Below are 55,708 nucleotides of genomic sequence, written 5' to 3'. Positions count from 1 at the left end.
GCCTGTGCGGGCTGCCCATCGTCGACCCTGACCCTGAAAATGGGGATCGAGAACCTGCTGCGACACTACATCCCCGAAGTGACCGAGGTCCGCCCGGTTGCCGTCTGATCCGATCATACTGGCATTCGACACATCGGCCGCGCATTGCGCGGCCGCTTTGTTGCGGGACGGCGAAATCGTGACCTCCTGCGCTGAACCCATGACGCGCGGCCAGGCGGAACGCCTGATGCCGCTGCTGCACGAGGTTCTGGCCCTGGGCGGGTGTACTTGGGCGGATTTGGATGCGATCGGCGTTGGCATAGGTCCGGGCAATTTCACCGGAATCCGAATCTCGGTTTCTGCCGCGCGCGGTTTGGCGCTGGGCCTGGGAATTCCGGCTGTCGGCGTGACGGGATTCGATGCTCTGGCCGAATTTGCGCCTCAGGGCAGCATCTCTGCGATTCGCGCGCCGCGAGAGCAGGTTTATGTTTCCTTGCATGATTCTGGCCCGGAACTGATCGGCCAAGAGACGGCAGAAACGTTTGGAGCCCTGGTTCTGAACGACAACGCGGATTTGCAAGCCCGCGCGATTGCCCGGATTACGTCGCGTCGCTGGCAGTCTGTATCAGGGGCACCAGCGCCGCTCTATATCCGTGCGGCCGATGCGGCCCCGTCGAAAGATCTGCCTCCGGTGTTGCTGGACGAATGAAACCGCAGGATCTTGCAAGGACGCATGCCGCGGCTTTTACCCGAGCCCGCCCGTGGAGCGCCCAGGAGTTTTGTGATCTTCTGGAAAACAGATTCACGCATGTTGTTGGAAATGAAAGATCATTTGCCGTCATTCAGGTTATTGCCGATCAGGCGGAGCTTTTGACGATTGCAACTCACCCGGCCTATCAAAGGCAGGGGCTTGCAAGGCAATGCATGAAAGACTGGCACAACAAGGCAAAAAAACTGGGTGCCACTCATACTTTTCTAGACGTAGCGGCCGACAATTTGCCGGCAATTTCCCTTTATCAGAGCTGTGGTTACAAGGTCTGCGGCCTGCGTAAGGGGTATTACCTTCATGAAAACAATCAGAAGCTCGATGCAATCCAAATGGAATGCCGCCTGATCTGAAGGCAGGCAAGTTTTTTACCGATTGGTCAAATTAGTGGTTGACCATGGCTGTTGCAAACGGCCTTAATTCCCGCCATCACAACAGTTATGCTCGCTCTGAGTGGGTAAAGGGGGCTATCTTGGCTCCAGCCGACAAAAAAACAAAACGGGAGTAACCAATGACCCTGATGAAATCCTTGATGGGTGCCGCAGCCGCAGTCGCGATGACAGCGGGTGCCGCAATTGCAGAACCGGCCCTGATCTTTGACCTGGGTGGTAAGTTCGACAAATCGTTCAACGAAGCGGCCCATAACGGCGCGTCACGTTGGGCCAATCAGACCGGCGGTACCTACCGCGAGATCGAGCTTCAGTCCGAAGCCCAGCGCGAGCAGGCCCTGCGCCGCTTTGCCGAAGCCGGTGCCAACCCGATCATCACCATGGGTTTTGCAATGGCCGATCCGCTGTCTGCTGTTGCAGGCGACTATCCGGACACCAAGTTCGTCGCGGTTGACGTAACCTGGCTGGACGCGCCGAACATCCGTCAGATCGGCTTTGCCGAGCATGAAGGCTCGTATTTGGTCGGCATGATGGCCGCGATGGCGTCCAAGTCCGGCACCGTCGGCTTTATTGGCGGCATGGACATTCCGCTGATCCGCCACTTCGGTTGCGGCTATGCACAGGGCGCCAAGGCCGTGAACCCGGACATCAACGTGGTAGCCAACATGACCGGCACCACCCCGGCCGCATGGAACGACCCTGTAAAGGGTTCGGAACTGACCAAAGCCCAGATCAGCCAGGGCGCTGATGTAATCTATGCGGCTGCCGGCGGCACCGGTGTTGGCGTTCTGCAAACTGCGGCGGACGAAGGCATCCTGTCGATCGGCGTGGACAGCAATCAGAACCACCTGCACCCGGGCAAGGTTCTGACTTCGATGCTGAAACGTGTGGACGTTGCTGTTTATGAAGCGATGAAAGCGGGTGAAGACCTTGAAACCGGCGTATTCGCCATGGGTCTGGCCGAAGACGGAGTTGGCGTCGCAATCGACGATAACAACCGCGAGCTGGTACACCCCCAGATGGCTGATGCCGTAGAAGCTGCACGTCGTGGCATCATCGACGGGGACATCTCTGTTGTCAGCTACTACGAGAACGACAGCTGCCCGGCACTGCAGTTCTGATATCGCATGGGACGGGGGATTTTATCTCCCGTCCCAACTCACTCTGCCGCTGTTTGACTACGCGGCCCTTCGGCAATTGAGGGCAAGACATGACCGTCCCCGCCATTGAGCTCAAAGGGATTTCCAAAGCCTTTGGGCCGGTTCAGGCCAACAAAGACATTTCCATCAGCGTCGCCCCCGGCACGATCCACGGGATCATCGGTGAAAACGGTGCGGGCAAATCCACGCTGATGAGCATCCTCTACGGGTTTTACAAAGCCGACAAAGGCGAGATCTGGATCAACGGGACAAAGACCGAAATCCCTGACAGCCAGGCCGCGATTGCCTCGGGGATCGGGATGGTGTTCCAGCACTTCAAACTGGTCGAGAATTTCACCGTTCTGGAGAACATTGTTCTGGGCGCTGAAGACGGCGGGCTGCTGGCCCCGTCTTTGTCCAAGGCGCGCAAGGAACTGAAAGCGCTGGAAGAAGAGTACGAACTGTTCGTGGATCCGGACAAACGCATCGACGAGATCGGCGTGGGCATGCAACAGCGTGTCGAAATCCTGAAAGCCCTGTATCGCAAGGCCGAGATTTTGATTCTGGACGAGCCGACCGGCGTTCTGACCCCGGCTGAGGCCGATCAGCTGTTCCGCATCCTTGACCGTCTGCGGGCCGAGGGGAAGACCATCATCGTGATCACGCACAAGCTGCGTGAGATCATGGAGAACACCGATACGGTCTCGGTCATGCGCCGCGGGCAGATGACTGCGACGGTCAAGACTGCCGACACCAGCCCCGAGGAACTGGCCGAGCTGATGGTTGGCCGGAAGGTCCTGCTGCAAGTCGATAAAGTGCCCGCCCAGCCCGGCAAACCGGTGCTGGAGATCGAGAATCTGCGGGTGAGCGATCAGGCGGGTGTCGAGCGCGTAAAAGGTATCGACCTGACGATCCGTGCCGGTGAGATCGTCGGCATCGCCGGTGTTGCTGGCAATGGTCAGTCCGAATTGCTGGAAGTTCTGGGCGGAATGCGACCGGGGCAGGGGTCCATCAAGCTGAACGGCACCCCACTGGCGCTGAGCGGGCCGGGTTCGGACGGGCGCGCGCGCCGCGATCAGCACATCGCGCATGTCCCCGAAGACCGGCAGCGCGAAGGTCTGATCATGAATTTCCACGCTTGGGAAAACGTCGCCTTCGGCTATCACCGTGACCCTGCCTACAAGCGCGGCATTTTCATGGACAACGCTGCCCTTCGGGCCGATACCGAGGCCAAGATCGAGAAATTCGACGTCCGCCCGCCCAACCCGTGGCTGACAGCCAAAAGCTTCTCGGGCGGAAACCAGCAGAAAATCGTCGTTGCCCGCGAGATCGAGCGCAACCCCGACCTGCTGCTGGTCGGCCAGCCCACACGCGGTGTGGACATTGGTGCGATCGAATTCATTCACAAACAGATCGTCGCACTGCGTGATCAGGGCAAGGCAATCCTGCTGGTCTCGGTCGAGTTGGAAGAGATCTTCTCGTTGTCCGACCGGATTGCGGTGATGTTTGACGGACATATCATGGGCGAACGTCTGCCCCATGAGACAGATGAAAAAGAACTGGGCCTGTTGATGGCCGGTGTGGCGGGAGAGGCGGCGTAATATGGAAAAAATGCCCAAATGGGCCGATGTCGTCCTGATCCCGCTGATCAGTCTGATATTGGCCGCAATCCTCTCGGCACTGGTCATCCTGGCCATCGGTGAAAACCCAGTCGAGGCCGTGAAGCTCATGGTTTCCGGCGCGCTTGGGTCGACCTATGGCTGGGGGTACACCCTGTATTACGCGACGAACTTCATGTTCACGGGGCTGGCGGTGGCCGTCGCCTTTCATGCGCGCATGTTCAACATCGGCGGCGAAGGACAGGCCATGCTGGGCGGCCTTGGGGTTGCCATCGTCTGCCTCTACGTCCCCTGGCCACACTGGAGCATTGCCCTTCTGGCCGCCTGCGCCGCGTCAATGGTTTTCGGTGCGGCATGGGCTGCGATCCCGGCCTATCTGCAGGCCAAGCGCGGCAGCCATATCGTGATCACCACGATCATGTTCAATTTTATCGCAGCGGCGGTTCTGAACTATGTTCTGGTCAATGTGATGCGCCCCCCGGGGGCGCAGGATCCTGCGACCGCCCGGTTCCCCGAAGCCGTTCATCTGCCTACGTTCCAGTCCATGTTCTCGACGGCCGAAAACGTTCTGTTCAAAGGTGCCCCGGCCAATATCACCTTCTTTGTCGCCGTTCTGGCCTGTTTCGTGGTTTGGGCGCTGATCTGGCGCACCCGACTTGGCTATGAAATCCGGGCCTATGGTCATTCGGAAACCGGGGCCGTCTACGCAGGCATCTCACCCGTGCGCATTACCATCATCGCCATGCTGATCTCGGGCGCGCTGGCTGGCCTTATGGCCATCAACAACGTCATGGGCGAGGCAGAGCGGCTGGTTCTGAACTCGACCGAGGGTGCGGGTTTCATCGGTATCGCGGTGGCTCTGATGGGACGCTCTCATCCATTCGGGGTGTTTCTGGCGGCGATTCTTTTTGGCTTCCTGTATCAGGGCGGGGCCGAGTTGGCGTTCTGGACCAGTATTCCGCGCGAGCTGATCGTGGTGATTCAGGCGCTGGTGATCCTGTTCACCGGCGCGCTGGACAACATGGTTCGTATGCCGCTTGAAAAATTGTTCCTGGGTATGCGGAAAGGAGCTGAGTGATGGAAACATTCCTGATCATCATCCAGGTCCTGGACTCAACCATCCGCCTTGCAACCCCGCTGCTGCTGGCCTGTCTGGCCGGGCTCTATTCCGAACGGGCGGGCGTCTTCGACATCGGACTAGAAGGCAAGATGCTGATGGCGGCTTTCTTTTCCGCCGCCGTGGCAGCAGTGACCGGGTCGGTCTGGCTGGGCTTGTTGGCAGGTGTTGCCGCATCTTTGGTTTTGTCCGCCCTGCACGGCGTTGCGTCGATCACATTCCGGGGCAATCAGTTGATCTCGGGCGTGGCGATCAATTTTCTGGCGGCGGGGATGACCGTTCTTGTGGCGCAAAGCTGGTTCCAGCAGGGGGGTCGAACACCTTCACTGATCGGCGGCGGACGGTTTGGACCGATCGAATTTCCCTTTGCGGAAGCATTAAGCGGTGTTCCGTTCATTGGCCCGATTTATTCCGAGTTGCTGTCTGGCCATTCGATTCTCGTCTACGTCGCCTTTCTGATGGTGCCTGCCACTTGGTGGATCCTGTTCCGCACCCGGTTTGGCTTGCGACTGCGCGCCGTGGGTGAAAACCCTGCCGCGGTGGATACGGCCGGTGTTTCCGTTGTGGGGCTTCGCTATGCCGCTGTTGCCATCTGCGGCCTGCTTTGCGGGATCGCCGGTGCCTATCTGGCCACCGCGCTTCAGGCGGGGTTCGTCAAGGACATGACGGCCGGGCGTGGCTTTATCGCGCTGGCGGCCCTGATCTTTGCGAAATGGAGACCCTGGCACGCGATGGGGGCCTGCCTTCTGTTCGGTCTGCTTCAGGCCATCGCCCTGCGATTCCAGAACATCGATCTGGGTGGGGTTGTCATACCGGTGCAAGTCATGGACGCGTTGCCCTATATCCTGACCGTGGTGATCCTTGCCGGGTTCGTGGGCAAGGCCGTGCCGCCACGCGCCGGGGGCGAACCTTATGTAAAGGAACGCTGATAGGTCCAGTTCGGACTAGTATCTCAGTCCTGTTCGCTGCAGAGCGGCATGCAGAGTTGATTTTGCATGTCGCACCCGCTCTAAAGGGGTATGCAAACGCCCCCTTTCATAACCCGTTCTGCAGACAGGCTTTTTTCGCTTTCCGATTCCTCGGACTCTGGCTCCGGGATTGTTGTGCGGGTCGGTCTGTCTTTGCCGCTGGTGGGTCATAAACAGAGATTGTTCGCCCAGAACACTGCCAAGACCGTGCCGGTGCGTCGCACTTGCGGCCAGACCCATTGCAATAAGACGGGCTTTGTCACATTACACGAACACACCCAGCCCGTTTAGAGAACATCATGCAGATTTACCTTCCAATCGCCGAAGTATCCGTGAACGCCTTTCTGCTGTTGGGTTTGGGCGGAATGGTGGGCATTCTTTCCGGCATGTTCGGAGTTGGCGGCGGGTTCCTTATGACCCCGCTGCTGTTCTTCATCGGCATCCCTCCCGCTGTGGCGGTTGCGACCGAGGCCAACCAGATCGTGGCGTCGTCGTTCTCTGGCGTGTTGGCGCATTTCCGGCGAAGGACCGTGGACTTTCGAATGGGCACCGTGTTGCTGACCGGAGGTCTGATCGGCGCGGCGCTGGGTGTTGTGGTGTTCAACTACCTCAAAAGCTTGGGTCAGGTCGATCTGCTGGTGACACTGTGTTACGTCGTGTTTCTGGGTGTCGTCGGTAGCCTGATGTTCATCGAAAGCCTCAACGCGCTGCGCAAGTCGAAGAAGGCCGGAGGTTCGCCTCCCAAGCGACGTCAGCGCGGCTGGGTTCACGCCATGCCGCTCAAGATGCGCTTTCGGACTTCGGGCCTGTATATTTCGGTCATTCCGCCGGCGCTGGTCGGTCTGTGCGTCGGCGTGCTGTCCGCCATCATGGGCGTGGGCGGCGGGTTCATCATGGTGCCTGCGATGATCTACCTGCTGGGTATGCCGACCAAGGTCGTTGTGGGAACATCGCTGTTTCAGATCATTTTCGTGACGGCGTTTACAACAATGCTACATGCCACCACGAACTACACCGTTGATGTGGTCCTGGCGGTGCTTCTTCTGGTTGGTGGAGTTATCGGGGCGCAGATCGGCACGGTCATCGGATCGCGCATGCCGGCCGAGCAGTTGCGTGTTCTGCTGGCGGCCCTGGTGCTTGCCGTATGCGGAAAACTTGCGCTGGACCTGTTGCTTCAACCCTCCGAGTTGTACTCGTTGGGCGATGCGGGAGGGCACTGATCATGATGCGTTATCTGATCGCCGTTCTGTGCCTTATCTGCCTGCCCGCGCATGCAGAGGATGAGCAGGTCGTTCTTGGCCTCAGCCAGGACCGGGTTGCTATCACAGCAAACTTTGACGGTTCCGAAATTCTGATTTTCGGGGCGGTCAAGCGCGAAGCGCCGATTCCGCCGGGCCCGCCGCTGGAAGTGATTGTTGCGGTTGCAGGGCCATCCAGCCCTGTAACGGTGCGAAGAAAAGAAAAGCGGCTGGGTATCTGGGTGAACACCGACAGCGTGTTGGTCGATCTGGCACCCAGCTTTTATGCCGTTGCAACCAGTGCACCGCTGAATTCCATCCTGTCGGACGTAGAAGACCTGCGCCACCGGGTTTCGATCGAGCGTGCCATCCGGTCGGTGGGTGCCGCGATGCATATTCGCGGCGCGCAGGACTTTGCGGATGCGGTTGTTCGAATTCGCGAGCATGAGGGACTTTACTCGATCCGAGAAAACACCGTGGCTGTGGATGAGCAGACCTTGTTCAGAACCTCGATCGACATGCCTGCCGACTTGACCGAGGGCGACTATGTCGCGCGCATTCTGCTGACACGCGGCGGAGAGGTTGTTTCCCAATTCGAGACGGTGATCGACGTGCGCAAGGTTGGACTTGAACGGTTTCTGTTCAACATGTCCCGCCAACAGCCGGTCTGGTACGGATTGATGTCACTTGTCATCGCGATCTCGGCCGGATGGGGCGCCTCGACCGCGTTCAGATTGCTGCGCGAGAAGTAAACCTTTAGCCCCGGCCGATGTAAGGCATCGTGGTGGCCATCACGGTCATGAACTGAACATTGGCCTCGGGCGGCAGCGAAGCCATATGCAACACAGAACGTGCCGCATCCTCGACAGACATAGTCGGGTCCGGGGTCGTGCCTTCTGCCATCGCCGCGTCGACCAGGCCCTGCACTATTTGCGTGCGCGCGTTGCCGATGTCGATCTGGCCGCAGGCAATTCCAAAGCTCCGCCCGTCCAATGACAGGCTGCGGGTCAATCCGGTGATCGCGTGCTTCGTCGCCGAGTAGTGGACCGAGTTGGGGCGCGGGACATGGGCCGCTATCGAGCCGTTGTTGATGATACGCCCGCCTTGCGGCGACTGATGGCGCATGATGCCAAAGGCCGCCCGGGCACATAGGAACATCCCGTTGAGGTTCACGTTGACCGAGTTGTACCAGTCGTCCAGCGCGATCTCGTCAATGGTTCCGCCAGGCGCGAAGATGCCCGCGTTGTTGAACAGCACGTCCAGACGGCCAGCCTGTTTGGTGAAAGCATCGAAGGCGTCGGCGACTGCGTCCGCGCACGTTACATCGGCAATCAAGGGGACAGCGTTTTCGTGAGCCTCTGACATTGCCGTCAGAACATCGGCACTGCGCGCCAGAAGGCCGACGCGCCAGCCTTCCTTCAGAAACAACTCGGCGGTTGCCCGGCCGATACCGGAACTTGCGCCGGTTACGATGATGGTCTTCATGTGTCTTCAGCCTCCAGAACCAGAGATGCCACGGGGGCTGTGCGCAGGTCATCAACGCGCAGTGGATGAGTTGGCTTGGACAGGCGGTTGCGCACGACCCAGATCAGCCTTTCCTGCGCGCGGGTTATGGCCACATAAGCCAGACGTTTCCACAGGGGTTGTCCCGCCTCGGTACGGCCCATTCTGGCGGCAGCGTAGATATCGGGCGCAAAAACCTGCACCGTGTCCCATTGCGATCCCTGCGCCTTGTGAATTGTCACCGCAGCACCATGCAGGAAGGTCGCCCCCATACGGGCGGCATAGGGGATAAACGGCTCTTCCTCGTCCGGTTTTTCGATCTTGACGATCGAGGCGGCGCTGACCCGCGGGTCTTCAGCCCCCATCACATGCAGACGCGAAAAACCTGGTTTGCGCCCGGGACCCAGATAGATGACCTGTGCGCCCTTGATCAGGCCGCGCGCTTCCAAATCCAGCCGCTTCTTGCGGTGTTTCAGCGGCAGTTCCAGACCGTCGCAGATCAGGGGTTCACCCTCCAGCAACTCGGTGTCGGGGGCGCCGTGAACATGCCGGAAGGCGTTGATCAGGCGGATGCGCGTGGCGTTGCGCCAGACCAGAACCGGGCTGCGCGCCATCAGGTCAACCTCGACCCGCTGCCCCCAGACGACGCGGTCATCCTGCCGGGCGGTCTGCTCGACCAGCCTTTCGAAATCCTCGAACCCCATCGCCGGGTCCGCCAAGGCATGGGCAAGATCCAGAATCGGGTTATCCGCATCTTGCCGGTGCACCCGGTGCAGTGTCAGCTTCCGAGGCTCGGGCAGAGCTTCGAATACCATACTGCCGGACTGGTTCACAGGCGCAAGCTGGGCCGGATCTCCGAACAGCAGCAAGGTTGGAAAAATCTCTTTCAGGTCCTCAAACTGCCGGTCATCCAGCATCGAGGCTTCGTCCACAAACCCGATATCGAGCGGTTCGTCCCGGCGTTTCCACCCGGTAATGAAATCCGAACCCCGGAGCCCGGCAGCGGCTAGCGCCCCGGGGATAGATTTGTTGTTGGCATAGAATGCCGCTGCCCGGTCGAGCGCCTCATTCGTCAGCCCCTCGATTTCAGGGCGTTCGTCATTGCCTGCCAGCCATTCGGCAATACGTTCATATTCCGGGTCGTATACAGGCGTGTAAAGGATGCGGTGGATGGTTGTTGCGGGAACCCCGCGCAGGCGCAGAACGCTGGCCGCCTTGTTGGTCGGGGCCAGAATTGCAAGGCTGCGCTTGTCCTTTGACTTACGGCTTTCAAAGTCGCCAGACACGATCTGAACACCGGTTTCGGCCAGCGCCTTGAACAATTCAGCCAACAGCAGTGTTTTACCTGACCCGGCCTTGCCGATCACGGCCATCGTTTCTGTCTTTCCACCTCCGGGCGGCCTGAGCAGCGCGTCATCGTCAAGGTCAACGCCCGCCGATTTCAGCATGTCGGAAATGCTGTCATAGGCGGCGGCCTGATCATCGGAAAAGGTGACAAGAGGCAAGGACATGGCGCGACCCTACAGGGCCGCGTCAGTCACCACCAGACGCGGAGTCCGCTTTTCACGAATTCAGGCCGAAAGCGCGAACCGATGTTGCGCACTGCCCCCGAACGCTGCACGAAACCACAGCCGGGACAGGTCTCGGGAAACCCCCGCCCGTTCAGCCACCCGGTTGCAGTCCTCGGCTGAATAGGGCCACAGCCCGACCGAGATCTGATCCCGGCCCTTGCCCTGCGACCCCAGCACCACCGGCGATGACCCTATCAGACGGTAGATCCGGATCATCCTTGCGTCGAAGACACCGGCAATATGGGTCAGGCCAAATCCTTCCATCACTTCGCCACCGCTCAGCATTATGGCACCTGCCGTGTGCGCGCTGGCACTGCGCGACAGGCAGAACCGCGTAACCTACCAGATCAGCGGGCTGCGGATGGGACTGCCGCCCGTCAGATGACCAAAGACATCGTTTACCATGACCGGGCCGGTTGTCGGCAGTATTCGCATCGAACCGCCATGGCTGCCATCGGGTTCTTCCCAGATGACATAAAGCGGGTTCAGATCGTCATACCGATCCCGTTCTTCGCCGTTTTCGTCGACATCAACATCCCATTCCAGCCGGGTCTTGAACTGATCGGCACGGTCCAGAAACATCCCCTTGGCCAGTTCTGGAAATTTATGCAGCTCGTCAGCGTATACATAGCGCAACATGACTTGTTCCCCTCGTCGTCCTGTGCAGGAACGAATGGGGTACAAACCCGTGGTTAATTTCCCGTTTGGTGACCGCGCGTTGCTTAAGTGGCTGTTAGGACTCGCCGTTATTGTTTTCCCGGCTATGCGCCTCGCGATCTTCTCGGATTCGGGCCAGTGCTTTCCGCAGCAAGGGAACGCGATTGGGGCGAAAACTTTCTTCCGTGATCTTCATGTCTTGCATCCGGTCCAAGCGGAAAAACCGGAAATCCCGGCGCAGGTGGCACCAGCTCAGCAGAATGCTGGCCCGATCCATATAGACGATGCTCAGCGGATTGACGCGCCGCGTGGTGGCATCGCCTTTTGCATCGGTATAGGCGAACTCGACCGTGCGTTCATCCCACGTGGCCTGCCGCAGATCAGGGACATGAATCGTGGGCGTGGCCGGGCGGTCAAAACGTGTTGCCGTCAGCACCGCGTGGCTTAGCCTGTGGGACTGGCGCTGTGGCAGGCGGCCCTGCAATTTGCGCAGCGCCGCGCTGGCCGCGTCGGACAGGGCAGGGTCCCCGATCTGCTGCACTTCGCGCAGGCCAAGAACAAGGGCTTCAAGTTCATCATCGGTAAAACCGAGCGGGGGCAGGGTCGCGTCTTCGATCAGGGTGAACCCAAAACCGGCCTCTCCGTCGATGACTGCGCCAAGGCCGCGCAATGTGTCTATGTCGCGGTGAACCGTGCGGGCCGAGACACCAAGATCCTGCGCCAGTTGTGAGGACGTTCTGGGAGACGGGCCCGAGCGCAGGGCCTGCATCAGTTGGAACAGTCGGGTGGTTCGGGTCATGATGCAACTTAGCCTAAACCTGATGTCAGTTTCTGTCATCAGTCGGAGTTATGCATCGACCATCCCACTTAGGAGCGATTTTGATGCTGACCCTTCTGACCTTCCCATCCGCCTTTGGCCAATACAGCGCCAGCCCCTTTTGCGTGAAAACGGCTCTCATGCTGCAGCACTCCGGCCAGTCGTGGCAGCGGTCGGATCTGCTAGATCCCCGAAAGATGCCGCACCACAAGCTTCCGGTGTTGCGCACACCCGACCGACTGGTGCCGGACAGTGACCTAATCCGGGACTGGCTGGAGGCGCAGGGCGCCGAATTCGATCGGGGCCTGAGCGACATTCAAAAGGCGCAATCGCGTGCTTTGGTGCGAATGGCTGAAGAGCACTTGTATTTTCAGATCGTTCTGGATCGCTGGGGCAATGACGAGGTCTGGCCGATCCTGCGTAACACGTTCTTTACCTCTGTACCGGCTTTGATCCGCAAGCCGGTTTCCAATGCCATCCGAAAATCCGTTCTGAAAGGATTGCAGGCGCAGGGGGTTGGCCGATTTTCGGTTGCTGAACGGATGGAACGGATCGAGCGGGATCTGGAATCCATCGCCGCATTTCTTTGGCAATCTCCGTTCCTGCTGGCGGAACACCCGACATCGGCGGATATGAGTGTTGGTCCAATTCTCGCGGCGATGCGGGCGACACCGTCGGACACTCCGCTGACACGGCGGATCAAACAGGATAAACTGCTGAACAGCTATATTGACCGCATGGAACAGGCGATCCCATTGGTATGAGACCTTTTGAGAACCCGGCAGTGGCACAGGCTTTCGAGGAACTGCCCCAGGGCACTCGAAAGGGTGCCCTGATCCTGCGAGAGCTGGTCTTTGAGACCGCAAGCGATCTGGAAGCCGCGCAGCCGTTGGCTGAGGCGTTGCGCTGGGGCCAGCCTGCCTACCTGGCGCCCAAGGGATCAACGGTCCGGCTTGGTAGCCACAAGTCCGCCAGCTTCGCCCTGTTCGTGCATTGCCAGAGCCGGTTGATGGGCGATTTCACCTCGGCCTTTCCCGGTGAAGACCGGATCGATGGCAATCGGGCCGTGTTGTTCGATGACATTGACCAGATCGACGAAACCCGTCACGGTTGGCTGATCGCGCGGGCGCTGACTTATCACCTCTGACGGCGTTTGCGTTCGACCTTGCGCTTGATCTTGTCCTTCTTGCGCTTGGTACTGACCGCCTTGCGCCGGGTTGCCCGCTTTGCCGGCCCCCGTCCGCGCGGCAAGGCCTGATCGTCAATCGACAACAACTCCAGCTCCAGCCCGCCGGTCACAGGCGTAGCTTCAGTCAGACGAACAGTGACACGCTGACCTATGGCGATGATCAGGCCGGTGTCCGACCCCATCAGGGTTCCGGCCTCGCGGTCGAAATGGAAGAACTCCCGACCCAGTGAGCGCACCGGCACCAGCCCGTCCGCGCCGGTTTCATCCATCTTCACGAAGGCGCCGAACCGGGCGATGCCGCTAATGCGACCGGTGAACTCATTGCCCACCCGCTCGCTGAGATAGGCGGCAAGATAGCGGTCGGTTGTGTCCCGTTCCGCCATCATCGAACGACGTTCGGTGTCCGAGATGTGGGTCGCGGTCTCTTCCAGGCGATCGATGTCATCCTCGGTCAACCCATCCTTGCCCCAGCCATGGGCCGAGATCAGCCCGCGATGCACGATCAGGTCGGAATAGCGACGGATGGGCGAAGTGAAATGCGCATAGTTCCGCAACGCCAAACCGAAGTGGCCGAAATTCTCGGGGTTGTAATACGCCTGCGCCATCGACCTGAGGGTGGTGAGGTTGATCAGCTCCGCATCCTCGGTTCCGGCAGCGGCGTTTAGCAGCGCGTTCAGGTGGCGTGTCTGCAACACTTGTCCCTTGGCCAGGTTGAGGCCTGCGGCCTGAGCCGTTTCGCGCAGGCTTTCCAGCTTTTCGGGCGCGGGTTCTTCATGCACCCGGAACAATAGCGGCTGGCGCTTGGCGATCAACGTCTCAGCTGCCGCGACATTGGCGAGGATCATGAACTCTTCGATCAGTTTGTGTGCGTCCAGACGTTCGCGGAAGGCAACGCTCACCACCTCTCCGCTGTCGCTGAGGACGATCTTGCGTTCGGGCAGGTCAAGTTCCAGTGGTTGCCGTACCGAGCGCGCCTTTTTCAGCGCGGTATACGCAGCATAGAGCGGTTTCAGAACCGGTTCCAACAGGGGTCCGGTACGGTCATTGGGATTACCGTCAATAGCCTCCTGCACTTCGGTGTAATTCAGCGAAGCAGCAGAGCGCATCAGGGCCCGAACGAAGCGGTGGCCGATCTTGTTGCCATCCGCGTCGATCTGCATTCGAACGGCGATACAGGCGCGCGGGACGCCTTCGTGCAGCGAACACAGATCACCCGACAAACGATCCGGCAGCATCGGCACCACACGGTCGGGGAAGTAACTGGAATTGCCGCGTTTGCGTGCCTCGCGATCCAATGCCGTACCTGGCTGCACATAAGCTGCCACGTCTGCAATCGCGACCCAGATGACATGGCCGCCAGGGTTCTTGGGATCGTCGTCGGCATGCGCATAGCAGGCGTCGTCATGGTCCCGTGCGTCCGACGGGTCGATGGTCAGCAACGGCATGTCCCGCAGGTCTTCGCGCCCTTTCAGGCCAACGGGTTTGGCCTTGTCAGCCTCGTCAATCACCTTGTCCGGAAAATCGTCCGGGATGCCGTGCTGATGGATGGCGATCAGCGACACGGCCTTGGGCGCAGACGGATCACCCAGCCGTTCCACGATCCGCGCACGGGGCAGGCCCATGCGGTTTTTTGGCCCGGCCTGCTCGGCCTCGACCAGTTCGCCGTCTTTGGCGCCCAGCACCGCTCCATCCTGAACCAGCCATTCGGTCTGGCCGGTCTTGTCGATGGGAACGATCCGCCCGCCCTCGGCCCCTTTGCGGAAGATGCCGACGATTTTGCGCGGGTTGGTTCCGATACGGCGGATCAGCCGCGCCTCGTAATTGTGGTCTTCCTCATGCACCACCGTCAGGCGGGCCAGGATGCGGTCCCCTTCGCCCAGCGCCGGATCGCTGGCGCGGGCAATGATCAGGACAATAGGTTCAACGCCTTCGCCATGCCATTCCAGCGGACGGGCAAACAGATCGCCATCAGCGTTCGGCGCCTTCACCTGCAACACACTGACGGGAGGCAGACGGTCGGGGTCGCGATAGCTGCGCTTTCGCTTTTCCAGATGCCCTTCGGCCTCTAGCTCCTTGAGGATACGCTTGAGGTCAATTCGGTCCGCGCCCTTGATGCCAAAGGCCTTGGCGATATCGCGTTTCGAGGTCAAGGTGGGGTTCGCCGAGATCCAGTCCAGGACCTCCTGCTTGGTGGGGATGCGAGTCATGAATTCGGCCTAGCACGGGGATGCGACCGCGTCATGACCAAAAAAGCAGTCGTGTGGATCAGGTTTGCAGATCTGCGACGGTATCCACGTCGTTCAGATAATCCAGCAGCGCGAAGCTGCGATCGGGGATCGAGGCGAGTGTGTCCGCCAGCGCGTGTTCCGTCGACCAGCGCACGTTATTAAACAATCCGGATGGCAGCGCCGCTACGCCTTGCGCACCAACCAGCCAGTACCCGCCATCTGTCGCAGGCCCGAATACCATTTGCGTCGCCCCCAGGGCGCGAAAGGCACTTGCGATGTGGTTGCGGGTAATGCCCGGTATGTCGGCACCGATCAGGCAGACGGGCCCGTCCGGAGCGCTGCGTAACATTCGGGCCATGCGGACACCCAGATCGCCTTGCCCTTGCGCGACACGCGGCAAATCGGCGGGCCAGATTCGGCTGGCCAGACCCTCCCGATCGGGTGAAACCGCCAGCATGATCTGCCACCGAGGATCGCGTAGCCGCCGGATCAGAGCCCTTGCCTGATGCCGAAACCACCACGCTGCACCAACCATGCCGATATCCCGACCCAGTCGCGTCTTGACCCGACCCGGGCGTGGTTCCTTGATCATGATAATCAAAGTGCGTTGCATGGATCAGGCGAAGTAATCCCCGAGAATGCGCGTATAAATCGCCTTGAGCTGTTCGATTTGCGCGACTTCGACGCATTCGTCGACCTGATGCATGGTGCGCCCAACAAGCCCGAATTCGACCACCGGGCAATGGTTCTTGACGAAGCGCGCATCCGATGTACCGCCGGTTGTGGACAGCTCGGGAATGATTCCGGTTTCGGCTTCGATCGCGCCCGAAACCAGATCCGACAGGGGGCCCGGCGGCGTCAGAAAGCTTTCGCCGGAGATTTTGATGCGGGTATCGATTGTGACGCCAAACTCTTCGGCAACCCGGTCCGCTTCGGCGTGCAGCCAGTCGCTCAGGCTTTGCCCGGAATGAAGGTCATTGAAGCGGATGTTCACTGCCCCGCCGCATTGCGCAGGGATCACGTTCGTGGCCGGATTTCCGGTATCGATTGTGACGACCGCAAGGGTCGACGCATCGAAATGGTCCGAGCCCTGATCCAGCTGGTGGCTGGCCAGCCGGTCCATCAGCCGAGCGATGGCGGGCACCGGGTTCTTCGCTCGATGAGGATAGGCCGAATGGCCTTGTACCCCACTGACAGTGAACCATGCGGTCATCGAGCCGCGCCGCCCAATCTTGATCATATCACCCATGCGGTTCGGGCAGGTGGGTTCGCCAACCAGACAGACCGACATACGTTCGTCCGCAGCGTCCATGTAATCCAGCAATGCGGTTGTGCCGTCCAGCGCATCGGCTTCCTCATCCCCGGTGATGGTCAGGATGATGGCTCCGTCCGGCGGAGTGTCCCGTACAAAATCAATGGCTGCGGCTGCAAACGCAGCGACGCCCGACTTCATGTCCGTGGCGCCCCGGCCATACATGATCCCGTCGCGTATTTCGGCCCCAAAGGGCGGCATGGTCCATGCTGCCTCATCACCTACAGGAACGACGTCGGTATGCCCGTTGAAGCCGAAGCTGCGCGCATGGCCCTTGCTGCCCCAGCGCGCAAACAGATTGCTGATCCCGCCGCGATCCGCCCGGGTGCATTCAAAGCCCGCGTCCGACAGGACTTTCTGCAACAGAACCAGCGCGCCGCCTTCCTCGGGTGTGACCGATGGGCAACGGATCAGGTCTGCCGTCAATTGTACCGGGTCTGTCATCGCGGGCCTCTTGTCTGTATTGCTGGGCAGGTTCGTGCACAGATTCAACGAATTGGCCCGATTGCCAACCCCAGGGCGCAAATTTTCCACCTGTTTTGCCCACGCATGTCTGGTTGAGACGTCCGGAAAACATGGCGCTTTACCCCGCGATCACCTTGCCGCCCGGTCCAAAACTAAGCTAGAGGGCCGCGAAACAGGTATCTTGTCGATGAAACGCCTATTCTTCGCAGTGGTCTGCCTGACTTTCGCCGTTCTTGCACAGCAAAGCCAGGCGCAATCGCTTACGGTCTCGACCGTAACCCGCCCCCCGTTTTCCTATGTCGAGGACGGGGACCAGAGCGGTTTTTCCATGGACTTGCTGGAAGCCCTGTCCAGCGCGCTGGGTTGGGAGTATTCGGTCAACCGGTTGGATGCCTTTGGGGACATGCTGAATTCGGTGCAGGACGGGACAGCCGATCTTGCGATCGCCAATATCTCGATCACCGCGTCACGCGAAACGAGTATGGATTTCAGCCAGCCGATTTTCGAATCCGGTTTGCAGATCATGGTTCCGTCCGAAGCAATGCGCCGGCCATCCCTGCTGCAGGCGCTGTTGTCGCGCGAACTGTTCATAGCGATCGGGCTGGCTTTTGCGATCCTGCTGGGCGGCGGTATGCTGATGTGGAGTTTCGAACGACGTGCGCAACCCTATTTTGACCGCAAGCTGAACGAGGCATGGTTCCCGTCTTTCTGGTGGGCATTGAACCTGGTGGTCAATGGCGGCTTCGAAGAACGCATGCCCCGCACGCCTTTTGGCCGTTTGCTGGGGGTCATTCTGGTTGTTTCTTCGCTGTTCATCGTGTCCGTTTTCACGGCCCGGATTACTTCGGTCATGACCGTGGATGCGATTACCGGCAGCGTAAACTCGGTCAACGACCTCTATGGCAAGCAGGTGGGCACGATCTCGGGCTCGACCGCCGCCAACTTTCTGAACCGTCGCGAAATTGAGTTTACCGGCTATCCCGGACTGGAAGAGATGCTGACATCCTTCGAGAAAGAGGAACTGGACGCGGTCGTCTTCGATGCACCGATCCTGTCCTATTACGCTGCGCATGAAGGCCGGAAAATCGCCTCGGTGACAGGCGGAATTTTCCTGCGCGAAACCTATGGGATCGCCTTTCCGACCGGCTCGCCTTTGGTCGAAGAAGTCAACCAGGCGCTGCTGTCCCTGCGTGAAGACGGCACGTATTCCGAAATCTACCGCAAATGGTTCGGGGCGCGGAACTAGGACTGTTCCGGATCCCCGAAAAACGGCGTCATCTGCGCGACGATGACCGCGTTTTCATCCAGCGCCCGTTGCATCAGAGTACGTTCGTCAGAATCGATGTCATGGCCCTGCGCCTCACGCTCGGCCAGTGTGCCATAGCCGGTAACATCCAGCGGAGCAGTATCGGCCTGTTTCAGAATCGCCACGGTTTCCCGTACCGCTTCCGCCTCGTCCACGCCGCTGGCAAAACACATCAGTGCGGCACCGGTCGCGCCCTCGGGCAGACCGTCACCTTCTTTCCGTCCGATCTGAACCAGCAGCGTATAGACCTGCTGGCGAGAGGGTTTCTTTTGCTTGTCCATATCCGGGCCTTAGCGCCGCACCCGGACATGGTCAAGTTCACGGTTGCCCGGATCAGCCAGCAACGACGTTCTGTTTCTGCACGCCCAGACCTTCGATGCCCAGTTCGATTTTGTCACCGGGCTTCAGATAGGTCTGCGGTGTCTGACCCATCCCGACACCCGGCGGTGTTCCGGTGGCGATCACATCGCCCGGCTGCAGGGACATGAACTGGGAAAGGTACGAAACTACCGTCGCAACGGCGAAATGCATCGTCCGGGTCGATCCGTCCTGATAACGATGCCTGTTCACCTCAAGAAACATTGCCATGTTTTGCGGGTCCGAAACCTCGTCCCGCGTCACCAGCCACGGGCCAATCGGACCAAACGTATCCGCCGACTTGCCCTTGACCCACTGGCCCGAGCGATGCAGTTGGAAATCGCGTTCAGACAGGTCGTTGATCACGCAATAGCCCGCCACGTGGTCTAACGCTTCGGCTTCTGACACGTATTTTGCGGCTTTGCCGATAACCACGCCCAGTTCGACCTCCCAATCGGTTTTGACCGATCCGCGCGGGATTTCCACGGTGTCATTCGGCCCCATGATGGCCGAGGTTGCCTTGAAAAAGACGACTGGCTCCTGCGGCAGTTCCATACCGCTTTCGTCAGCATGGTCGGCATAGTTCAGGCCAATGCAGATAAACTTTCCGACCTGCCCGACACAGGCACCGATCCGGGTATTCGCATCGGCTTGCGGCAATTGAGCGGGGTCCAGAGCGCGGAGTTTTTGCAGGCTCTCATCGCCCAGCGTTTCGCCGGCAATGTCATCCACGACCCCCGACAGGTCCCGAATTACTCCGGTATCATCCAGAAGGCCCGGTTTTTCCTGACCGACAGGCCCAAAGCGCAGAAGTTTCATCCTGTTTCCCTCATTCTTCAGATCGTCCAGCCGCCATCGATGGCAAAGGGCTGTCCGGTGGTGTATTTGCTGGCGTCGCTGGCCAGGTGGAGTGCGAGTTCCGCGATCTCTTCGGCGGTTCCGATGCGCCCCATGGGCTGGCGCGCGATGAAATCCGTCATCGCCTGCTGATAGTCGCCGGTTTCACGCAGGCGGTCATGCAGAGAGGGGCTGTCCACAGTCCCCGGACAGATCGCGTTGCAGCGAACCCCTTGTGTGACGAAATCCGCCGCGACTGATTTGGTGAGGCCAATGACTGCCGCCTTCGAGGCGCAATAGGCAAAGCGGTTCGGCACGCCCTTGATCGACGAGGCAACCGACGACATGTTGATGATCGAGCCGCCGCCGTTATCCAACATGTTCGGCAGGATCAGCCGGGTCAGCCGATACATGGCCTTGACGTTCAGGTCGAAACTGAAATCCCAGTCGCGTTCCTCACATTCCAGAATGGACCCGTTTGCAACATAGCCCGCGCAATTGAACAGCACGTCCAGTGCCGGCAAGTCCGCGACAGCGGCCTGCACAGCACTGGCATCCGTCACATCCAGTTGCAGCGTCGTTACCCCCGCTGTTCCATCAAGCGAGGCCAACGCATCAGAGTTGATGTCGCATGCAATGACCTGCGCCCCTTCGGCGGCAAAAAGTTCGACTGACGCTCGGCCGATGCCTTGGCCTGCCGCCGTGACCAGAGCGGTTTTCCCGGCCAGTCGCGCTGGTGTTCCTTCGTTCGGCATACCGGACCTCATCCCTGTTCCGGCAGCAATTCGGCCGGGATATTCTGATAGCAAACGGGCCGCAGGAAGCGCCGGATCGAAAGCGTTCCCACAGAAGTTGCACCAAAGTTGGTCGAGGCCGGGTAGGGCCCCCCGTGCACCATCGCGTCGCAAACTTCGACCCCGGTGGGGAACCCGTTGGCCAGAATGCGCCCGGCTTTTCGCTCCAGCAGTGGCAGCAGCGAACCGGCATCCGGCGCGTCGCCCGCATCCATGTGAACGGTGCAGGTCAACTGGCCTTCGATCGTACGGGCGATATCGCGCATTTCGGCGAATTCCTGAACGCGCACGATGATGCCGAGCGGGCCAAACACCTCTTCCTGCAATCGATGGTCCCATTGCCAGTCTTTGCCGGAAACACTGAACAGCCAGGGTCTGGCCGAGCGTGTCTCACAGTTTTCGCCCAGAATCCGGGTAACACCGTTGCAGGCCGCCACGCGATCTGACCCTTGCCGGTATGCGTTCGCGATCCCGTCGGTCAGCATGGTTTGGGCAGCAACCTCCTTCAGCGCATCTGCGGCGGCGGCTTCCAGTGCGTCCGCATCCGGGCCATCGATCACCACGGCGATGCCGGGATTTGTGCAGAACTGACCCGCACCCATGGCGAGCGAACCGGCCCAGCCCACACCGATCTCCGCGGCGCGGGCAGCCGCCGCCTGAGGCAGGATAAACATCGGGTTGACCGACCCGAGTTCACCGAAGAACGGAATAGGCTCGTCCCGTTGCGCACACAGATCGAACAGCGCCCGCCCCCCGGCCAGGCTGCCGGTGAAGCCAACTGCGCGGATCAATGGGTGCTGAACCAGCCGTTCGCCGACTTCACGTGCGTCACCCTGAACCAGCGAGAAGACACCCGGGTGGACCCCGCAAGCCTTGATGGCGGCGTCGATGGCCTGTGCGACGATCTCACCAGTGCCCGGATGTGCCGGGTGCCCCTTGACGACAACCGGGCATCCGGCGGCCAGCGCCGCGGCGCTGTCACCGCCCGCAACCGAAAACGCCAGCGGAAAATTGGAGGCCCCGAATACGGCAACCGGACCCAGAGGGCGCTGTATCATCCGCAGGTCCGGGCGCGGCAGGGGCGCGCGGTCGGGCATAGCAGGGTCATGGCGCATGTCCAGATAATCACCCTGAAGGATATAATCTGCGAACAGGCGCAACTGTCCCACTGTCCGCCCGCGCTCTCCTTGCAGGCGGGCTGCGGGCAGGCCGGTTTCCTGGCTGCCAATTTCGGTGATTGCATCCCCCCGGGCATCGATTTCCTCGGCGACCCGGCGTAACAGCTCTGCCCGTTCGGCGCGCGAGGACCAGCCGTAGGTTGCAAACGCCTCTTCGGCGGCGTCGACGGCGGCGTCGACGTGAGATGCCGTTCCCGCCGCAAAGTCATGGGCGGGGCCTTCTGCAGGCTGCGAAGCAAAGACAGTGTCCGCGCCAATCCATTCGCCAGCGATCAGGTGTTTTCCGGTGAGCATATTGTGGTTCTTTCTTACAGCAGGCCGCGCCGGGCCAGGTTTCGCATCAGATGGGACGCCCCGAAACGCCATTCGGGGCACTCAGTCGCCAGACGCACCGTGTTGGTCAGTGTGCCCAGCTTTTCACTGGCGATGGTTACAACGTCTCCCAGCTTGTGTGTAAACCCTCCTCCGGGTGTTTCCCGATCCTGCGTCGGGGCGAACAGGGTCCCGAGGAACAGCATCAGGCCGTCCGGATACTGGTGATGCCGCCCAATCGTCTGGCAAACAAGATCTGCAGGATCGCGGCTGATCTGGGACATGGAGGAGCTTCCGTTCAGGTTGAAACCGTCCGGACCGTTTACAGTCAGTGTCAGTTCGGCCTGTCGCACATCGTCCAGCGAATAATGGTCATCGAACAGCCGGATCACCGGACCGATCGCGCAGGACGCATTGTTGTCCTTGGCCTTGCTCAGCAACAAGGCCGAGCGCCCCTCGACGTCGCGCAGATTGACGTCATTGCCCAATGTCGCCCCCGTGATCACGCCTTGCGAATTCACGGCAAGCACGATTTCGGGTTCCGGGTTGTTCCATTCCGAAACCGGGTGCAGACCAATCTCGGCCCCGTACCCGACCGACGACAGGACCTGTGCCTTGGAAAAGACCTCGGCGTCGGGTCCGATGCCAACTTCCAGATACTGGCTCCACAAACCTTCTTCGATCAGGGCTTGTTTTGCCTTTGCAGCTGCGTTCGATCCGGGGACGATATCGCCTAGTTTCTTGCCGATGCGGACACCGATCCGGTTGCGAATGCTGTCGGCACGGGCCGGGTCGCCACCGGCCTTTTCTTCGATCACGCGTTCGACCATGGAACCGGCAAAGGTGACGCCGCAGGCTTTGACTGCCTGCAGGTCACAAGGGGCAAGCCAGGCAAAGGCATCGCGGGCCGGGTCCAACACCTCACCGTCGGCAGTGCGGACATATTCCGCCGCATCTTCGCGTTCGAGGACATCCCGGACCGTGGGCGCGGTTCTTGATGTGATGTCCATCAGGCTTTCGCCGCGCAAGGTGACAACGCACGGTCCAATGCCGGCCCGTTCGACACGACCCAGCCACACTCCGTCGCGGTCAAATTCAGACAGGTTCATTTCAATCCCTCAGGCTGTAGGCGCGCAGCGCATTGCCGCCCAGAATTGCCGAACGTTCTTCAGGGGTCAGACCCGAAAGCAGTATGTCGGTAACCTCGACCCAACGTTCATAGCTGCTGGCAAGAGTGCAAACCGGCCAGTCGCTGCCCCAGATCAGGCGTTCGGGTCCGAACACGTTCAGCAGATGATCCACGACAGGGCGCAGGTCGCCGATGTCCCAGCCGGGCTGCGCTTCGGTCACAAGTCCGGACAGCTTGCAAAACGCATGGCTGTTGCTGGCGACTGCGGCAATGTCATCGGCCCAGTCAGATAGCCGACCGTCCCGGATCGCCGGTTTTGATGCGTGATCCACGATAACCCGCATCTGCGGGTATCTGGCCAGCAAACTGTGCAACGGCCCAAGATGCTTGGGCAAGGTCAGCGCATCAAAGGCCAGTTCGTGAGCGATGAGCGCCGCAAAGGCCGGGTGCAGAGACTCCCGCAGCATCCATTCAGGATCCTCGATATCCTGAATCATCGGGCGCAATCCGACGAGGAGTGGGTTTTGTGCCAGCGCCTTAATCTGTTGTGGGGCATCGGATGCTTCGAAATCAACCCAGCCCACGACGCCTTTGACAAAGGAAGTTTTGTCCGCCAACGACAACATGAACTCTGTTTCGGCAACGGTCGGGGCAGCCTGAACCAGAACAGTGCCATCGATTCCGGCACGTTCAATCAGGGGCAGCAGATCGGTGGGCAGAAAATCCCCGTAGATCGGCCCGATCTCGGCTGTCAGCCAGCCGTAATCACCCCGATCCAGAGACCAGAAATGCTGATGAGCATCAATTCTCATCCAATCACGCCTTTTTTCAGGATGATATTGCCGTAAAGCCTGCGCTCGCCGGTCTGGACGATGACGAAAGCTTGGGATGCGCGTTCATAGAATGCAAAGCGCTCAAGGCTTTGTATTTCGACGGGGTTGTCGGCTGTCTGGTGAATGATGGATTGAAAGTCGGCCACCGCCTCGGGGACCGCCTCGGGGTTTCCCACCACCTGCATGGTCAGGGCGGGGTCGGGAACAAAATTGTCCAGCGGCATGACCGAGAGAACGGCCCGAAGTATATCACCGGCCGAGGATCCATCCGCCCTCAGGCATTCGGGGCCTACGCTGGAGCCGGGAAAATTGGCGTCAGCGATAACGATGTCATCCCCGTGACCCATGGATCGCAAGGCATGTAGTAGGTCAGGGGAAAGCAGTGGATCGATGTTACGTAGCATGGGCCGTCTCCGATGGCAGGGGGGCATCCGCGCGGATCAGGCCTTCGGATTTCAGGTCCGACCACAGCGAAGCGGGAATATTGCGCTCCAGCAAGGCGACATTCGCATTCACCTCGGCCGCACTGACCGCCCCGGGTACAACAGTTTTGACACATGGATGCCCAAGAACGAACTGCAGGGCGGCCGCAATCAGCGGAGTGCCGTGAGCGTCACACACGGCCTCGATTTTGCGCACTTTGTCCATGATGCCCGGTGGCGCATCCACGTAATTGTACTTTGCTCCGGGAACCGCGCCGGTCGCCAGAATGCCCGAGTTGTAGGGGCCGCCCAGAATGATGCCGACATCACGCTTTTCGCAGAGCGGCAGAAAGCTTTCCAACGCCTCCTGTTCCAGCAGCGTGTATCGCCCAGCCAGAAGGAAGCCGTCGAAATCCCCCAGACCCAGCAATTTCTCGCACACCTTCCATTCATTGACCCCGGCGCCGATCGCGGCGATTTCGCCCGCCTCCCGCAATTCAGCCAGTGCGCGGTAGCCGCCGCCGTCAAAAAGCTCTCGGACCTTCGCGTCGGATGCTTCCTGACTGCCCTGGCTGAAAACGCAAACATCATGCACCAGAAGAATGTCGGCATTGGCGACACCGATCCGTTCGCGGCTGGCTTCGTAGGATCGCATGACACCGTCATAGGTGTAGTCGAATACGATGCGTTTCCGGGGAACATCCACGAAAGCTTCGGGTGTGACCTCGTGCGGTTCGCAGTCCACAAGAAGGCGCCCGATCTTTGTGGAAAGCTGAATGTTGTCACGTCCAAAGACCGGGATGGCCTCTCCGAAGCGCTGTTCAGACCGGCCCAGCCCGTATTGCGGGGCGGTGTCAAAGAAGCGGATCCCGGCATCGAAAGCCGCATGCAACGCGGCCTGTGCGTCGGCATCGGACACCTTGCGATAGAGGTTTCCCAATGGTGCGCCCCCGAAACCCATGCGGGTCAAAGGAACAGGGCGTGACGTTCGGTTGTTGAGGAGTTCGGTCTGAGAAACGGTCATCCTGCGTCTCGTTCTGTGTAGGAGCTGATGTTGAACAGGTGCGGCTTTTCGCGTTCCAGAACCTCGATGCGCGGCATCAACTGTCCCAGGTGATGGCGCATCGCCTCCTGTGCGGCATGTTCGTTGCGGTCCTGGATCGCGTCGAATATCGCGCGGTGTTCTTGCAGCGTTTCCGCAACGCGGCCCGGGGTAGGCAACAGCAGCATGCGTGCACGGCTGACCTGCAGTGAAACCGTTTGCGCCACATCCGGCAGCCGGACAAAGCCGGTAAAGGCCATCAGCAGGGCGTGAAATTCCTCGTCGGCCTGATAGAACCCGGGGATGTCCTCATCCTCGATCAGCAGTTCCTGCAGCCGCATGTTGCGACTCAGGCGCTTGCGCTGGTCTTCGGTAAAATCGCGGGCGACCTTGGCGACGGTAGCCAGTTCAAGGGCTTCGCGCAGAAAGACGCCCTCGCGGATTTCCGACATTGAGAAATAGGATACCCGCGTTCCCGATTGCGGAACCACATCCACCAGCCCGTCGGCTGCCAGCCGGGCAATTGCATCGGCCACGGGCGCACGAGAGACACCAAGCCGTTCACAGATCGGCGCTTTCTTCAGATTTGCGCCCGGCAGGAAATCCAGGGACAGGATGGCCTGCTTGATCGCAAGATAAACACGGTGCGCCAGCGAGCCTTCTGTCACGGCAATTTCAGGCAGCAAGGTTGCGTCGATGTCTTGAGGTCGGTTCATGATTTTCGATCTAGCATACTAACATGTTAGTTGACAAGCGGGAGTTCGCTCATTAGCAATTTGTGCAGGCAAGTGGGAAAACAATGCAAGCACAGCAGAAAAACAAGGGCCTTCAGGGCAAGGCGCAGGACACCGTCAGGCTGAACCCGGATGACAATGTGGTCATTGCGCTGCGGGATCTTTCGGCTGGCGACTGCCCGACAGGAGTGCCTGCGCCTTTGCCGGGTTCGATCGGGCGTGGCCACAAGATTGCCGTGGTGCATATCCCCGAAGGGACGAATGTGATCCGGTATGGCCAGATCATCGGGCAGGCCAAGTCAGATATTGCGCCGGGCGCGCATGTCCATGTCCACAACCTTGGGATGGGAGAGCATCAGCAGGACTATGCGCATGCGTCTGCCTGCGTGCCATTGCCCAAAATTCAGCACACCCGGCCCTTTAAGGGGTTTCACCGGGCGGACGGCAAAGTGGGCACGCGGAATTACATCGGCATTCTGACCACCGTGAACTGTTCCGGCTCGGTCGCGCGTTTCATTTCCGAGGCGGCCGAGAAATCGGGCCTTCTGGATGCTTACCCCAACGTCGACGGCATTGTGCCGATTGTTCATGGCACCGGTTGCGGAATGTCCGGCAAGAACGAAGGCTATGCCGCCCTGTTCCGCACATTGGCAGGCTATGCGCAGCACCCGAATTTTGGTGGCATTCTTCTGATCGGTTTGGGTTGCGAAGTCATGCAGGTGTCCGATCTGGTCGGGGGGCGTCCGATCCGTCCCGATGGCGCACTGCGCTACATGACGATCCAGAACGAGGGCGGCACGCGCCGAACCATCGAGCGGGGGCTGGAAGAGCTGCGCGGAATTGCCGAACTGGCCAATCAGGCCACCCGGCAACCCGCGCCCGTCAGTGCAATCACCGTTGGAATGCAATGCGGCGGTTCAGACGGGTATTCCGGCATCACGGCAAACCCGGCGCTTGGCTATGCCTCGGACCTGCTGGTTCGGCACGGTGGCACGACCATTCTGTCGGAGACGTCCGAAATCTACGGTGCGGAACATCTTTTGACCCGTCGTGCCGAAACTGTCGAAGTTGGAGAAAAGCTGATCGCCCGCATCCGCTGGTGGGAGGACTACACCGAACGAAACGGCGGCGAGATGGACAACAACCCCAGCCCCGGCAACAAGCGCGGCGGGCTGACGACGATTCTGGAAAAATCGCTGGGTGCGGTCGCCAAGGGCGGTACGGCGCCTCTGCGCGATGTGTACGAGTTTGGCCAGATCGTCGACAAACACGGGTTTGTTTTCATGGACAGTCCGGGGTTTGATCCCTGCTCGGTCACGGGTCAGGTGGCGTCAGGGTCGAACCTGATTGTGTTCACCACCGGGCGCGGCTCGGTTTCCGGCTATCAGCCGACACCCTGCATCAAGCTGGCCACCAATTCCGAAATGTATGCCCGCATGTCCGACGACATGGACCTGAACTGCGGCGACATCGTCACCGAGGGCGTCAGCATCGAAGCCAAGGGTGAGGAACTGTTCGAGATTCTGATCCGCGTCGCATCGGGCGAAAAGACGAAAAGCGAGCAGCTCGGATTCGGAGGGGTCGAGTTTGTTCCGTGGCAGATCGGAGCGGTGATGTGAACCGGATGCGACACGAGGGTTGAGGGATAAATGGGAGGAGAAATGACGAAACTGGTCGAAATGACGGGGATTGAAAAGCACTTCCCCGGTGTGCACGCGCTGAAATCCGTGCAGTTCGATCTGGTGCCCGGTGAGGTTCACGCGCTGATGGGCGAGAACGGCGCCGGGAAAAGTACGCTGATGAAAATCCTTTCAGGCATTTATCAGCGCGATGGTGGGTCGTTGTCGGTCGAAGGCCGGGTGGTCAGCCCGCAATCCCCGCGTCAGGCGCAGGATCTGGGGATCGGCATTATTCATCAGGAGTTGAGCCTGATGAACGATCTGACCGTGGCGCAGAACATCTTTATTGGCCGCGAGCCGCGCAAAAGCTTTGGTCGACTGGACGATGCGGCGCTGAACGCACAGACAGCCGACATCTTTGCGTCGATGAACCTGGGGCTCGAACCAAGGGCGCTGGTCGGCGGCCTGACCATTGCCAAGCAACAGATGGTCGAGATTGCCAAGGCTCTGTCCTACCGATCGAAAGTGCTGATCATGGATGAACCAACGGCGGCGCTGAACGATGCCGAGATTGCCGAACTCTTTGTAATCATCCGCCGCCTCAAGGCCGAAGGCGTGGGCATCGTCTATATCAGCCACAAAATGGACGAACTGAAACAGATCGCCGACAGGGTAACGGTGATGCGTGACGGCGAATATGTCGGTACGGTCGGTGCCGCCGAAACCCCGATCAGCCAGATCATCGCGATGATGGTGGGCCGCGAGGTCAAGGAAGAACCGCTGGAAGTACCCGATCTGGCCGGGGCCGAAGTTTCGCTTGAGATCAGTAACCTGTCACGGGGCGCTGAAATTCAGGATGTCAGCTTCTCGGTCCAGAAGGGTGAGATTCTGGGATTTGCGGGTCTGATGGGGGCGGGCCGGACCGAGGTGGCGCGGGCCATATTTGGAGCGGACCCGAAAGATAGCGGTGAAATCCGGGTGCACGGACAATCCGTCTCGATCAGATCCCCCAAGGATGCGGTGCGGGCCGGGATTGGATACCTTTCCGAGGATCGCAAGCACTTCGGCCTCGCCACCGGCATGAACGTACGGGACAATATTGCGCTGGCTTCGATGGATCTTTTCACCGGTATAGGCGGCGTTCTGAACGACAGTGAAATCGGCGCCGCCGCCAAAAGCTACATCAATCAACTGGGCATCCGGACGCCATCCGATGTGCAGGAAGTGCGGCTGTTGTCAGGGGGCAACCAGCAAAAGGTTGTCATTGCCAAATGGTTGCTGCGGGATTGCGACATTCTGATCTTTGACGAGCCGACTCGCGGCATCGATGTCGGCGCAAAATCGGAAATCTACAAGCTGCTGGAAGAGCTGGCAGAACAAGGCAAAACCATCATCGTGATCTCATCCGAACTGCCCGAGATCATGCGGCTGAGCCATCGCATCGCCGTGATGTGCGAGGGCCGGCTGACCGGCATCCTGCCCGGCGGAAAAGACACCACTCAGGAAGACATCATGCATCTGGCCACCCAACGCAAGGCGGCGATGCAGGTTACAGGGACAGTGCAATGACCACAGCAACGGATCTCGACAAGAAAAAGCCACTTGGGGGCCTGTCGGAAAGCGGCGCGTACCAGAAGCTGCTGGCCTTCGCCAGCCTGATCGCCCTGCTGATCGGCTTCTCGATCGCATCGCCCAACTTCATGCAGACCTCGAACATGATTGCCATTCTGCAGGCAACGTCGGTCAACGGAGTGTTGGCGGTGGCAGCGACATTGGTGATCATTACCGGCGGTATTGACCTGTCGGTGGGTACGCTGATGACGTTTTGCGCGGTCATCGCCGGCGTGGTTCTGACCTATCTGGGCATGCCTTTGCTGCTGGGTGTGGCTGCGGCCATCGCGGCCGGTGCGTTTTGCGGGCTGTGCTCGGGCACATTCGTGGCGAAGATGAAAATCCCACCCTTCATCGCCACGCTGGGCATGATGCTGATCCTGAAGGGTCTGTCACTGGTGATTTCCAGCACGCGGCCGATCTATTTCAATGACACACCTGGTTTCGACCAGATCTCGCGCGGGTCGCTGATCGGTGAGGTCATTCCGGCGCTGCCGATCCCCAATGGCGTTCTGATCCTGTTTCTCGTGGCCATCGCCGCCTCGTACATCTTGGGGCGCACCGTTCTGGGCCGTTATACTTTTGCGCTGGGCTCGAACGAAGAGGCGGTGCGCCTGTCCGGTGTGAACACCGACATGTGGAAGATGCGCATCTATGCGCTGGCCGGTGCGATCTGCGGCATTGCGGGAATCCTGATCGCCTCGCGGCTGAATTCGGCACAACCGGCATTGGGCCTTGGGTACGAGCTGGAGGCGATTGCAGCCGTGGTGATCGGCGGCACGTCCCTGTCCGGCGGGCGCGGCACCATCCTGGGCACACTGATCGGCGCGCTGATCATGGCGGTTCTGACCAATGGTCTGCGGGTGCTGTCGGTTGCGCAGGAATGGCAGACCGTCGTGACCGGAGCAATCATCATCCTTGCCGTCTATGCCGACATGGCACGGCGCAAGAAAACCGGCTGATCATTTCAGAAAACGAAAAAAACGACCAACTGGAGGAGAAAATCATGTTTACACGTCGTTTCATTCTGGGGGCGCTCAGTGCTGCCAGCCTTTCCGTTCCGGCCTCGATGGCCGTGGCCGAGGAGGTCTATATCCCGCTGGTGTCCAAAGGGTTCCAGCACCAGTTCTGGCAGGCCGTGAAGGCCGGTGCCGAGCAAGCGGCGAACGAATACAATGTCACCATCACGTTCGAAGGGCCTGACAACGAAACCATGGTGGATCGCCAGATCGATATGCTGGCCGCTGCGCTGGCCAACAACCCCAAGGCCATCGGCTTTGCCGCGCTAGACAGCCAAGCAGCGATCCCGCTGCTGAAACAAGCCAATGACAAGGGCATTCCGATCATCGCGTTCGACAGCGGGGTGGACAGTGACATTCCGGTGTCCACCGCGACCACAGACAATCTGGCTGCTGCGGGTCTGGCTGCTGACAAGATGGCTGAAATGCTGGGCGGCAAAGGCAAGGTTGCCGTCGTGGCCCATGACCAAACAAGCCGCACAGGCATCGACCGTCGCGATGGGTTCGTCAATCGCATCGCCGAGAAGTATCCCGATATCGAGGTCGTAACCGTTCAGTACGGACAGGGCGACCATCTGAAATCCACCGAGGTGACAAAGGCGATCCTGACAGCCAATCCAGATCTGAACGGCATTTTCGGAACCAACGAAGGATCGGCGATTGGCGTTGTGAACGGTGTGCAGGAACTGGGCACCGAAGGTCTGGTCATTATTGGCTATGACAGCGGCAAGGCCCAGAAAGACGCAATCAAGAGCGGCCTGATGGCAGGGGCCATTACCCAGAACCCCGTCGGTATCGGATACGAAACGGTAAAGGCGGCGGTGGCCGCATCAAAGGGTGAAAGTGTACCAGCCCTGATTGATACCGGGTTCTACTACTATGACGCATCCAATATGGAAGATCCGGCAATCGCCGCCGTATTGTACGACTAAGTCTAAACGCCCCAAAAAAAGCCCGCCGTTCGGTGGGCTTTTTACTTCGATGGCAACACACCGAATAGACACCAAGGCTCAGAAGGATCTGCGCATCGAGTGATCCCAGCGCGGTGCGTTTCAATATTGAGCTTGATGTGGATTGTTTCGGCTACGTGCTATCGGGGTCGGCAACCTCAGACCCAAAAGTTGATCGACGAATATTGCAACAAAACGAAACCGGACGTGGATGCGATTGATCGATTGCCCGAGAGGCCTGTCGTGCCGCCGGGCGGATACCGTCGCAAAACTGCATGGTCTCAGTCCAGAAACATATAGTCCAACTGCATGACCGACTGCGCCTTTTCCGGAGAAATCCTCAGAAACGCGGCGATCGCCGCTTCGTTTTCTTCGCGTTCGGCGGATTCGCGAAGGCGAAAATGGCCCTCAAGCCCTGCACCGCGGATCAGTTCGGATTCGTAAGCCAATGAGTTTCTGAGCGCGGGCAACAGGTGGGCGACCCGCTGTGTCGGCGTGTTTTCCCCGGCCAATCCGACACGGCGGGCGTGGCCGATCAGGTACTCATCCGAGTAATCGCATTCGATCTCCAGAACATGCGTCCGGGCCTGATCCGCACAAAAATCTTGAATGATCTCAAGGTTTGCCGGGTCCACGCACAGGACCAACCTGTCAGTTTCAAAGCATTCGAAAAGCATGCGCACAACGGCGCGCCTATGACGTCCCCGTTTGACCAGGGTGGTTTCAATACCTCCCAGGTCCGGCAACGGCGAATCCTGTTCGTTGAACAGGTATTCAACGCAGGGAATGTCTGTTTCCGACATGATCTGATCGACCAGCCGCTTGGCGACGTGCCACTTCTTGCAGGCGATCAGGTAGATTTCGCGTCCGGGATCCAGCGTGTTTCCAGCTTCCCAAAAACGCGGGGCATAACGCCTGCCAACCCGCCCGCGCCCGGCCAGAAAGTCATAGAGGCTGCGTCCTTCATTCGAAATTTGGAAGTCAATGCCGTCGCTGGCGTAGAGTTTGCCCAGTCTTTCCTTGAGCTCAAGCGCTTCGGGGCTGATCTTGCGAGCGAACAGATAATCCTGACCAAGCAGCATGTCATAATGGTCGTTATAGAACGTCACCGGCATGCCGTAATCCGAGAACATCAGAAAAGTCAGCGTCCGGTTCTCGATTTCCTGTCTTGGGATCAGATGGCGGACAAGCGTTTGAAAAAAGGTCTCGTCGGGAATCCAGGTTGTCGCGAAGAACCGGACGACATCTCGTCTCTGGCGCAGGAAATCCAGGATCTTTTCCACGGTCTGGCGTCGCAGACACCACCATTGGCTACCGATCATGACCTGCAGGTCTTGCGGTATTTCACGGGTCAGGCCCATACGTTTTTGTATTTCGTATGACGCATAGAACCGCCCGCTTTGCGTACGTTCATTGAAATAGTGTCGATAGATCAGCCGGTCCTCCTTCATGCCGGTCTTGATCCAGTTGCTTTCGAAGAAGTCGTGGCTTTCGATGAAATCGAAATCGTTGCGGTCCAGGAAATCGTGAACGTATTCGGCTGTCTTGATCGCCATGCAGTCGCCTGACAGCATGTAGAAATGCGTTGCGCGCGGAAAACTTTCGACCGCTGCCGAAAGCGCGTGGAGCGTTGCCTGAACCAGCGACCAGGCACCCCAGCCGCATTTGATCCGTTTGACCGCGAATGCGACGTTCGGGTTGTCCTTCAGGGCCGTTTGTATTCTGGCGTAATCTTCAGCCTTTGCACGCGCATCGAAATGGATCGCCATGCAGTCACCGGCCGCAGTCAGTTGCCGGGCCTGCGCGATGATCGCGTCGGGGTCTTTGTGGCACAGCAAAATATAGGCAATCTTTGCCATCTGAGTTACGCGATTTCCGTTTCTGCCTGTTCGCAACCGTGATACTGAGGATGAGCGATTGAATAAACAGAATTTTTTTGCTTCTTTGGGGTCCAAAGCCGACGCGTCAATCTGAGACCCGATCGGATAAGGAGGCACAGCAGATGGGTTTTCCCGGCACCTGGATGACCGAAAGTGAAAGCATGGTTTACCGTGTTGTGCCCAAATGTGCCTGCTCGACCATCGGGCAGATCATGTATTATTCCGATCATGGCAGGTTCTTTGATGGCGACATACATGATGCCAAAGATGGCATGCATAAATGGGCTTTTGGCCCGAGTCAGGACCCGATTTCAACCAATGTCCGCTCGCACGCATCTTATTCCTTTACCTGCGTGCGCAACCCGTACACCCGCGTTCTGAGCTCGTTTTTCGACAAGATCTGCGGCATTCAGCGCAATGGGAAACGGTATCGCGGCAACCTTGTGCCGACGCTGGTTTACAATTACGGCATCGAGGTTGGCGGCGACGACGGCAAGGGCGAGTTCGACCAGATCGCCAGCTTTCGCCGGTTCCTGCTTTTTGCGCGTGATACAATTCGCTGGCGGCGCCCGATGGATCCGGACATTCACTGGTCGGCGATGTCCGGGCATGTCTCGACCTTCATCGTGAATGGCGGGCGGTATGACCGGATTTTCTGGACCGAACGTTTCAACGACGGGATGCAGGATGTTCTGGATCACATCCAGACCCCTCACACCATAGCATTGTCGGATATTCCGCGGTTCAACGAATCCGAAGGACACGGGCCCAAGCGCGCGCATCCGGTCGAGGCCTATTTCGACGACCTGTCGATGCATCTGGTCTATGAGATCTACAAGCAGGATTTCGATCTGTTTAAATACGATTTCGAAAACCCGGCAAACAAGATGCCGATCGGCGAAATCGATCTGGACGAGGTACACGCCAAACTTGGCGATTGACCGATCCACAAGCTCTCCCGCCCATCGTCAGCGCTTCTTGCGAAACACCTCCTTTGGTTGGGCCCGGCGCCGCGCAATGCGCGGCGCCGGGCCCAAGTCCGAACGTGGCATCGGCAAAGCCGATGGTGCGATTGGGCGCGGGAGCTTTTGTTAAGTAGGCAGACCCGCCGGTTCTTCGCGAAAAGAACCGGTCCGTTTCGGGGTCAAACCTGGCGAACGGCCCCTTTGGCTGCACTGGTGGTCAGTTTCGCGTAGGCTTTCAGCGCGGTTGAAACTTTGCGTTTGCGCGGCTGCGTGGGCACCCAGCCTTTCTCGTCCTGTTCCTCGCGACGGGCGGCAAGTTCTTCGTCCGACACGGCCAGATGGATGGAGCGGTTTGGAATGTCGATCTCGATTGTATCGCCGTTCTGCACCAGGCCGATCTCGCCGCCCTCGGCGGCTTCAGGCGAGACGTGACCGATGGACAACCCCGACGTGCCGCCCGAGAAGCGCCCGTCTGTCAGCAATGCGCAGGCTTTGCCCAGACCTTTGGATTTCAGATACGAAGTCGGGTAGAGCATTTCCTGCATCCCCGGCCCGCCCCGCGGACCTTCGTAGCGGATGACCACCACGTCACCTTCCTTGACCTTGCCGGTGAGGATATCGTTCACCGCCTGATCCTGGCTTTCGCAGACATAGGCCGACCCGGTGAACTTCAGGATGTTTGCATCCACCCCGGCAGTTTTCACGATGCAGCCGTCGCGCGCGATGTTTCCGAACAGAACCGCCAGACCGCCGTCCTGGCTGAACGCATGTTCTTTCGAGCGGATCACACCACCTTCGCGGTCGGTGTCCAGCTCCTTGTACCGGTTCGACTGGCTGAATGCCTGGGTGGTGCGCACGCCGCCGGGGGCAGCCTTGAACAGCTCCTGCGCCTTGGGGTTGTTGGCGATCTTGATGTCCCAATTGGCAATCGCTTCGCCCATCGTGGCGGAATGGACCGTGCTGCATTCTTCGTGCAACAGGCCTGCACGGCTCAACTCGCCCAGGATCGAGAAAATGCCACCAGCGCGGTGAACGTCTTCCATATGCACATTCTCGGTGTTGGGCGCGACCTTGCACAAACACGGCACCTTGCGGCTGAGGCGGTCCATGTCGGACATGGTGAAGTGCACTTCGCCCTCATGCGCGATGGCCAGCAGGTGCAGAACGGTGTTGGTGGACCCGCCCATCGCGATATCCAGGCTCATGGCATTTTCGAACGCATCAAAGGTCGCGATCTCACGCGGCAAAAAGCCTTTCTCGTCCAGATCGTAATGCCGCTTGGTGATCTCGACGATTCGGCGGCCGGCTTCCAGGAACAGATCCTTGCGATCCGCATGGGTCGCCAGGGTCGAGCCATTGCCCGGCAGCGCCAGACCCAGCGCCTCGGCCAGGCAATTCATCGAGTTCGCGGTGAACATGCCCGAACACGACCCGCAGGTCGGGCAGGCGTTTTCCTCGATGTGCTGAACCTGTTCGTCGGTGTACTTGTCGTCCGCGGCGGCAACCATCGCGTCCACAAGGTCGATTTTCTTGACGTCCAGATCCGCGATGTCGATCTTGCCGGCCTCCATCGGTCCACCTGAGACAAAGATCGCCGGGATATTCAGGCGCATCGCAGCCATCAGCATGCCGGGGGTGATCTTGTCGCAGTTCGAGATGCAGACCATCGCATCTGCACAATGGGCGTTGACCATGTATTCAACCGAATCCGCGATCACCTCGCGCGAGGGCAGCGAATAGAGCATGCCGTCATGGCCCATGGCGATGCCGTCATCTACCGCGATGGTGTTGAACTCTTTCGCAACACCGCCTGCGGCCTCGACCTCGCGCGCAACCATCTGGCCCAGATCCTTCAGGTGCACATGCCCGGGCACGAATTGGGTGAACGAATTGACGATGGCGATGATCGGTTTGCCAAAATCGTCATCCTCCATGCCAGTGGCGCGCCACAAGCCGCGTGCGCCCGCCATGTTGCGGCCATGAGTGGAGGTTCTGGATCGGTACAATGGCATGATGCTGTTTCCCTGTTGCCTCGGGTTGCATAGATCGGGTTTCGTGCGTTATAGCGCACGTATCACATGTGCGCTATAACGCACAAGAGGATTCGCGGGACGCTGACATGAACTCTGACGATATTACACTGAAGCTGAGGGATGTGCGCGCAGCATCCGGCCTCAGCCTGTCCAAAGTGGCCGAAATGACAGGCGTCAGCAAAGCAATGTTGGGTCAGATCGAACGCGGCGAATCCAGCCCGACGATCGCTACGCTCTGGAAAATCGCCAAAGGGTTTCAAGTGCCGCTGAGTGCTCTGATCGACACGGCGATCGGCGATCCATCCGTCTTTCAGACGGTCACGTTTCCCGGCAGTATAGAGGTCAAGATCGTGTTCCCTTTCGATCCCGCATTGGGGGCTGAGACATTCCACGTCAATCTGAACCCGAACCAGAGCCACGAATCGCCTGGACATGCGGTTGGTGTTACCGAGGAAGTCTTTGTTCTGGGCGGAACACTTGAAATTCTGCGTGGTGAGGAATGGGTGCCCTTACATGCCGGACAGGGATTGCGTTTTGCAGCCGACGTGCCTCATGGGTATCGCGCGGGGGCGCAGGGTGCTGCGTTTTTGAATATGCACCATTACGGACAGCTCTCTGACAATTCTGAAAACGGCATGGCTCATTGATGACCGATATTCTGAACACCCTCACGATCGTGGATGCAATCGGTTCGTTTGGCGCCTTGATCGTGGTCGCCGCGTATTTCGCAACGCAAATGCGAATGATGAATTCCGACGATCTGGCCTTTCCGGTGATCAACCTTCTGGGCTCGGTGCTGATCGTCTATTCTCTGGTGCACAATTTCAATCTGGCTTCGATGCTGATCGAAGGGTTCTGGATTTTGATCAGTTTCATCGGAATTATTCAGCATTTTCGCCTGCGCCGCGCGGCGGAATAGCCCTATCCAGCCTTGAACCCCTATGCTGCCGGGTATAGGGAAAAATCAAGCTCGCTCAGGGGAGGCATTGATGCAGGACGATCCGAAAACCCTCGTATCTACCGAATGGCTGGCCGCACATATCAAGGACCCGGATCTGCGGATTCTGGACGGGTCGTGGTATTTGCCTTCGCAAAACCGCGATGCCAGGGCTGAATATGACGCGGGTCACATTCCCGGGGCGCGGTTCTTCGATATCGATGAGATTTCAGACCACCGTTCGGACCTGCCGCACATGGCCCCTCCGGTCGAGAAATTCATGTCGCGCCTGCGGGCGATGGGCGTGGGTGATGGTCATCAGGTCGTCGTCTACGACGGGGCCGGTCTGATGTCGGCGGCCCGGGTCTGGTGGCTGTTCCGGCTTATGGGTCAGGAAAACATCGCCATTCTGGATGGGGGATTGCCGAAATGGAACGCGGAAGGGCGCGATCTCGAGGATCTGCCGCCCGTTATCCGCGACCGCCACATGACAGTCCGGGTGCAGAACCATCTGGTTCGGGACGTCACGCAAGTGTCTGCGGCAGCGAAACTGGCAGATCACGAGATCATTGATGCCCGTTCTGCCGCCCGTTTCGCCGGAACCGAGGTCGAGCCGCGGGAAGGCTTGCGTTCGGGGCATATTCCGGGGTCGCGCAATGTCCCGTTTGGCCAGTTGTTGAACGCCAATGGCACAATGAAATCGCCTGAGGATTGCCGTGCCGTTTTCGAGGCCGCCGGCGTTGATCTGTCGAAACCGGCGATCACGTCCTGCGGATCTGGCGTTACCGCTGCAATCCTCAGCCTTGCGCTTGAACGCATGGGCAAGAAAGATCACTCGCTTTATGACGGCTCCTGGGCTGAATGGGGCGCCTTCCCGACCCTGCCCGTCGCAACCGGAGAGAACTGATGTTCGAATTCCTCAAGCCGCAGCCTGCGGATAAAATCCTGATGCTGATGCAGATGTACCGCGAGGACCCGCGTGATCAGAAGATTGATCTGGGCGTGGGCGTCTACAAAAACGCCGAGGGTGTGACGCCGGTGATGCGCTCGGTCAAGGCCGCCGAGCAGCGCATACTGGAAGAGCAGGAATCCAAAGCCTATACAGGGCTGGCCGGCGATCCGGTCTTTGCGGATGTGATGATCGGCCTGATCTTGGGAACGTCAGTACCGCGCGGTAACATTGCGGCCGTTGCGACCCCCGGTGGGACCGGTGCCTGCCGTCAGGCGTTCGAGTTGATCCGCATGGCCAACCCCTCGGCGCGCGTCTTCGTGTCGAACCCGACATGGCCGAACCACCTGTCCATTCTGAATTATCTGGGCATGGAGACGGTTCAGTATCGCTATTTCGACGGCGATACCCGCGGCGTTGATTTCGACGGCATGATCGAGGACCTGAAAACCGCCAACGCGGGCGACGTTGTTTTGCTTCATGGCTGCTGCCACAACCCGACCGGTGCCAATCTGAACATGGTGCAGTGGCAGGACGTCGTAAACCTGATCAACGAGCGTGGTCTGGTGGCGATGATCGACATTGCCTACCAGGGGTTTGGCGACGGTCTGGAAGAAGACGCGCAGGCGGTCCGGTTGGTGGCGTCATCGGTCAAGGAATGCCTGATCGCGGCGTCCTGTTCCAAGAACTTCGGTGTCTATCGCGAGCGTACCGGCCTGTTGATGGCCGTCAGCGCGGACGCGGGGCAGACGGCTTTGAACCAAGCCACTCTGGCCTTCCTGAACCGCCAGAACTATTCCTTCCCGCCCGATCACGGTGCGCGGGTTGTGACGACTATCCTGATGGACGAAGCGCTGCGTGCTGAATGGCAGACCGAACTGGAAGAAACCCGTTTGTCCATGCTGGGATTGCGCAAGCAACTGGCGGACGAGCTGCAACGCCTGAGCGGATCGGACCGGTTCGGTTTCATCGCTCAGCACCGCGGCATGTTCTCGCGACTCGGCGCCTCGCCGGAACTGGTTGAAAAACTGCGGGTCGACCACGGTATCTACATGGTTGGTGACAGCCGTCTGAATATCGCCGGACTGAACGCAACAACCGTGCCGATTCTGGCCAAGGCGATTGTCGACGTTGGAGCTTGAGTTCGCTTGCTTTGAATAAGAAAACCCGGGCAGAACTGCCCGGGTTTTTTTGTTTTTTCTTAAGGTTTAGCCCTTGGAGAATTCCGGATAGGCTTCCATACCCAGCTCGCCCATGTCGAGCCCGTTGATCTCTTCTTCTTCGCCAACCCGCAGGCCGACCGTGGCCTTGAGAACCGAGAAGAGGATATAGCTGACCACAAAGACGAAGATGCCTATGGCGGCAAAGCCGATGATCTGGGTCACAAAGCTGGCGTCACTGTTGGTCCATGCCACAATGAACGTACCCCAGAAGCCTGCGATCAGGTGAACCGGGATTGCGCCAACCACGTCGTCGATCTTCATGCGGTCCAGCATCGGGACGGTCAGGACGACGATAACGCCACCGATTGCGCCGATGATCAGCGCCTGGAACAGCGACGGGGCCAGCGGTTCGGCGGTGATCGACACCAGACCAGCCAGCGCGCCGTTCAGTACCATCGTCAGATCGACCTTGCCATACATCAGTTGCGTCAGGATCAGCGTGGCGACGGCACCCGCTGCAGCAGCCATGTTGGTGTTGGCAAAGATACGGCTGATGTCGGCCATGTCTCCAATGGTGCCCATTGCCAGCTGCGAACCACCGTTGAAGCCGAACCAACCCAGCCAAAGGATGAACGTGCCCAAAGTGGCCAGCGCCAGGTTCGAACCGGGGATCGGAACCACTTTGCCGTCCTTGTTGTACTTGCCGATACGCGGGCCCAGCACGATGGCGCCTGCGAGCGCGGCAAAACCACCTGCGGCATGGACCAGAGTCGAGCCAGCGAAGTCACTGAAGCCCATCTCGGACAGCCAGCCGCCGCCCCACTGCCAGGATGCTTCGATCGGGTAGATGATGCCGGTCAGCACGATTACAAAGGCGAAGAACGGCCACAGTTTGACACGTTCCGCCATGGTGCCCGAGACAATCGACGCAGTGGTGGCGCAGAACATCAGCTGGAAGAAGAAGTCCGAACCGACGGAGGCATAGGACAGGTCGGTTTCCACTCCGGCAAGACCGACGGGTTCTAGCGATGTGGGTGCGATCGCGCCCAGGAAGCCAGGGATCATCCAGCCATCACCCGGATACATCAGGTTGAAGCCGACCAGCCAGTACATGATGGCGGCAAACGAAAACAGGCCCATGTTCTTGATCAGCTGCATCGCCACGTTCTTGGAGCGCACCAGACCGGCCTCGAGCATGGCAAAGCCAGCGGCCATCCAGAACACCAGGAACCCGCCAACCAGAAACAGCAGCGAGGTCAGGATGTATTGCGTGTGCTGCGCGGTCTCGCCAGCGGCGGCCTCTTGCGCAAGGCCCATCTGCGGCAGCACGACAAGCGCGGCAGCAGGGATGAGAGATTTCATCAGGTTCATGTGACTTCCTCGAATGACTATGAGTGGGGACGCCTTACAGCGCCTCTTCGTTGGTTTCCCCGGTCCGCACGCGCAGGGCCTGCTCGACATCGAGGACGAAAACCTTGCCATCGCCGATCTTGCCGGTTTTGGCTGTTTTGGTGATGGTTTCGACGATCTGGTCGGTCATCGTGGCGGGAACCACGATTTCCAGTTTGATCTTGGGCACGAAGTTCACCGCGTACTCGGCGCCGCGATAGATTTCCGTGTGGCCCGACTGTGAACCAAAGCCCTTGATCTCGGTTACCATCATGCCGCGCACGCCCGCTTCGGTCAGTGCCTCGCGCACCTCCTCAAGCTTGAACGGCTTGATTGTCGCAATGATCAGTTTCACGTCTTTCCCCTCTGCTTCCCGGGCAGGCCGGTTTGTTTGCACCTGCAGAAAAAGAGCCTGAGCGGGCGTCATAGGAAACGGTCTGACAGCCCGGACGCGAGGGAAATCAGGGCAAAGTTGCACATTTTTTGCACAAAATTTCCGACATGTTTAAATTTTAAGCGAATCTGAGAGGGGAATTACCGGAATTTCACACCTCTACATGACCGCGTTGCCAAGGTAAGGTGACGCAAAAGCACAATCGGGCAGAGTTTGAGCATGACTGAGTCCAAGCGCCGAAAGCCGCCACTGGTCGCAGAAAAAAGGTATCCGTCGAAGGGCCGCAAGCCCACGGCGACCAAGCGGGCTGCAAAACCCGCTGGCAAGAAATCAAACGCCCGAAAGACGGCGACGCGCAGGACTGGGCGAAAGAAAACCCGGCGCACCGGCGGTGGTGGCGGCGTGTTCCGTCGCATGTTCCGGTGGGTTTTCCGCCTGCTCTGGGGGCTGACGTGGCGTGTCGGCGCAATCGTCGGGCTGTTGCTGATGTTGGCCGTCGGCGTGGTTTATTCTACGCTTCCGGATGTTGATGCGCTGCTGGACGGTCGTGCGCGTGGTTCGGTCACGCTGCTGGATCGCAACGGCAAAGTCTTTGCCTGGCGCGGTGATCAGTTTGGCGGGGTGATAACGGCCAGCACTGTCTCTCCCCATCTCAAAAACGCCGTTGTGGCGACCGAGGACAAGCGGTTCTATCGCCATTTCGGTGTCAGCCCACGGGGTGTGGCCAGCGCGGTTCGCATCAATCTGAGTGAAGGGCGCGGTCCCTTGTCGGGCCACGGTGGGTCGACCATCACGCAGCAGACGGCCAAGCTGTTGTGTCTGGGTGTGCCTTATGTGCCAAGCGAATGGGAATCAGAGGCCGCATATGAAGCTGATTGCCGGCAGGGGTCACTGTGGCGCAAGGCCAAGGAAGCCATCTACGCGATGGCGATGGAGGTCAAATACTCCAAGGATGAGATTCTCACGATCTATCTGAACCGCGCTTTCCTTGGCGCCGGTGCGCGCGGGTTTGAGGCCGCAAGTCAGCGGTACTTCGGGATATCGGCGGCCGAGGTCAATCCGTCCCAGGCTGCGATGCTGGCCGGGTTGCTGGTCGCCCCGACGCGGTTTGCACCCACCAACGATCTCCAACGCTCGCAGGACCGGGCACGGCTTGTGGTCGGGTTGATGGAGGCGCAGGGCTACCTGACAGCCTCTCAGGCATCTGCGGCGCGAAACAACCCGGCAGAGCTTTCCGAAGCCGCCGCCGCGCGGGCAGGCGGGTACTTCGCCGACTGGGTCATGGCCAGCGGGCCCGAGTTCTTTACGCGCAATACGACCGAGGACGTGGTAATCCGCACCACCCTGGATCAGCGCCTGCAGAAATCGGCTGAAGAGGCGCTGCAGTACATTTTTCAGGAAAAAGTGCGCGACGGGTCCAAGGCGCAAGCCGCGATCGTTGTGATGTCCGCCGATGGCGCCGTGCGCGCGATGGTAGGTGGTCGCAAGACCCGTGTATCGGGCGCGTTCAACCGGGCGACCCAGGCGCTGCGCCAGACCGGTTCCTCGTTCAAGCCCTTCGTTTATGCTACGGCGCTGGAACTGGGGTATTCCCCGTTGGATATCGTCGTGGACGAGCCCTACTGCATCGACATCCCCGGTTCCGGGCAGTGGTGCCCGAAGAACTATACCAAGAAGTATTATGGCCGGGTCACGCTGGCGGATGCGCTTAAGAACTCTCTGAATATACCAGCAGTGAAAGTCGCCGAGATTTCCGGGCTGGAAAACGTTCGCACGGTTGCCAGCGGTTTCGGTATCGCCAGCGATCTTGCGCAAGGCCCTGCACTGGCGCTGGGCGCGTCGGAAAGCACGCTGATCGAGATGACGGGAGCATATGCCGGCATCCTGAACGGTGGCTCGGCGGTTGAACCGTACGGTCTGACGGAACTCAAGCTGCTGGGCGATGAAACGCCGGTGATGGTAACGACGACAGGGATTGGTGAACGTGTGATCCGCGATGACGCGGCCCGGCAACTGACCTGGATGATGGAGCGTGTCGTTTCCGAAGGCACCGGCCAGCGCGCCAAGCTGCCGGGTTGGCAGGTGGCAGGAAAGACCGGCACGACGCAGGCGGCCCGCGATGCGTGGTTCATTGGCTTTACGGCGGATTATGTGGCGGGTGTCTGGATGGGATATGACGACAACACGCCGTTGTCCGGAGTGACAGGGGGCGGTCTGCCGGCAGAGATATGGAGGGAAACCATGCTGCGCGTGACCGAGGGGATGACGCCCACGCCATTGCCGATGATGCTGCCGGAGCAACCCAAGCAGGTGGCAAAACCCAGAAATCCCAAACGCAAACCCGGTGGTTTTGCCAAAGCGGTGGATAACTTGCTGAATGATATTTTTGGCGGGAACTGACTCGCGCCAAAAAAAGGGGAAGGCGGCGACCTGCGCGCCGCCTTCGGTGTTTTTCAGACGCTGGCGTCCAGCGCGGCCAGAATGGCGTCGCCCATTTCGGTGGTCGAGACCGGCTCGACCCCTTCTTCGGCCAGCAGATCGGCTGTGCGCACGCCGTCGGCCAGAACTTTCTCGATCGCGGCTTCAAGGCGGTCGGCCTCGGCGCCCTGATCAAAGCTGTAGCGCAGCGCCATGGCAAAGCTGAGGATACAGGCAATCGGGTTGGCTTTGCCCTGACCGGTGATGTCCGGGGCTGACCCATGCACGGGTTCATACATCGCCTTGGGGCGGCCATTCGCCATCGGCGCACCAAGGCTAGCCGACGGCAGCATCCCCAGCGAACCGGTCAGCATCGCGGCGCAATCGGACAGGACGTCGCCGAACAGGTTGTCGGTGACGATTACATCGAACTGCTTGGGTGCGCGAACCAACTGCATCGCACCGTTATCGGCATACATATGGCTCAGTTCGACTTCGGGGTATTCCTGGCCGACGCGGGTCACGACCTCGCGCCACAGAATGCCCGATTCCATCACGTTGGCTTTCTCCATCGAGCACAGTTTCTTGTTCCGGCGCATGGCCAGTTCAAAGGCCGAACGTGCGGCGCGTTCGATTTCGGATTCGGTGTAGCGCTGGGTGTTGATGCCCACACGCTCGTTGCCTTCTTCGAAAATGCCGCGCGGCTCGCCGAAGTAGACGCCCGAGGTCAGCTCGCGCACGATCATGATGTCGAGGCCTGCGACCACGTCCTTTTTCAGCGATGAGAAATCCGCCAATGCGTCAAAGCATTGTGCCGGGCGCAGGTTGGAATACAGGTCCATCTCCTTGCGCAGGCGCAGCAGACCGCGTTCGGGTTTCAGGCTGAAGTCCAGATCATCGTATTTCGGACCACCCACGGCACCCAGAAGAACTGCGTCGACCTCCTGCGCCTTGGCCATAGTCTCATCCGACAGGGGCTTGCCGTGCGCATCATAGGCCGCGCCGCCGACCAGATCCTCGCTCACGTCAAAGTGAAGGCCGCGGTTTTCGCCGAACCAGTCGATGATTCTGCGCACTTCGGCCATAACTTCCGGGCCAATTCCGTCTCCGGGCAGGATGAGGAGCGAGGGGTTGGACATGAAGGGTCTCCTTGCGTTTTGTCGCAATGGCCCTAGCGTCTGCGCCGCATCGGGTCAATGAGACGAACCCGCCAAATCAGAAGGAAAACACATGTTGATACCGGGAAACGCCGTTCCTGATCTGAAAATCCAGACCGTGGGGCAGGGAACGTTCGATCTGGAAGCCGACAAGGGCGAAAACGGGACACTGATGATTCAGTATCGCGGTTTGCATTGCCCGATCTGTATCCGGCAGATGGGCGAGGTGGAAGCTGCGCTGGATGACTTCGCTGCGCTTGGTGTCGAAGTGATCATGCTGAGCACAGACACGGCCGAGCGGGCGGCTGAAACTGTTGGAAAAGCAGGCACCTCGCGGCTAAGGGTCGGGCACAGCCTGCCGCTGCCTGCGGCACGAGATGACTGGGGTTTGTATATGTCAAAAGGGCGCGAAGGCACCGCCGAGGCCGCATTTTTCGCCGAGCCCGGGCATTTCTATATTGCCCCGGACCGGACGCTGTATTTCGCATGGCTGCAATCGACCCCATTTGGCCGGCCGTCGGTTTCGGACATGAAAGGCGGTATCAAATACGCGCTCGACAACAGCTATCCGCCGCGCGGTACCTACACAGGGGCGCTCTGATCGCTTACAGGCTGGCCCGCAAACCTTCGGCCAACAGGTCCCAGACCCTGCGAATGCGCGGTGTCTGTCGCATCGCCTGAGGGGCGGCCAGCCACACCGGCAATACCGGAATCTCCACGTCCAGCGGCAGAATCTCGACATCCGGATCCGCTTCAGCCACCTGCACCTGGCTGAAACCGATGCCGCAGCCGGCGCGGATCAATTCCCAATAGGCGCTTTGCAGATCGCATCTTGTGGCAAAGTTGTCCCGATTGGCGGGCCAACCCTTGTTGCGCATCTCGGTGATGATCTGTTCGTTGGCGTCAAATCCGACCAGATCATGCCTGAACAGGTCCTCGGGGGTTTGAGGGCGGCCAGCCCGATCCAGATACGAGCGGGCAGCACAGAAACAAAGCGGCACGTCCCCGAGATAGCGGGATACAATGTCCACCTGTTCGGGCCTGTACATACGCACGGCGATGTCTGCCTCGCGATACAGCAGGTTTTCGCTGGTGTCCGTGGCAACCAGCTCAAGCTGTATGGACGGCTCCTGTATGCGGATCTGGGCCAGGATTGGCGGCAGAAGGTGATGCGAGGCAAAGACCGAAGCCGTAACGCGGACCGACCCTTCCAATTGCGTCGATTGCCCGGCCGCAGTCAGATTGAAGGCATTCATGGCCGCATGCATCTGCTGGGCCATCGGCAAAAGCTGTGCACCTGCATCGCTGAGGCGCAGGCCTCTTGCATGCCGTTCGAACAGGGATACACCCAAATCGGCTTCCAGGGTCTGGATCTGCCGTCCGAGCGTTGGCTGACTGCGATTGAGTTGACGCGCCGCAGCCGAGAGAGAGCCGGTTTCCGCCACTGACAAAAAGCTTTGAATCAGTGACCAGTCTGAGTGGGTGAGGGATTTATCCATTCATAGGTGAATACATGATCTGCTGTTTTCGGCAATTCCCCATGTGATGTGAATGGATATCTTGGCTCTGACAGGAGAAAGCCATGACAAAAACCGTTCTCATACTGGGGTCCACAGGCCGGTTCGGCCGAAATGCAACGGCAGCGTTTCAAGATGCGGGCTGGCGGGTCCGCACCTTCGACCGCAAAACGCAGAGTTTGCAGGCGGAAGCCCAAGGCGTGGATGTGATCGTCAACGCGTGGAACCCGCAATATCCGGATTGGGAAAGACAGGTTCCAAAACTGCACAAACAGGTGATTTCCGCCGCAACGGAAACAGGCGCCACAGTTGTCGTGCCCGGAAACGTCTATGTTTTTGACGCCAACGCGCCAGGGCCATGGTCTGCGGACACACCGCATGAGGCAACGAACCCCTTAGGTCGTATTCGGGCCGAGATGGAAGACGCTTACCGTTTCTCGCCGGTTCGCACGATCATCCTGCGGGCAGGTGATTTCATAGATACCTGTGCCTCCGGAAACTGGATCGATCAGGTTATCGCCAAGCCATTGCAAAGGGGTTGGATCACCTATCCGGGTGATCCGGACATTCCGCATTCCTGGGCCTATCTGCCAGATCTTGCAAGAACCGCAGTAGAGCTGGCGGAACGCAGGGCCAGCCTGCCTAGGTTCTGCGATGTGTCCTTTGCGGGGTATACGCTGACCGGTTCGGAACTGGCGAAGGCACTGTCGCGTGTGACCGGAGCCCAAGTCCTTGTGAAGCCGATGCGGTGGTGGCCCATATATTTGGCCCGCCCGTTCTGGCGGCTGGCGCCGCATCTGATTGAGATGCGGTATCTTTGGAATGTGCCGCACAGTCTGGACGGAACTGCGCTGCGCGACTTGCTTGGGCGGATTCCGCAAACTGATCTGGATGTTGCATTGCGTAATGCATCGCCAGAGTTTCGTGTATCGCAGTCCCAGTCATCGCACGCAGTCGGCGCCTGACGGGTGCACGCCTCAGGGTGCGGTCAGGTCGACCCAGACCAACCTGTGCCTGCTGGCGCGTTCTGCAGTTTTGCGAAGGGCGGACTCTTCTGGCGGCCAGAACAATCCCGACCCCGCAACCGTCAGATCTGAGGAAGGCAAAACATAATCCACCCGCAGTTCGCCGACCCCTTTCCAGCGAACTGTGTTGGTGTCACCCTCACCATTGCGGGGGATCGGGTCCTGCAAGCGTGGATCGGCCAGCAGTTTCCGGATTTCGTCGCGATGACCCTCGCCACCTTCGGGGTCCAGATTGGCGTCCCCGGCAATGACAAACGGGGCGGTCGGTGCCGGTCCCAAATGCCCGTCCAGAAGCAGTGACCAGAACCGAAGCTCATCGCGGTTGCGCAATCCGTTGCGGTCTTCAGGGCCGTCGAAGACAGGTGGCGTGGCATGAAACGTGAAAAGGCGCAGTTTGCCGATCGGGGTGTCGACTGGCACGACCCAATGACCGGTTGATGACAGGCGTTGCACGTCTTGCGCCTGAGCTGAGGGAAATGGCCTTTCTGCCTGCTGTGGCAGTTGCGCCCCTGGCAAATCGCGCCACAGCAGCGCGGAGAAATCCAGCGTCTCGGACTGAATGAACTTATATCGCGACAAGACCGCAAGCCCGCCGTGCCCCGTGAAACGCCCCCAACCTTGTGCATCGCCGGGTCCTTGCGTTTCGCCATCTCCATCCAGATCGAACTCCGTTTCCAGTCCGGAATTGGGCAGTACCGAATAACTATGGGGGTAGTCGAGGCCTTGGATGCGCAATTGTTCGGTGAACGCAGTCAGGGTCAGGCCGTCCAGATCCCAGTCGATACCTTGCAAGGCCACGATGTCGGGGCGAACCGCGCCCAGAACCTCGACCACTGCCTGAACCTGATCGTCACCCCGCTTTATGGCGCGCAGCAAAAGGCCCGGACCTTCCCGGCTGAGTTCTGTGTTGAAAGTCGCGACGCGCACCGTCTCTGCCTGCGCTGCGAAGGGCAGCAACAACAGGACAAGGGCGCGGATCATGCAGTCTGCGTTGACTCGGCTGTGGAGTATGCGCGGCGCTTTTCGACGATCAGCCCGGCAATGCGCAGGGTCGCCATCCCACGCATGATCATGCTGGCAGGCAGGAAGGCCCACGCACACATGGTCCAGATCAGCGTCTGCGGATTGCTGAGCGAGATGGGATTGGCAAAATCGGTCAATAGCTTGATCAGCGCGGGAATCAGGAACGGCAGAAGGATACCGATCGAGATATTCAGACGGCCATCGCGCTGCAGGCGGGTGACGACGTCACCTCCCTTGGTCGGGTCGAACAGCGGCAGATTGGTCCAGACATTGAACGCGCCGTTTCCTGTCGGCCAGCCGCGCAGCTTCACGGCATAAGCAAAGCTTGCAATTGTCACCAGGGCCGCGACATAGGCCACACTGGCGGTTGCCCGAACCAGTTCCATCATCGACTGTCCGGCGTCAGCAGGAAGCATCAGAACGATCAGCCGAACCGGTGAATATGGAAAGTCAGCCACGTTGGCTACAGCGAGGCCCATGGAATAGACCGCGCGTGTCAGCTCGGTCGGGGCATACATGTTTTTGCAGATCAGTGTCAGAAACGTGACCATCGACAACAATCCGACAAAGCGCAGCCGGTTTACGGGCGGTGCATCACGGAATTCAATGAAGCTGGGGAAGGCAGAGTTGTATTCTGCAAAGGTCAGGAAAAACGCGAGGATCGCGAGAAAGACGACAATCTCGGTTCCGTTCGTCGAAGATATCGGCAGATATAACGCAGGGGTAAGCACCATCAGTGCCACCAGTATTCCACGTATCGCCGCCCCGGTTGTGCGCGCAATCAATATTCCGAACCCTTTCAAACTGGACTGGTCAGTTCTGTGCCGACTTCATTCCAACTTGTGCCTGCCGAGTGAGTCATCGGCGGATGCCTGTTTTGATGCAAGATGAACAAAACCGGTCAATCAGCTCAAGCCAAGGGGCAGAAAACACGTGCTTTCAGGCAAAATGATGGCGCAACTGGTGCGGGATTGCATCATTTTTGACGCAAATCCGACGTGTATGTCAAATTGATACCTACATGTTGTGGGCCACGAGTTTCCAACCCCAAGAATGCGAGCGGGGCCGCCTTGGCGACCCCGTCAGGTTGAGTATCCCCAGATTCGTTTCCAGAATCAGACCCAGGGGCGGGACTGGCTGGAATGTTCCTCGAATCTGTCGATGTGATGGTCTTTTTCCATCGTCAGGCCGATATCGTCCAGACCGTTCAGCAGGCAATGCTTGCGGTGCGGGTCAATTTCGAACTCGATAACAATGCCGTCCGAGGTGGTGATCTGCTGATTTTCCAGATGCACGGTCATGCGGGCGTTTTCGCCCTTGTGTGCATCTTCCATCAGGATCGCGTGATGCTCTTCCTCGACCACGATGGGCAGGATGCCGTTCTTGAAGCAGTTGTTGAAGAAGATATCGGCGAAGCTGGTCGAGATCACGACCTTGATGCCGAAATCCTTGATCGCCCATGGCGCGTGTTCCCGCGACGAGCCGCAGCCGAAATTGTCACCGGCCACCAGAATCTCGGTGTTGCGGTAGGCGGGCTTGTTCAGGACGAAGTCTTCGTTCTCGCCGCCATGATCGTGATAACGCATCTCGTCAAACAGCACGACACCGAGGCCGGACCGTTTGATGGTCTTCAGATGTACTTTCGGGATGATCATATCGGTGTCGATATTGATCAGCGGCATTGGGGCGGCCACCCCGTGGACTTTTTCAAACTTTTCCATGTTCACACTCCTGCGGGAGAGGGCCGCGCCCATGCCCCGCGTTTAAGCTTCTTTCGATTCTGTCGTTTCGTTTGGTGCGCCCTTGACGAAGAGCGCCATGAAGACCAGACCGAACCCGTTGAACAGCATCTCGATGCCAAGCAGGATGCCCAGCAACCGCAGCAGAACCGTTGGTTCCGCAGCCGCATAAGACCAGATGATGCCTGCCAGGATGATCGACAAGATCCCCGAAATCAGGGTCGGCCAGAAAAATGACGTTCCGCGCATCTGAAATGAAAGGATGATTCGGGCAATCCCGCCTGCCATGAACAGGATCAGAACAACCGTTGCCAGCGTCAGTGTACCTTCCAGCGGGTTGTCCAGGAAGGACCAACCCAGGAACAACATCACGGCCCCCATGATGAAGGACAGGATTTTGTTACCCGTTCCTTCAACCGAAAACCCCCCGGCAACCTGCAGCACGCCGGAGATCAGCAACAGAACACCCGTAACCAGTGTGACGGCAATCGACGCCACATAAGGCGCGCCCAGCACAAAGACGCCGAACGCTATGGACAGCAGCCCCAGCAGGAGCCATTTGACCCAATCACTCATTTCAGTCTCTCCCTCAAATATCTAGATATGAGGGTAGCTTACATCAGTTCACGGACGTCTGTCAGCCGTCCTGTGATTGCCGCTGCGGCAGCCATCGCCGGGCTCAGCAAATGGGTGCGTCCGCCCCGGCCCTGACGACCCTCGAAATTGCGGTTCGAAGTCGCGGCGCAGCGCTCGCCCGGTTGCAATTGATCGGGGTTCATCGCCAGACACATCGAGCATCCCGCCAGACGCCATTCGAAACCGGCCTCTTTGAAGATGTCTGCCAGACCTTCTTCCTCGGCCTGAGCACGGACCAGACCCGAGCCGGGCACGACCATCGCGCGCATGCCGTCCTTGATCTTCTTGCCTTTCAGGATCGCGGCGGCGGCCCGCAGATCTTCGATTCGGCCATTGGTGCACGAGCCGATGAAGACGGTGTCGATTTCCACATCGCTCAGTTTCTGACCGGCTGTCAGGCCCATGTACTCGATCGAACGGCGGGCTGCATCGACCTTGCCGCCCTCGAAATCCTCGGGGTGGGGCACGGTTGCGGTGATCGGCAGAACGTCCTCGGGGCTGGTGCCCCAGGTCACGACCGGCGCGATGTCTTCGCCACGCAGGGTGACGACCTTGTCGAAATGCGCGCCTTCATCGGTGTAGAGCGTCTTCCACCAGTCCATCGCGGCTTCCCACTGCGCGCCTTTAGGGGCGTGCGGGCGGCCTTTGACATATTCAAAGGTGGTCTCATCAGGTGCGATCAGGCCAGCACGGGCACCGCCTTCGATGGCCATGTTGCAGACGGTCATGCGGCCTTCCATCGACAGATCGCGGATCGCTTCGCCGCAATATTCGATGACATAGCCGGTGCCGCCGGCGGTGCCGGTCTCACCGATCACGGCCAGCGTGATGTCCTTGGCGGTCACGCCCGGCTGCAATTTGCCGGTGATTTCCACCTTCATGTTCTTGGATTTCTTCTGGATCAGCGTCTGCGTGGCCAGAACATGCTCGACCTCAGACGTGCCGATGCCGTGAGCCAGCGCGCCAAACGCACCATGGGTGGCGGTGTGGCTGTCGCCACAGACGACGGTCATGCCGGGCAGGGTCCAGCCCTGTTCCGGGCCAACGATGTGGACAATGCCCTGACGGACGTCATTCACCGGGTAGTAGTGAATGCCGAAATCCTTGGCGTTCTTGTCCAGCGCTTCGACCTGAATGCGCGATTCGGGGTTTTCGATCCCGTTTACGCGATCCGGCGTGGTGGGAACGTTGTGATCCGGCACGGCAATGGTCTTTTCCGGCGCGCGGACCTTGCGGCCGGCCATGCGCAGGCCTTCGAACGCCTGCGGGCTGGTGACTTCGTGCACCAGGTGGCGGTCGATATACAGCAGGCTGGTGCCATCATCGGCTTCGTGCGCGACATGGGCATCCCAGATCTTGTCATAGAGTGTTTTGGGGGACATCGGTCCTCTCCCGTAAGTAATGAGAAATAGCTGGCGAGTTGGCTCAGGCGGCCGATAGGCGCGCCAGGACCGTGCGGGCAGCCCCGTAGAACCGTTCACGCAGACGCGCGCGGTCTTCCAGATTCTGAAGTTGGGCCACATTGAGTCTCATGCGGTCCAGATATAACGGCCACTCACGTCAATCAAGGTTCAATACCGGTGCAGTTCGCGTGCGGGCTTGCATCGCCTCGCACAGATCGCCAATCTGGCGGGCATGAACCAGGATTTGCTACCGGAAACGCTGTCCGAGCTTTACGCGAACATGACGGCGGCTTTTTCAGAACAGCTTGAAAATCTGATCGAATTGATCGTCACGCCGGGCTGGAGGCAGTACCAACTCGTCATCATCCTGTTCCTGTGGTTGTTGGCGTTCCTGCTGAAACTGCTGACACAGAGCCGGTGGGAGGCCTGGGCCCGCGCGCGCTCCGGCTGGCCGAAATGGCGACTGCGCATTCTGGTCCAACTGATGCGGCGCCTGACGCTCGTATATTTCACGCTGCTGTCCTGGGGACTTTACTGGGGGATGCAGCAGGCGACATGGCCCTCGCGCAGTTACATCATCGGTGTTTTTGCCACATTGGGCCTGGCCTGGCTGGCCATCGCGCTGGTCTCGCGGCTGGTGCGGAACCGAACACTGCGGCAGATATTCAAGTGGTCCATGTGGGTCTACGCAACGCTGATTGCCCTGGGGTTGACTGATGATGTGGCCGGGTTCCTGGACGGGGTGGCGATTTCCATCGGCGATCTGCATATCTCGGCGCTTGGGATCATCAAGGCTGTCCTGCTGATCGGCATCCTGCTGACGCTGGCCCGGCTTGGAACGCGCGCGGCCGAGCGCGGGCTGAAAAGCAACGACGACATTACGCCCTCGATGCAGGTGTTGCTGGCCAAGGGCATTCAGGTGCTGCTTTACGGCGCGGTTTTCATGGCCGCGATACGCACGCTTGGCTTCGACCTGACGGGGATCGCGTTATTGTCCGGTGCGATCGGTGTCGGCATCGGTTTCGGGCTTCAAAAAGTGGTGTCAAACCTGATTTCCGGGATCATCATCCTGATGGACCGCTCGATCAAGCCGGGGGATGTGATCTCGCTGGGCGATACGTTCGGCTGGATCAATGCGCTGGGCGCGCGTTACGTCTCGGTGGTGACGCGGGACGGGCGCGAATACCTGATCCCGAATGAGGATCTGATCACCAATCAGGTGGTGAACTGGTCGCATTCTGACAAGTTCGTTCGGCTGGATCTGAAGTTCGGCACCAGCTATGGCGACGATCCACACAAGGTACGTGCCACGGCCATCAGGTCCGTGAAAACGGTGGCCCGGGTGCTGAGCGGCGGCTCGCACGAACCTGTCTGCCACATCACCGGCTTCGGCGACAGCAGCGTGGACTACGTGTTGCGGTTCTGGATCAGCGACCCGACCAAGGGGCTGACGAATATCCGGGGCAATGTCTACCTGGCGCTGTGGGACGCGTTCAAGGATGAGGGGATATCAATACCCTTCCCACAGCGTGAGGTGCGCTTGCTTCCCGACGACGCAGACGCGCAACAACTCTCGAAAGAGTGAAAGGGCCGGGCGTCCTGAAACCGCCCTTTCATTGAAATGTTGCATTCCCCTTGTTACCTTAATAGTACCCCAGCGCCGGGGATTTGGCGGCGCGCAGCAAAGGAGGACTATGTCCTGTCTCTACATACACAGGCGGGTTTGCCCGCCGATGATGGTGCCAGCGTAATGGCCCACTCTCAGTCTATCAGCGACAAGCTGCTTGAACGCATCCTTTCCTCACTTTCCGATGACAAGGCCGAAGACGTCGTGCAGATCAACCTGCAGGGCAAATCGTCGGTTGCGGATCACATGGTGATTGCCTCGGGTCGGTCGACCCGCCAGGTCTCGGCCATGGCGGAAAAGCTGACGGATCGCATCAAGCAGGAATTCGGTTTCACCTCGAAAGTCGAAGGCAAGGATGCAGGCGACTGGGTGCTGATCGATACGGGCGACGTGATCGTCCATATCTTCCGCCCCGAAGTGCGCGAATTCTACCAGCTGGAAAAGATGTGGCTGCCTCAGGGCGGCAGCGCCTCGGCGAACTGAGGCGCCATCCCGGTCTGCATTAACAGGCCGGAGGCGAGAGAGACATGCGTATCAGCATAGTTGCGGTCGGGCGATTGCGCGCCGGACCGGAGAAGACCCTGCTTGACGATTATCTGACCCGATTTGACCGGACCGGCCGCGCGCTGGGCCTTGGTCCTGTGCGGGTGATCGAAGTTGAAGACAAGAAAAACGCCGGTATGGGCGCTGAGGGCGCGCTGCTGCGCAAGGCGCTGCCCAAAGGGGCTGTGATCTGTACGCTGGATGAGCGGGGGCAGGTGTTGTCCTCTCCCGATTTTGCGCGGAAGTTGGGCAACTGGCGGGATGCCGGGCGACAGGATCTGGCGCTAATTATCGGCGGGGCGGACGGAATAGATCCGGGTCTGCGCGCCGAGGCCGACTTTTCCATTTCCTTTGGGTCGATGGTCTGGCCTCACATGTTGGTCCGTGTGATGTTGGCCGAACAACTCTACCGGGCCGCAACTATCCTTTCGGGCGGCCCCTATCACCGGGTCTGACATGGCGCAGCTTCTGATCGTTTATCATTCACGCACCGGCGGTAGCCGCCAGATGGCCGAGGCTGCGGCAGAGGCGGGGCGGGATGAAGCAGATGTGGTGTTGAAAACCGCCTGTCAGGCGGTGCCTGAGGACCTGCTTCGCGCCGATGGATACATCTTCTGCGCGCCCGAGAATCTGGCGGCAATTTCGGGTCAGATGAAAGAATTCTTCGACCGCAGCTACTATCCGGTTCTGGGAAAAATCGAAGGCCGTCCGTATGCACAAATGATATGCGCCGGGTCCGATGGCCAAAATGCCGCCCGTCAGATCGCAAGGATCGCAACGGGATGGCGATTGAAAGAGGTGCAGCCCCCTTTGATTGTTTGCACCCATGCCCAGACGTCCGAGGCTATACTGGCCGAAAAGACCATCCCGGCCGACCAACTGGACAAATGCTCCGAAGTTGGGGCAGCCATGGCTGCCGGCCTCAGTCTGGGTGTGTTCTGATCGTCACTTCAACTGGACGGTTGTCGTCTCGGCGTTCCAGCCGTCTACGCTGCATCGGGCCTGAACCTGAACCTGCGACGTGCCCGCCGGAATCGTGATGCCGCTCAGGGATCGCGTGAAAGGCTGCTCGGTCTCGTGTGGATGGTGCAGAACGCGAATACCGATCTGTTCGCCGTTCATGTTGAGAATACGCCAACCATCCGCGTAGTGATCCCAGCCGGTGTCAGGGTGACGGATGGTGACGTCAAACCGCCACGTATCCCCGTTGCTGCTGGTCGTGACATTTTCGATCACGGGCGGGTCGGCGAGGGCTGGCGCAGCCAGGAGAAGGTTGAGAATCAGGTATCGCATAGTCCGAAGCTACGGTTTTGTAAGCGGATTGTTAATCATGTCTGTGTGTTTGTCTGACCGGTTGTCAGCGCAATGTGAAGAGCTGATCGGTGTGACGGTGCATTTGGACGGTACTGATCATGTGGGGCCGAAGCGGCCACCAGATGAATGCTTGTCAGTTCTCCGTTTTGGTAATATTATTTTACCAAAAGGGAGAGTTCGCCATGGAAATGCCACTGCCTGATCCGGGCGTGATTTCACGAAAGCACAGGATCACAATGCGCCTGCAACAGGTTTTGCCAAGCGATGCGATCATTCACGATCAGGCTGAAACCCGGGCCTATGAATGCGACGCCCTGACGGCATACAGGTGCCCCCCGATGCTGGTGGTTCTGCCATCAACCACTCAGGAGGTATCGGAGGTTTTGCGTATTTGCCATCAGGAGGGCGTGCCGGTTGTCCCGCGTGGTGCGGGGACGTCTCTGGCCGGAGGCGCCCTGCCAACCGCCGACTGTGTCATTCTGGGCGTCGCACGTAT

The 55,708-nt window shown here is 59.4% G+C and carries 57 protein-coding genes and 1 pseudogene (2 of these 58 cut by a window edge); 29 read left to right on the top strand and 29 right to left on the bottom strand.

The window, feature by feature from the left end; translation table 11 throughout:
* The 9 genes from ACR0JW_RS11675 to ACR0JW_RS11635 all read left to right on the top strand — a co-directional run.
* Positions 1-108, top strand: the 3' portion of a protein-coding gene (locus ACR0JW_RS11675; protein ID WP_170615678.1) for a NifU family protein. Its footprint begins 456 nt before the window's first position; the window shows 108 of its 564 coding nt (coding positions 457-564); the start codon falls outside the window, past its left edge; its stop codon occupies positions 106-108.
* Positions 98-688, top strand: a complete 591-nt coding sequence (tsaB, locus tag ACR0JW_RS11670; protein WP_480713938.1) for a tRNA (adenosine(37)-N6)-threonylcarbamoyltransferase complex dimerization subunit type 1 TsaB — start codon at positions 98-100, stop codon at positions 686-688. The genes ACR0JW_RS11675 and tsaB overlap by 11 nt, the downstream gene beginning before the upstream one ends.
* Positions 685-1,098, top strand: a complete 414-nt coding sequence (locus ACR0JW_RS11665; RefSeq protein WP_170681849.1) for a GNAT family N-acetyltransferase — start codon at positions 685-687, stop codon at positions 1,096-1,098. The genes tsaB and ACR0JW_RS11665 overlap by 4 nt, the downstream gene beginning before the upstream one ends.
* Positions 1,099-1,256: 158 nt before the next feature.
* Positions 1,257-2,255 carry a BMP family lipoprotein gene (locus ACR0JW_RS11660; RefSeq protein ID WP_170615671.1) on the top strand — a complete coding sequence of 333 codons (999 nt, stop codon included), beginning with the start codon at positions 1,257-1,259 and terminating at the stop codon, positions 2,253-2,255.
* Between the two features lie 89 nt (positions 2,256-2,344).
* On the top strand, positions 2,345-3,874 hold the full coding sequence (locus tag ACR0JW_RS11655) for an ABC transporter ATP-binding protein (RefSeq protein ID WP_170615669.1): 1,530 nt from the start codon (positions 2,345-2,347) through the stop codon (positions 3,872-3,874).
* A gap of 1 nt (position 3,875) precedes the next feature.
* Positions 3,876-4,970 (top strand): ABC transporter permease, encoded by a 1,095-nt coding sequence (locus tag ACR0JW_RS11650; protein ID WP_170615667.1) that lies wholly within the window; start codon positions 3,876-3,878, stop codon positions 4,968-4,970.
* The gene (locus ACR0JW_RS11645) at positions 4,970-5,938 is read left to right on the top strand and encodes an ABC transporter permease (protein ID WP_170681850.1); all 969 of its coding nucleotides are present in this window, start codon (positions 4,970-4,972) and stop codon (positions 5,936-5,938) included. The genes ACR0JW_RS11650 and ACR0JW_RS11645 overlap by 1 nt, the downstream gene beginning before the upstream one ends.
* 338 nt (positions 5,939-6,276) lie before the next feature.
* Positions 6,277-7,197 carry a sulfite exporter TauE/SafE family protein gene (locus ACR0JW_RS11640; RefSeq protein WP_170615663.1) on the top strand — a complete coding sequence of 307 codons (921 nt, stop codon included), beginning with the start codon at positions 6,277-6,279 and terminating at the stop codon, positions 7,195-7,197.
* 2 nt (positions 7,198-7,199) lie between these two features.
* Positions 7,200-7,967, top strand: coding sequence for a TIGR02186 family protein (locus ACR0JW_RS11635; RefSeq protein WP_480713937.1), 768 nt, complete (start codon positions 7,200-7,202; stop codon positions 7,965-7,967).
* A 4-nt stretch (positions 7,968-7,971) separates the two neighbouring features.
* Here the strand turns inward: ACR0JW_RS11635 and ACR0JW_RS11630 are convergent, their stop codons facing one another.
* The 4 genes and pseudogenes from ACR0JW_RS11630 to ACR0JW_RS11615 all read right to left on the bottom strand — a co-directional run bounded on the left by ACR0JW_RS11630 (position 7,972) and on the right by ACR0JW_RS11615 (position 11,745).
* On the bottom strand, positions 7,972-8,700 hold the full coding sequence (locus tag ACR0JW_RS11630) for an SDR family oxidoreductase (protein ID WP_480713936.1): 729 nt from the start codon (positions 8,698-8,700) through the stop codon (positions 7,972-7,974).
* Positions 8,697-10,229, bottom strand: a complete 1,533-nt coding sequence (locus tag ACR0JW_RS11625) for an ATP-dependent DNA helicase (protein ID WP_480713935.1) — start codon at positions 10,227-10,229, stop codon at positions 8,697-8,699. Before ACR0JW_RS11625 ends, ACR0JW_RS11630 begins: the two co-directional genes overlap by 4 nt.
* A 60-nt stretch (positions 10,230-10,289) precedes the next feature.
* Positions 10,290-10,928 (bottom strand): annotated as a pseudogene (locus ACR0JW_RS11620) (acyl-homoserine-lactone synthase).
* Positions 10,929-11,022: 94 nt separating this feature from the next.
* Positions 11,023-11,745 carry a helix-turn-helix transcriptional regulator gene (locus tag ACR0JW_RS11615; protein WP_170681855.1) on the bottom strand — a complete coding sequence of 241 codons (723 nt, stop codon included), beginning with the start codon at positions 11,743-11,745 and terminating at the stop codon, positions 11,023-11,025.
* 83 nt (positions 11,746-11,828) lie between these two features.
* On the opposite strand from ACR0JW_RS11615, the gene ACR0JW_RS11610 reads away from it, so the two are divergent.
* Together ACR0JW_RS11610 and ACR0JW_RS11605 are read left to right on the top strand one after the other, a co-directional pair.
* The gene (locus ACR0JW_RS11610; RefSeq protein ID WP_170615654.1) at positions 11,829-12,527 is read left to right on the top strand and encodes a glutathione S-transferase family protein; all 699 of its coding nucleotides are present in this window, start codon (positions 11,829-11,831) and stop codon (positions 12,525-12,527) included.
* Positions 12,524-12,910, top strand: coding sequence for a DUF1801 domain-containing protein (locus ACR0JW_RS11605; protein ID WP_170615652.1), 387 nt, complete (start codon positions 12,524-12,526; stop codon positions 12,908-12,910). The genes ACR0JW_RS11610 and ACR0JW_RS11605 overlap by 4 nt, the downstream gene beginning before the upstream one ends.
* Here the strand turns inward: ACR0JW_RS11605 and rnr are convergent.
* Genes rnr through dapE form a run of 3 tightly spaced genes read right to left on the bottom strand, consistent with a single transcriptional unit; the run spans position 12,901 to position 16,936 of the window.
* Positions 12,901-15,159 (bottom strand): ribonuclease R, encoded by a 2,259-nt coding sequence (gene rnr / locus ACR0JW_RS11600; protein WP_170681856.1) that lies wholly within the window; start codon positions 15,157-15,159, stop codon positions 12,901-12,903. The genes ACR0JW_RS11605 and rnr overlap by 10 nt on opposite strands.
* Positions 15,160-15,217: 58 nt before the next feature.
* Entirely contained in the window at positions 15,218-15,793 is a 576-nt protein-coding gene (locus ACR0JW_RS11595) for a TIGR04282 family arsenosugar biosynthesis glycosyltransferase (protein ID WP_480713934.1), read from the bottom strand.
* 3 nt (positions 15,794-15,796) lie between these two features.
* Entirely contained in the window at positions 15,797-16,936 is a 1,140-nt protein-coding gene (gene dapE / locus ACR0JW_RS11590) for a succinyl-diaminopimelate desuccinylase (protein ID WP_170681858.1), read from the bottom strand.
* 208 nt (positions 16,937-17,144) lie between these two features.
* On the opposite strand from dapE, the gene ACR0JW_RS11585 reads away from it, so the two are divergent.
* Complete coding sequence (locus ACR0JW_RS11585) at positions 17,145-18,203, top strand: transporter substrate-binding domain-containing protein (RefSeq protein WP_170615643.1); 1,059 nt, start codon at positions 17,145-17,147, stop codon at positions 18,201-18,203.
* Here ACR0JW_RS11585 and ACR0JW_RS11580 read toward each other — a convergent pair.
* The 9 genes from ACR0JW_RS11580 to ACR0JW_RS11540 are packed head-to-tail and all read right to left on the bottom strand — an operon-like array spanning position 18,200 to position 25,883.
* Positions 18,200-18,544 carry a hypothetical protein gene (locus tag ACR0JW_RS11580; protein ID WP_480713933.1) on the bottom strand — a complete coding sequence of 115 codons (345 nt, stop codon included), beginning with the start codon at positions 18,542-18,544 and terminating at the stop codon, positions 18,200-18,202. The genes ACR0JW_RS11585 and ACR0JW_RS11580 overlap by 4 nt on opposite strands.
* Positions 18,545-18,596: 52 nt before the next feature.
* Positions 18,597-19,439, bottom strand: a complete 843-nt coding sequence (locus tag ACR0JW_RS11575; protein WP_170681860.1) for a fumarylacetoacetate hydrolase family protein — start codon at positions 19,437-19,439, stop codon at positions 18,597-18,599.
* Between the two features lie 17 nt (positions 19,440-19,456).
* Positions 19,457-20,212, bottom strand: a complete 756-nt coding sequence (locus ACR0JW_RS11570; RefSeq protein ID WP_170681861.1) for an SDR family oxidoreductase — start codon at positions 20,210-20,212, stop codon at positions 19,457-19,459.
* 8 nt (positions 20,213-20,220) lie between these two features.
* Complete coding sequence (locus tag ACR0JW_RS11565) at positions 20,221-21,723, bottom strand: aldehyde dehydrogenase (NADP(+)) (protein ID WP_170825256.1); 1,503 nt, start codon at positions 21,721-21,723, stop codon at positions 20,221-20,223.
* 14 nt (positions 21,724-21,737) lie between these two features.
* Entirely contained in the window at positions 21,738-22,850 is a 1,113-nt protein-coding gene (locus tag ACR0JW_RS11560; protein ID WP_480713932.1) for a fumarylacetoacetate hydrolase family protein, read from the bottom strand.
* Between the two features lies 1 nt (position 22,851).
* Positions 22,852-23,682: an amidohydrolase family protein gene (locus ACR0JW_RS11555; RefSeq protein WP_170825257.1), complete on the bottom strand. Its 831-nt coding sequence runs from the start codon at positions 23,680-23,682 to the stop codon at positions 22,852-22,854.
* Positions 23,679-24,107 (bottom strand): RbsD/FucU domain-containing protein, encoded by a 429-nt coding sequence (locus tag ACR0JW_RS11550; protein WP_170681865.1) that lies wholly within the window; start codon positions 24,105-24,107, stop codon positions 23,679-23,681. The genes ACR0JW_RS11555 and ACR0JW_RS11550 overlap by 4 nt, the downstream gene beginning before the upstream one ends.
* The gene (locus ACR0JW_RS11545) at positions 24,097-25,149 is read right to left on the bottom strand and encodes an aldo/keto reductase (RefSeq protein ID WP_170681866.1); all 1,053 of its coding nucleotides are present in this window, start codon (positions 25,147-25,149) and stop codon (positions 24,097-24,099) included. Before ACR0JW_RS11545 ends, ACR0JW_RS11550 begins: the two co-directional genes overlap by 11 nt.
* Entirely contained in the window at positions 25,146-25,883 is a 738-nt protein-coding gene (locus ACR0JW_RS11540; RefSeq protein ID WP_170681867.1) for a GntR family transcriptional regulator, read from the bottom strand. Before ACR0JW_RS11540 ends, ACR0JW_RS11545 begins: the two co-directional genes overlap by 4 nt.
* An 83-nt stretch (positions 25,884-25,966) precedes the next feature.
* Here ACR0JW_RS11540 and ACR0JW_RS11535 point away from each other — a divergent pair, with 83 nt between their 5' ends.
* The 4 genes from ACR0JW_RS11535 to ACR0JW_RS11520 are packed head-to-tail and all read left to right on the top strand — an operon-like array spanning position 25,967 to position 31,082.
* A complete protein-coding gene (locus ACR0JW_RS11535; protein ID WP_170681868.1) occupies positions 25,967-27,520 on the top strand; it encodes an altronate dehydratase family protein in 1,554 nt (517 codons plus the stop codon).
* Positions 27,521-27,562: 42 nt separating this feature from the next.
* Entirely contained in the window at positions 27,563-29,089 is a 1,527-nt protein-coding gene (locus tag ACR0JW_RS11530; RefSeq protein WP_170681869.1) for a sugar ABC transporter ATP-binding protein, read from the top strand.
* Complete coding sequence (locus ACR0JW_RS11525; protein ID WP_170681870.1) at positions 29,086-30,093, top strand: ABC transporter permease; 1,008 nt, start codon at positions 29,086-29,088, stop codon at positions 30,091-30,093. Before ACR0JW_RS11530 ends, ACR0JW_RS11525 begins: the two co-directional genes overlap by 4 nt.
* A gap of 44 nt (positions 30,094-30,137) precedes the next feature.
* Positions 30,138-31,082, top strand: coding sequence for an ABC transporter substrate-binding protein (locus ACR0JW_RS11520; RefSeq protein ID WP_170681871.1), 945 nt, complete (start codon positions 30,138-30,140; stop codon positions 31,080-31,082).
* Between the two features lie 299 nt (positions 31,083-31,381).
* Here ACR0JW_RS11520 and ACR0JW_RS11515 read toward each other — a convergent pair whose 3' ends face one another.
* Positions 31,382-32,959 (bottom strand): DUF5928 domain-containing protein, encoded by a 1,578-nt coding sequence (locus tag ACR0JW_RS11515; protein ID WP_170681872.1) that lies wholly within the window; start codon positions 32,957-32,959, stop codon positions 31,382-31,384.
* A 143-nt stretch (positions 32,960-33,102) separates the two neighbouring features.
* Here ACR0JW_RS11515 and ACR0JW_RS11510 point away from each other — a divergent pair, with 143 nt between their 5' ends.
* Entirely contained in the window at positions 33,103-33,921 is an 819-nt protein-coding gene (locus tag ACR0JW_RS11510) for a sulfotransferase family protein (protein WP_170681873.1), read from the top strand.
* A 203-nt stretch (positions 33,922-34,124) separates the two neighbouring features.
* Here the strand turns inward: ACR0JW_RS11510 and ilvD are convergent, their stop codons facing one another.
* Positions 34,125-35,957 carry a dihydroxy-acid dehydratase gene (gene ilvD, locus ACR0JW_RS11505; RefSeq protein ID WP_170681874.1) on the bottom strand — a complete coding sequence of 611 codons (1,833 nt, stop codon included), beginning with the start codon at positions 35,955-35,957 and terminating at the stop codon, positions 34,125-34,127.
* 107 nt (positions 35,958-36,064) lie between these two features.
* Here ilvD and ACR0JW_RS11500 point away from each other — a divergent pair, with 107 nt between their 5' ends.
* The 4 genes from ACR0JW_RS11500 (at position 36,065) to ACR0JW_RS11485 (ending at position 39,006) form a co-directional block, all read left to right on the top strand.
* A complete protein-coding gene (locus tag ACR0JW_RS11500; protein ID WP_170681875.1) occupies positions 36,065-36,625 on the top strand; it encodes an XRE family transcriptional regulator in 561 nt (186 codons plus the stop codon).
* The gene (locus tag ACR0JW_RS11495; protein ID WP_170681876.1) at positions 36,625-36,897 is read left to right on the top strand and encodes a CBU_0592 family membrane protein; all 273 of its coding nucleotides are present in this window, start codon (positions 36,625-36,627) and stop codon (positions 36,895-36,897) included. Before ACR0JW_RS11500 ends, ACR0JW_RS11495 begins: the two co-directional genes overlap by 1 nt.
* 70 nt (positions 36,898-36,967) lie before the next feature.
* Positions 36,968-37,822: a 3-mercaptopyruvate sulfurtransferase gene (gene sseA, locus ACR0JW_RS11490; RefSeq protein WP_170681877.1), complete on the top strand. Its 855-nt coding sequence runs from the start codon at positions 36,968-36,970 to the stop codon at positions 37,820-37,822.
* Complete coding sequence (locus tag ACR0JW_RS11485; protein ID WP_170825259.1) at positions 37,822-39,006, top strand: amino acid aminotransferase; 1,185 nt, start codon at positions 37,822-37,824, stop codon at positions 39,004-39,006. Before sseA ends, ACR0JW_RS11485 begins: the two co-directional genes overlap by 1 nt.
* 66 nt (positions 39,007-39,072) lie before the next feature.
* Here the strand turns inward: ACR0JW_RS11485 and ACR0JW_RS11480 are convergent, their stop codons facing one another.
* Both ACR0JW_RS11480 and ACR0JW_RS11475 read right to left on the bottom strand, forming a co-directional pair.
* Positions 39,073-40,398 (bottom strand): ammonium transporter, encoded by a 1,326-nt coding sequence (locus ACR0JW_RS11480; RefSeq protein ID WP_170681879.1) that lies wholly within the window; start codon positions 40,396-40,398, stop codon positions 39,073-39,075.
* 34 nt (positions 40,399-40,432) lie between these two features.
* On the bottom strand, positions 40,433-40,771 hold the full coding sequence (locus tag ACR0JW_RS11475) for a P-II family nitrogen regulator (protein ID WP_170615599.1): 339 nt from the start codon (positions 40,769-40,771) through the stop codon (positions 40,433-40,435).
* Between the two features lie 258 nt (positions 40,772-41,029).
* On the opposite strand from ACR0JW_RS11475, the gene ACR0JW_RS11470 reads away from it, so the two are divergent.
* Positions 41,030-43,210: a transglycosylase domain-containing protein gene (locus ACR0JW_RS11470; protein ID WP_480713931.1), complete on the top strand. Its 2,181-nt coding sequence runs from the start codon at positions 41,030-41,032 to the stop codon at positions 43,208-43,210.
* A gap of 53 nt (positions 43,211-43,263) precedes the next feature.
* Here ACR0JW_RS11470 and leuB read toward each other — a convergent pair whose 3' ends face one another.
* Positions 43,264-44,367 carry a 3-isopropylmalate dehydrogenase gene (gene leuB / locus ACR0JW_RS11465; protein ID WP_170681881.1) on the bottom strand — a complete coding sequence of 368 codons (1,104 nt, stop codon included), beginning with the start codon at positions 44,365-44,367 and terminating at the stop codon, positions 43,264-43,266.
* 91 nt (positions 44,368-44,458) lie between these two features.
* Here leuB and ACR0JW_RS11460 point away from each other — a divergent pair, with 91 nt between their 5' ends.
* On the top strand, positions 44,459-44,986 hold the full coding sequence (locus ACR0JW_RS11460; protein ID WP_170681882.1) for a redoxin domain-containing protein: 528 nt from the start codon (positions 44,459-44,461) through the stop codon (positions 44,984-44,986).
* Positions 44,987-44,990: 4 nt separating this feature from the next.
* Here ACR0JW_RS11460 and ACR0JW_RS11455 read toward each other — a convergent pair whose 3' ends face one another.
* Entirely contained in the window at positions 44,991-45,884 is an 894-nt protein-coding gene (locus tag ACR0JW_RS11455; protein ID WP_170681883.1) for a LysR family transcriptional regulator, read from the bottom strand.
* A gap of 83 nt (positions 45,885-45,967) precedes the next feature.
* Here ACR0JW_RS11455 and ACR0JW_RS11450 point away from each other — a divergent pair, with 83 nt between their 5' ends.
* A complete protein-coding gene (locus ACR0JW_RS11450) occupies positions 45,968-46,867 on the top strand; it encodes a Rossmann-fold NAD(P)-binding domain-containing protein (protein ID WP_170681884.1) in 900 nt (299 codons plus the stop codon).
* 12 nt (positions 46,868-46,879) lie between these two features.
* Here ACR0JW_RS11450 and ACR0JW_RS11445 read toward each other — a convergent pair whose 3' ends face one another.
* The 6 genes from ACR0JW_RS11445 to ACR0JW_RS11420 form a co-directional block, all read right to left on the bottom strand.
* A complete protein-coding gene (locus ACR0JW_RS11445; RefSeq protein WP_170681885.1) occupies positions 46,880-47,908 on the bottom strand; it encodes an endonuclease/exonuclease/phosphatase family protein in 1,029 nt (342 codons plus the stop codon).
* Positions 47,905-48,735: a hypothetical protein gene (locus ACR0JW_RS11440; RefSeq protein WP_170681962.1), complete on the bottom strand. Its 831-nt coding sequence runs from the start codon at positions 48,733-48,735 to the stop codon at positions 47,905-47,907. Before ACR0JW_RS11440 ends, ACR0JW_RS11445 begins: the two co-directional genes overlap by 4 nt.
* Before the next feature lie 330 nt (positions 48,736-49,065).
* Positions 49,066-49,671: a 3-isopropylmalate dehydratase small subunit gene (gene leuD / locus ACR0JW_RS11435; protein ID WP_170681886.1), complete on the bottom strand. Its 606-nt coding sequence runs from the start codon at positions 49,669-49,671 to the stop codon at positions 49,066-49,068.
* Between the two features lie 42 nt (positions 49,672-49,713).
* A complete protein-coding gene (locus ACR0JW_RS11430) occupies positions 49,714-50,265 on the bottom strand; it encodes a DUF308 domain-containing protein (protein WP_170681887.1) in 552 nt (183 codons plus the stop codon).
* A gap of 38 nt (positions 50,266-50,303) precedes the next feature.
* Entirely contained in the window at positions 50,304-51,707 is a 1,404-nt protein-coding gene (leuC, locus tag ACR0JW_RS11425; RefSeq protein ID WP_170681888.1) for a 3-isopropylmalate dehydratase large subunit, read from the bottom strand.
* A gap of 43 nt (positions 51,708-51,750) precedes the next feature.
* Positions 51,751-51,846: an isopropylmalate isomerase gene (locus ACR0JW_RS11420; protein ID WP_480441683.1), complete on the bottom strand. Its 96-nt coding sequence runs from the start codon at positions 51,844-51,846 to the stop codon at positions 51,751-51,753.
* A gap of 114 nt (positions 51,847-51,960) precedes the next feature.
* Between ACR0JW_RS11420 and ACR0JW_RS11415 the strand changes: the two genes are divergently transcribed.
* The 4 genes from ACR0JW_RS11415 to ACR0JW_RS11400 all read left to right on the top strand — a co-directional run bounded on the left by ACR0JW_RS11415 (position 51,961) and on the right by ACR0JW_RS11400 (position 54,840).
* A complete protein-coding gene (locus ACR0JW_RS11415; protein WP_480713930.1) occupies positions 51,961-53,313 on the top strand; it encodes a mechanosensitive ion channel family protein in 1,353 nt (450 codons plus the stop codon).
* A gap of 165 nt (positions 53,314-53,478) precedes the next feature.
* Positions 53,479-53,838 carry a ribosome silencing factor gene (rsfS, locus tag ACR0JW_RS11410; protein WP_058276550.1) on the top strand — a complete coding sequence of 120 codons (360 nt, stop codon included), beginning with the start codon at positions 53,479-53,481 and terminating at the stop codon, positions 53,836-53,838.
* Positions 53,839-53,882: 44 nt separating this feature from the next.
* Complete coding sequence (gene rlmH, locus ACR0JW_RS11405) at positions 53,883-54,353, top strand: 23S rRNA (pseudouridine(1915)-N(3))-methyltransferase RlmH (RefSeq protein WP_170681889.1); 471 nt, start codon at positions 53,883-53,885, stop codon at positions 54,351-54,353.
* A gap of 1 nt (position 54,354) precedes the next feature.
* Positions 54,355-54,840 (top strand): NAD(P)H-dependent oxidoreductase, encoded by a 486-nt coding sequence (locus ACR0JW_RS11400; protein ID WP_170681890.1) that lies wholly within the window; start codon positions 54,355-54,357, stop codon positions 54,838-54,840.
* Positions 54,841-54,843: 3 nt separating this feature from the next.
* Here the strand turns inward: ACR0JW_RS11400 and ACR0JW_RS11395 are convergent, their stop codons facing one another.
* Positions 54,844-55,191: a hypothetical protein gene (locus ACR0JW_RS11395; RefSeq protein WP_170681891.1), complete on the bottom strand. Its 348-nt coding sequence runs from the start codon at positions 55,189-55,191 to the stop codon at positions 54,844-54,846.
* 203 nt (positions 55,192-55,394) lie between these two features.
* Here ACR0JW_RS11395 and ACR0JW_RS11390 point away from each other — a divergent pair, with 203 nt between their 5' ends.
* Positions 55,395-55,708 carry the beginning of an FAD-linked oxidase C-terminal domain-containing protein gene (locus ACR0JW_RS11390; RefSeq protein ID WP_170681892.1) on the top strand. The gene runs 1,126 nt beyond the window's last position, so 314 of the gene's 1,440 nt are visible here — the first part of the coding sequence; the start codon lies at positions 55,395-55,397; its stop codon lies off the right edge, out of view.

It is taken from the genome of Ruegeria sp. BG6 (assembly GCF_056538465.1).
Note: the sequence above shows the minus strand (reverse complement) of the source record. Positions and strands in the feature narration are given on the sequence as shown.

Coding starts and splice junctions, on each gene's coding strand:
- ACR0JW_RS11550 (WP_170681865.1), bottom strand. CDS start 24,107: ATGCTACGTAACATCGATCCACTGCTTTCCCCTGACCTACTACATGCC.
- ACR0JW_RS11525 (WP_170681870.1), top strand. CDS start 29,086: ATGACCACAGCAACGGATCTCGACAAGAAAAAGCCACTTGGGGGCCTG.
- rlmH (WP_170681889.1), top strand. CDS start 53,883: ATGCGTATCAGCATAGTTGCGGTCGGGCGATTGCGCGCCGGACCGGAG.
- ACR0JW_RS11540 (WP_170681867.1), bottom strand. CDS start 25,883: ATGAACCGACCTCAAGACATCGACGCAACCTTGCTGCCTGAAATTGCC.
- ACR0JW_RS11495 (WP_170681876.1), top strand. CDS start 36,625: ATGACCGATATTCTGAACACCCTCACGATCGTGGATGCAATCGGTTCG.
- ACR0JW_RS11455 (WP_170681883.1), bottom strand. CDS start 45,884: ATGGATAAATCCCTCACCCACTCAGACTGGTCACTGATTCAAAGCTTT.
- ACR0JW_RS11650 (WP_170615667.1), top strand. CDS start 3,876: ATGGAAAAAATGCCCAAATGGGCCGATGTCGTCCTGATCCCGCTGATC.
- ACR0JW_RS11560 (WP_480713932.1), bottom strand. CDS start 22,850: ATGAACCTGTCTGAATTTGACCGCGACGGAGTGTGGCTGGGTCGTGTC.
- ACR0JW_RS11630 (WP_480713936.1), bottom strand. CDS start 8,700: ATGAAGACCATCATCGTAACCGGCGCAAGTTCCGGTATCGGCCGGGCA.
- sseA (WP_170681877.1), top strand. CDS start 36,968: ATGCAGGACGATCCGAAAACCCTCGTATCTACCGAATGGCTGGCCGCA.
- leuB (WP_170681881.1), bottom strand. CDS start 44,367: ATGTCCAACCCCTCGCTCCTCATCCTGCCCGGAGACGGAATTGGCCCG.
- ACR0JW_RS11610 (WP_170615654.1), top strand. CDS start 11,829: ATGCTGACCCTTCTGACCTTCCCATCCGCCTTTGGCCAATACAGCGCC.
- ACR0JW_RS11565 (WP_170825256.1), bottom strand. CDS start 21,723: ATGCTCACCGGAAAACACCTGATCGCTGGCGAATGGATTGGCGCGGAC.
- ACR0JW_RS11595 (WP_480713934.1), bottom strand. CDS start 15,793: ATGCAACGCACTTTGATTATCATGATCAAGGAACCACGCCCGGGTCGG.
- ACR0JW_RS11625 (WP_480713935.1), bottom strand. CDS start 10,229: ATGTCCTTGCCTCTTGTCACCTTTTCCGATGATCAGGCCGCCGCCTAT.
- ACR0JW_RS11510 (WP_170681873.1), top strand. CDS start 33,103: ATGGGTTTTCCCGGCACCTGGATGACCGAAAGTGAAAGCATGGTTTAC.
- ACR0JW_RS11555 (WP_170825257.1), bottom strand. CDS start 23,682: ATGAGAATTGATGCTCATCAGCATTTCTGGTCTCTGGATCGGGGTGAT.
- ACR0JW_RS11485 (WP_170825259.1), top strand. CDS start 37,822: ATGTTCGAATTCCTCAAGCCGCAGCCTGCGGATAAAATCCTGATGCTG.
- ACR0JW_RS11660 (WP_170615671.1), top strand. CDS start 1,257: ATGACCCTGATGAAATCCTTGATGGGTGCCGCAGCCGCAGTCGCGATG.
- ACR0JW_RS11535 (WP_170681868.1), top strand. CDS start 25,967: ATGCAAGCACAGCAGAAAAACAAGGGCCTTCAGGGCAAGGCGCAGGAC.
- ACR0JW_RS11445 (WP_170681885.1), bottom strand. CDS start 47,908: ATGATCCGCGCCCTTGTCCTGTTGTTGCTGCCCTTCGCAGCGCAGGCA.
- ACR0JW_RS11400 (WP_170681890.1), top strand. CDS start 54,355: ATGGCGCAGCTTCTGATCGTTTATCATTCACGCACCGGCGGTAGCCGC.
- dapE (WP_170681858.1), bottom strand. CDS start 16,936: ATGACAGACCCGGTACAATTGACGGCAGACCTGATCCGTTGCCCATCG.
- ACR0JW_RS11615 (WP_170681855.1), bottom strand. CDS start 11,745: ATGACCCGAACCACCCGACTGTTCCAACTGATGCAGGCCCTGCGCTCG.
- ACR0JW_RS11585 (WP_170615643.1), top strand. CDS start 17,145: ATGAAACGCCTATTCTTCGCAGTGGTCTGCCTGACTTTCGCCGTTCTT.
- ACR0JW_RS11635 (WP_480713937.1), top strand. CDS start 7,200: ATGATGCGTTATCTGATCGCCGTTCTGTGCCTTATCTGCCTGCCCGCG.
- ACR0JW_RS11665 (WP_170681849.1), top strand. CDS start 685: ATGAAACCGCAGGATCTTGCAAGGACGCATGCCGCGGCTTTTACCCGA.
- ACR0JW_RS11645 (WP_170681850.1), top strand. CDS start 4,970: ATGGAAACATTCCTGATCATCATCCAGGTCCTGGACTCAACCATCCGC.
- ACR0JW_RS11430 (WP_170681887.1), bottom strand. CDS start 50,265: ATGAGTGATTGGGTCAAATGGCTCCTGCTGGGGCTGCTGTCCATAGCG.
- rnr (WP_170681856.1), bottom strand. CDS start 15,159: ATGACTCGCATCCCCACCAAGCAGGAGGTCCTGGACTGGATCTCGGCG.
- ACR0JW_RS11640 (WP_170615663.1), top strand. CDS start 6,277: ATGCAGATTTACCTTCCAATCGCCGAAGTATCCGTGAACGCCTTTCTG.
- ACR0JW_RS11470 (WP_480713931.1), top strand. CDS start 41,030: ATGACTGAGTCCAAGCGCCGAAAGCCGCCACTGGTCGCAGAAAAAAGG.
- ACR0JW_RS11415 (WP_480713930.1), top strand. CDS start 51,961: ATGAACCAGGATTTGCTACCGGAAACGCTGTCCGAGCTTTACGCGAAC.
- leuD (WP_170681886.1), bottom strand. CDS start 49,671: ATGGAAAAGTTTGAAAAAGTCCACGGGGTGGCCGCCCCAATGCCGCTG.
- ACR0JW_RS11460 (WP_170681882.1), top strand. CDS start 44,459: ATGTTGATACCGGGAAACGCCGTTCCTGATCTGAAAATCCAGACCGTG.
- ACR0JW_RS11605 (WP_170615652.1), top strand. CDS start 12,524: ATGAGACCTTTTGAGAACCCGGCAGTGGCACAGGCTTTCGAGGAACTG.
- ACR0JW_RS11520 (WP_170681871.1), top strand. CDS start 30,138: ATGTTTACACGTCGTTTCATTCTGGGGGCGCTCAGTGCTGCCAGCCTT.
- ACR0JW_RS11530 (WP_170681869.1), top strand. CDS start 27,563: ATGACGAAACTGGTCGAAATGACGGGGATTGAAAAGCACTTCCCCGGT.
- ACR0JW_RS11500 (WP_170681875.1), top strand. CDS start 36,065: ATGAACTCTGACGATATTACACTGAAGCTGAGGGATGTGCGCGCAGCA.
- ACR0JW_RS11395 (WP_170681891.1), bottom strand. CDS start 55,191: ATGCGATACCTGATTCTCAACCTTCTCCTGGCTGCGCCAGCCCTCGCC.
- ACR0JW_RS11580 (WP_480713933.1), bottom strand. CDS start 18,544: ATGGACAAGCAAAAGAAACCCTCTCGCCAGCAGGTCTATACGCTGCTG.
- ACR0JW_RS11545 (WP_170681866.1), bottom strand. CDS start 25,149: ATGACCGTTTCTCAGACCGAACTCCTCAACAACCGAACGTCACGCCCT.
- ACR0JW_RS11570 (WP_170681861.1), bottom strand. CDS start 20,212: ATGCCGAACGAAGGAACACCAGCGCGACTGGCCGGGAAAACCGCTCTG.
- ACR0JW_RS11575 (WP_170681860.1), bottom strand. CDS start 19,439: ATGAAACTTCTGCGCTTTGGGCCTGTCGGTCAGGAAAAACCGGGCCTT.
- ACR0JW_RS11450 (WP_170681884.1), top strand. CDS start 45,968: ATGACAAAAACCGTTCTCATACTGGGGTCCACAGGCCGGTTCGGCCGA.
- ilvD (WP_170681874.1), bottom strand. CDS start 35,957: ATGCCATTGTACCGATCCAGAACCTCCACTCATGGCCGCAACATGGCG.
- leuC (WP_170681888.1), bottom strand. CDS start 51,707: ATGTCCCCCAAAACACTCTATGACAAGATCTGGGATGCCCATGTCGCG.
- rsfS (WP_058276550.1), top strand. CDS start 53,479: ATGGCCCACTCTCAGTCTATCAGCGACAAGCTGCTTGAACGCATCCTT.
- ACR0JW_RS11655 (WP_170615669.1), top strand. CDS start 2,345: ATGACCGTCCCCGCCATTGAGCTCAAAGGGATTTCCAAAGCCTTTGGG.
- ACR0JW_RS11515 (WP_170681872.1), bottom strand. CDS start 32,959: ATGGCAAAGATTGCCTATATTTTGCTGTGCCACAAAGACCCCGACGCG.
- ACR0JW_RS11480 (WP_170681879.1), bottom strand. CDS start 40,398: ATGAACCTGATGAAATCTCTCATCCCTGCTGCCGCGCTTGTCGTGCTG.